This window comes from Enhygromyxa salina (assembly GCF_000737335.2).
Classification (GTDB): Bacteria; Myxococcota_A; Polyangia; order Nannocystales; family Nannocystaceae; genus Plesiocystis; species Plesiocystis salina_C.
Genome location: NZ_JMCC02000110.1, coordinates 1 through 46,339, shown reverse-complemented (window position 1 = coordinate 46,339; position 46,339 = coordinate 1). Strand labels below are relative to the sequence as shown.

The window sequence follows — 46,339 nt, the reverse complement described above, 5'->3', positions numbered from 1 at the left end:
TCCCGTGCCTTCACGACGAGGTCTGCGCTGGCGCGGACATCGGCGAATACACCCGTCCCTCGGCCACCTTGCATATCTTCGAGGGCTCGAGCCTGGTGCTCAATCGGGCGTATACCTTCGCGCCAGCGGTCTACCCCGACACGCCGCTGAACGCCTCAATTGGGACGGGGTCCGTATCCAAGTCGTTGACCGCGACGGCGGTGGTTCGTGAGATGGACGTTCAGGGGGTATCTCTCAATACGTCATTTGCGGACATGATCGGCGTGGCTCCGACTTACTTGCTCAACGCCCCGCTGGCGCCCGCGAGCTCGCTGACGGTCCGGGTTCGGGACGTGCTCGACAATCAAGGTGGCTTCGCCGGAGGTGGTGGCGGTGCGACGCCGCAGTCGTATGTGGAGCACGCGCTGATCGTCGCGGCTGGAGCGACCGTCCCGGTGGATGGTGAGGAGCTGTTCGAGTACGTTTTTGCGCCCCCGCCGGACGGGCACGTGAACCTAGGATCCATGCAAGACGATACCTACTGGCAACCCGAGTGGTTCACGCAGGATCGAACGATGGGCACGATGCGGTACTCGAACGCTGGCTATTCCCTGGCGGGCGAGCTCGTCCGCCTGCAATCTGGGGTCGCATACGAGGAGTACGTGACGAGCAAGTTGCTCGCCCCGGTCGGTCTCGTGGATCGAATCTATTCGTACCCTGGCCCCCGGGTTCGCTCGCGCGGTCCGACTCGCACATTGACCCAAAAATATCTCATCGACGCCCGGCACCCGTACAATGTCGCCTCGCCAAACCCGGTGCAACCTGCCGTGGGTCTCACAGCAAATCCCGTTGAGCGTTGGCGCCCCTACATGGGGCCCGACGATCCTCGCGCGCCGATGCGCGCCACGACCCGGTATGGGGGGGACTTTCACCTCGGCGGCGCGCCTCTCGCTGCTGGTGGCTGGTGGGCTGATGGTGACGCGCTTGGACGCCTCATCCGCAGTATCAGCCGTACAGACACCTTGTTGCCACAGAGCGCCGCCGCCTGGATGTGGCACCCCGCCCTGTGGAATTTCAATCACAAGCAGGCCCCCGGCTGGGCCTACGTTCACGGGTGGTACGTGCGGGGCAATTGGGTCGGCTGGATGGGAAGCGACGACGGAACGGTCGCGCTCGTGGTCCACAACCGGATGTACGACATCACCGTCGTGTTCCTGGCCAACGGCCTCGATAGCTCGACCAACTTCATCAATCCACTCATGGCGTCCCCCAACCTCGTGCAGGGGTTTAGCCAGATCGGGCAAGTCTGGCCGTGCCTGCCCGATCCTTCCTTTGGTCCGAACTTCACGGGGTGCAAGCTCCCCGTGCCAGCAGTCTACTGAGGTCGCATGAAACGTCCCACGCTCGTTCAAGTCTTCGTCTTGTCGCTCGTGGCCTGCGGGCCAAGCAAACCGGGTGATGGTGCTGGCGACGAGCCACCGCCGGACATCGCCGAGGAGACGCCCGACCTACCGTGTGGTGGCGCGGATCTCCAAACCGACAGGTACAACTGCGGCACGTGTGGAACGATTTGCTACGGGAGGGGAAAGGGCGACTATGAATCAGGCACCTGTGTCGATGGTGTTTGTGGCCCAAGTTGGTTCGGAGTGGAGTGGCTCGAGCCGACCCCGCTGACGTGTGATGACGTCTGCGCGAACACGGGTCAGGCGTGTCGAGCCAACGCTTGCTCTGAGCTCACGGGGTTCGTGTGCGAGTCGATCTTCGGCCAACCCTGCGGGACACTGGTGAGCGGTCACCATCCACTGCTCGACTATGCAGGGCCCTGTGGCGACCCCATCCCCTGGCCACCCGAGGTGTACTACGGGGGCATTCGAGTCGCCTTTTGTTGTTGCGGGTGACAACGTCGTCCGAGGTGCATGAAACGCCCCACGCTCGTTGAAGTCGCGCCGTGGTCACCACCCGAGCGCATCGTCATCGCTCGGAGTGAGCTGGCCAGAGGCAAACAACGCGGCGCGGCGTTGGTCCGAGGTGAGCCCAACGGCCCGATGCTGCATCTCGTGTTGCGTGCCCTCGACCTGCCGACACAATCCCTCAATTAGTGTCGGAAACGAGATGTCGAGTTCGGCGCATAGATTGTAGAGCGCGCGCATGTTCGGGCTGAAGTTATCTTGCTCGATTTGCCGGATCGCATGTAGCGGCGACTTAGTTCGTTGCATGAGTTGCTCGCTGGTATATCCTCGGGCGATGCGCAGGCTCCGAATGTAGGGTCCCAGCAGGGAGGCTGGCCGGATAAACTTGCTACCCATATATTGCATTGTCGCAATTAGGGATTGCGACAATGCATTGGTCGGGTTCTTCTGCTTCAGCGCTACTTCGCAGTTCGTGAGTGCGAAGCTGGCCAAGCTGCATCGCCGCGCTGCCCCGCTCGGTCTGCTCGAGTTCCGATCAGCTCGCGTTGATGTGTGGGGGGTGCTGCTGGCGCTGATGCCGGCCGGCCGCGGGTTCTCGCTGGACGCCCGCTGGTTTGGGTGGGGCGGCACGGTTCCGGTGTGGTGTCGGCGGATCCTGCAATTGCAGCTTGGGATCATGTACACGGTCACCGGGTTGGCGAAGACCGGCGACACGTGGCATGTCGACGGGACGGCGATCTACTACACGCTGAACAACCCCTATAATCGTCACTTCGACGCCGGGCCATTCGTCGCGTGGCCGCGGCGGCTGTGGGACCGCGTGCGTGGGCGCCACGTCAGCGCGGCAGCGGGATGAACTCGACCTCGTCGCCGGGCACCGCTGGAAACCGGCCGTTGGACCAGTCTTGCTTGGCCTGCTCGATCCGCGCGCGGTTGCTCGAGACGAAGTTCCACCAGATGTGACGGGGGCCATCGAGCGGCGCGCCGCCAAGCAGCATCACGCGGGCGTCGGTGGTCGCGGTGATCCGCGGTGAGCTACCCGCGGAAAAGACCAGCATGCGCCCGACTTCGGCGGTCTCGGCCCCGCACGAGACGCTGCCGGTCGCGACGTAGGCGGCGCGATCGGCATACCCGGCAGGCAGCTCGATCTCGCTGTCTTTTGGCATGATCGCCTCGACGTAGAACAGCGGCGAGAACACGTGGACGGGCGAGGTGACCCCGAACGCCGCGCCCGCCAACACCCGCAGTCGCGCGCCGCCGCGCTCGATCTCGGGGAGCGTGTCGGCCGGGTGATGATGGAACTCGGGATCGACCTCCTCGAACTGGGTTGGCAAGCCAACCCACAGCTGAATGCCGTGCAGGCTTGGCCCCGCGTCGCGGGCTTCGGCGCTGGTGCGCTCGGAGTGCACGATGCCGCGCCCGGCGGTCATCCAGTTGATCGCGCCGGGGCGGATCGGCTGGTGGGTGCCCAAGCTGTCGCGGTGGACGATCTCGCCGTCAAACAGATAAGTGACGGTGGCGAGGTTGATGTGCGGGTGCGGACGCACGTCGAGCCCGCGGCCTGGCGGCAGCTGGGCGGGGCCCATGTGATCGAAGAACACGAAGGGCCCAAGGGCGCGCTGCGCCGCCGCAGGCAGGATGCGCCGGACGCTGAACCCGTCGATGTCGCGGGGCTGGCCGTCGATGATCGTCTCGACCTCGAGGGTCAACGCGGGGCTGCTGCAGGCGGGGGAGTTTGTCGGTCGCGTACTCATTGCGGTGTGCTCCGTGGTTCGTGCGCCTCATAGGGCTCATGGGGGGCTCATTCGAGCGGGTGGTCCCAGGTCCCAGAGAACACGAGCTGGGCCTGGGGGAGGCGCGTTCGTGGGGCGCGATCGCGGGCGCGCAGGTCGTCCGGGAGCTGGTTGGGATCGCCGGCGTAGCCAAGCGCGATCGCGGCGACCGGCTCGAACCGGTCTGGGATCGCATACAGCTCGCGGGCGCGATCTTGCGAGAAGCCGGCCATTTGATGCGCGCTCAGACCCAGGGCGGTCGCCTGTAAACACAGCTGCGCCGCGGCGAGCCCAACGTCGTGCAGGGCGTGGCGGTTGGGCTTGCCGGTCTTGGCGAAGTCCAGGTGGGCGACAGACAGCATCAGGACCGGGGCGGACTTGGCCCAACTCTGGTTCTTCTCGACCAGGCAGGACAGCAAGCGGGCGTACTCATCTGGCTGTTCACGCCGGGCGACGATGAAGCGCCAGGGCTGATCGTTGAAGCACGACGGGGCCCAGCGCGCGGCCTCGAGCACGGAGCGAAGATCAGCGTCGCTGACCGCCTGATCCGCGAACGCGAGCGGGCTCCAGCGCTTGTGGATCAGGTCGTGAATCGGGTGGTCGGGCTCGGGAGTTCGTTCCACTCGTTCAACGTCGATCAGCGGGGGGTCCAGCGCAACCGCGCGGGGCTCACGCCGAGCTCCGATGCGATACCCTGGCGTCGGATGAGCCGTCGCGTCGAGCACGGGCTGTTCTGGCTCGCGGTGGTGGCACTGCTGGTCGCCCACATGTTTGGGGTGAGCCAGGGCGAGCGACCGCTGCTGTGCGGCTGGGTGCCGCTCGATCTGGCCTACCGCATCGGATGGATCACGGCCGCGGCCGCGCTGGTGTTCTGGATGACGGGACGGCTGTGGCCCGACAACGAGTGAGGCAGAGTCAATGAGCGCGCCTGCGATCCGCTTGATTGTGATCCTCGTGTACTTCGCGATCGTGCTGGTGATCGGCGCGCTCGCGTTTCGCAGCACGCAGGCGACGGCAGAGGACTACTTCTTGGGCGGACGCACGGCCAAGACCGTGGTGCTGTTCATGGCGCTGTTCGGCACCAACATCACGCCCTTCGTGTTGATGGGGATCCCCGGCTTGGCCTACCACCACGGCATCGCGGTGTTTGGGCTCAACGCCGCCATTGTGGTGCTGGGGATCCCGCTGAGCTTTTGGATCATTGGCTACCCCGCGTGGATCGCCTCGAAGCGGCTGGGCGTGGTCACCCCCGCCGAGCTCTACGCCCGCAGGTTTGACGCGCGTTGGTTTGGGTGGCTGATGTTCGCGGTGTTCTTCATCTACACGGTCCCGTACATGGTCACGGCGGTGGCCGGCGTCGGGATCGCCGTCGACGTGCTCAGCGAGGGCGCGATCGGCTTCGAGCTGGCGGCGGCGGGGATCCTGCTGATCACGCTGGCCTACACCAGCCTCGGCGGCATGAAGGCCACGATGTGGACGAACGTGTTTCAGGGCGCGGTGTTTCTGGGCTTCTCGCTGCTGGCCTTCTTCCTGATCTCCGACGATCTTGGCGGGCTGTCCGCGCTGATGCAGCGGGTTCAGGAGGCGTCGCCGCAGCTGTTCGAGCGCCCCGCCCACGCGAGCGGGCAGGGGCCGTTCGCGCCGGGGGCCTGGGCCTCGTGGGCGCTGGCGATCGCGCTGACGGTGATCGCGTTCCCCCACATGTTGGTGCGGATCTTCGCGGCCAAGGACGTGCGTGCGCTGAAGAACGCGTGCCGCTACTACCCGCTGGCGATGATCGTGCTGTGGGTCCCGGCCGTGTTGTTTGGCATGTGGGCGACCGTCGATCACCCGGGGCTGGTTGGGCGGGCCTCTGACGCGGTGTTTCCGATGTTGGTGCTCGATCACCTCGGGCCGACCCTGCAGGGCGTGGCGCTCGCGGGGATCCTCGCCGCCGTGATGTCGACCCTCGACGCGCAGATGCTGACCCTGTCGTCGATGCTGACCCGCGACGTGCTGCCGCAGGCCCTGGGCGAGCGCCACCCCGTGCGCCTGGGCCGGCTGTTCTTGGTTGGGCTGGCGGCGCTGACCTGGTGGATCGTCGTCAACAAGCCAGCGTCGATCTTCAAGCTCGCGGGGGTCAGCTTCTCGGGCTACGTGACCTTGGTGCCCACGCTGCTGCTGGGGCTGCGCTGGCGTCGGTTCACGGTGTGGGGCGCGACGGCCTCGTTGGTGCTCGGCAACTTGGTGCTGGCCGCGAGCTTCGCCGGGTGGATCCCCGGGCTGGGGCTGCTGCCGGTCGCGTGGGGGCTGATGGCGGCGATCGTGGGTGCGGTCGTGGGCTCGCTGTTCAGCCCCCCGACGGCGCCAAGCGTGGTCGAGGCGGTGATCGGTCCGGTCGAGCGTGCGCTGCGAGGTGGCTAGCCGCTGCGCAGATTCGAAGCGCGGACGGGGGGTGACGCTGCTCGAGGCTGAAGCAGACGAGCGGCTGTCGACGAACTCTACCGCGAGCCGGGTCAGGCAGCTGTGATCGATCGGGCTTGACCGATCGGCGGTGAGTCGGGAGCATTGCTCGCAATGCGACGCTCGATCCCCACATTGACGTTGGCCAGTCTCTCGTTGTTGTCAGCGTGTGCGGGCGCGGGCGGCAGCGAGACCGACGCTGGCTCGCAGACCGGCATCACGACCTTCGGGACCAGCGGACCCGACTCGGGTGACGGGGACTCGGGCGACGGGGACTCGGGCGATGGCGACGGGGATCCGGGCGACGGCGACGGCGACGGCGACACTGGCAACGAGGGGGAGGTCAAGTTCGACATGGCCGAGATCCCCGACGGCGGGGACGACGGCGGCAACATGATCCCGCCGACCTGCGCGAACATCGACGACTTCCCGGCGACCAGCGTGGGCTGTGAATTCTTCACGGTCCAGGTGCCGAGCTACGCCAACAGCCTGCCGTATGGGATCGCGGTCGGGAACCCGAGCATGGAGGCGGCGACCGTCACGATCGAGGACATGCGCGGGCCGGGCGGGACCCTGCGCGAGATCACCACGTTCGCGGTCGAGCCGACCCACAGCGTGCTGACCCCGATCAACGGCACCGGCGGGTTGCTCGGGGGCAGCCACATGGCGTCGGCGGTCGGCCTGAACCCGCTCGCGGCGTTCCGGGTCAGCTCGGATGTTCCAATTACGGCGATGCAGCTGTTCCCGGTCGGCGGCGGGCCCTCACACGTGTCCGAGGCCAGCATGCTGTTGCCGGTCAACGCCTTGGATCAGTCGTATATCGCGTCGAGCTGGGAGGCGTTCTCGGGCTCGCAAAACGGCTTCGTGCTGGCGGTCGCAACCGAGGACGCGACCACGGTGTACACCGACAACGGTGACTACATGCTCGATGCATTCGACGTGTGGAATTTTCAAGCGGGGCCCGATGGCACCGGCTTCTTCGTTGGCGCCGACAAGCCAGTCGCGGTGTTCTCGGGGATCGACTGCACGATGATCCCCGAGCTGCCGTGGTACGCCTGCGATCACCTGGAAGAGCAGATGCTGCCGCTCTCGGCCTGGGGCACGCACTACGTGGGCGCCCGCCACCCGCACCGCGTGCCCAACATCAACCCGCAGCCCGAAGAGGTGTTCTGGAAGGTGATCGCGGGGGTCGACGATACGACGATCACCTTGAACCCGCCGGTCGCGGGCAACCAGATCCAGCTGGCGCAGAGCGGCGATTCATTCGAGTTTGGGACCACGCAGAGCTTCGAGGCGACCGCGAACAACCCCTTCTTGCTCGTGCAGTTCATGTCGGGCTGCTACAACGTGGTCAAGTCGTCGAATTCGCCGAGCTCGTGCGATCAGGGGCCAACCGGGGATCCCTATATGTTGCAGTCGGTGCCGGTCGAGCAGTGGCTGACGCAGCTGCCGTTCTTGACCGATACCTCGTACCCGCGCGACTTCGTGACGATCATCCGCGAGCAGGGGACAACGGTGACCCTGGATTGCTTGGGGGTCGTGAGCGCCGACCACTTCACGCTGATCCCCGGGACAAACTACGAAGTCGGGCAGGTGGATCTAGACATCGCTGGCAACGGCGGCGAGGGGAACTGCGTGGATGGTGCCCAGTTCCTGACGGCGGATCATCCGGTTGGCGTGCTAGTGGGCGGCATGGATTGGGCCACGTCCTACGGCTACCCGGGCGGCCTGAGCTTGAACGCGCTCTGGGATCCGCCGATCGATCCTCAGGGTTAGGCCGCAGGGATAGGATCACTCCCAGCCCATCAGCTCTGGTAGCCGGTGGACCGGCGGGGCCCCGTGGCTGAGCGCGGCGGCGTGGAACTCGAGCAGGTTGAACAGCTTGCCGGCCGCCGCGGCGCGCTGCTCGGCTTGCTCGCGCAGCCGAAACCACGCGGTGGCCCCCACAAAGTAAGTGGACAGCTGGGTCGAGCTGACCTGCGCCCGAACCCACTTGCCCTCGGCCTCACCCTGCTCTTGAAACGAGCGCTCGACCATCAACTCCAGCGCTTGCTCGCGGGTCATGGCTCCGGCGTGGATCTCGTGGTCGAGGATCGCGTTGGTGACGGTGCGCAGGTAGAACTTCAGGCCGTGCAGGCGAATCGCCTTGGCGCGTAGATCGTCGCTGCGCTGCACCGTCCACAGCGCCGCGCTGACGCCCTTTGGTTGGGTGGCGCTGGCTGGCCCGGCGCCAGCGTAGCCGGCCTCGACCATGACGCGCTCGGTGTACACGGCCCAGCCCTCCACGAACGCGCCGTTGTCGAACACGCGGCGGACCTTGGACGGCTCGCGCTTGCCCCAATACAGCTGCACGAAGTGACCCGGGATGGCCTCGTGGATCGAGAGGATCTCGAGCATGAAGCTGTTGTATTCGCGCAAGAACGACTCGCGCAGCTCGTTGCTCCACGCCGAGGGCAGCGGCTGGACCAAGTAGAAGCTGGGCAGCCCGGGCTTCTCGGCGTCGAGCGGGGCCGGGGCCGCGAGCCCTGCGATCGCGACGCCGCGGGCGTGGGGGGGCGTCCAGATCACCTGCAGGACCTCGGCCTCGTCGATCGGGACCAACGCCTGCTCGCGGACGAACAGGTCGAGACGCTGCAGGTTGGCCTCGGCCGCGTCGCGCAGGCCCTCGGGGGTTGGGTGGTCATCGGCGAGCGCCGCCAACACCTCGCGGACCAGCGCGTCGGGATCGCCACTGGTTGCGCCCTTGTCGTGCCGGGCCAGCGCCTTTTGGCCGTACATGGCCAGGTACAGCTCGCGGGCGAGGGCCTGCATGTCGGCGCGGACCCGCTGATGCTCGGCGCGGGCGAGGCTGAGCAGCTCGTTGGCCGAGAGCTCGGTCTGCAATGTCAGCGCGAGCTTGGTTGCGAACGCGTCGGGGCCGATCCGCCAGCGACCCTCTGCCTTGGGCACCAGCGCCTCGACGTGGGCGCGCAGGCGCTCGATGGCCGCGAGCGCTGGCGGACCCGCGGCGCTGATCCGCTCGCGCAGCACCGGCGCGGCTTCGACGGTGCGCTCGGGCACCTCGGCCTCGATCAGCGTGCGCAAGCCCGCGAGCTGGCCGACGGCGACCTCGGCCTGCGGACGGCGGATCAGCGCGGGATCCGAGAGGTTGGCGATCGCCTGATCCACGAGGGCCGGCAGCGCCTCGAGCCGGGCGGCCACGCTCGCGGCGCGCTCGTCGAGCGGGGCAAACTCGCGGCTGATCAGATCGTCGAGGCCCGCGGAGATCAAGTAGCTGTAGGCTAAGGGATCGCTGCGCCAGACCTGCTCGACCTCGTCGGCGAAGCGCCACAGCTCGAGCTTGTTGCGGATCGTGTCGAGCTCGATCCGCTGGTCCGGGCCCAGGGCGGTGCGCGGGATCGCGGCCGCGTCGTGGAGCATGTCGGCGACCGCCAGGGTCTGCTCGGTGCGACCGTCGAGCGAGAGATCGGGCCAGCGGTGATCGTGGGCGTGCTCGCCAAGGCTGGTCGCGCTGACCGGCGAGGCGGCGAAGTACGCGGTCATGAACCGGGCCGAGAGGGCCTCGAGCATCTGCTGGGGATCCTGCGCGCGGCCGATTGCGAGGTCGACGGTTGGCGGCGGGCTCTTGGGTTGCGCGGGCGGAACCGAGGCGCAGCCGAGCACGCAGGCGAGCGAGGTCGCAACGAATGGGTACACCTTCATGCCGTGATCATTTCTGGGGGGAGATGCCCGGTCTCGTTGTAGGAGATCAGCGCGGTGCCGTTGCCCGGAAACACCCGCAGCTCGGTGATTGACGCGTGATAGATCGCGATGCGCATCCAGGTCTCGTAGGGCAGGCCCATGGACTCGGTGAGCAGGTAGCGGATCACGTTGCCGTGGGTGAACAGCAAGTAGGTGCAGGGCTTGTTGCCGCCCTTGAAGAACCGGCCAACAATGCGACCGATCTGCGACGTGACCTCGTGGCGATCCGCGGCGGTGGTCACGGGCAGGCCCGGGTGGGTGGAGCCGCCGTTTGGGCCGGCGGGGACCAGCGGGATGGTCTCGTGCAGGTACTTCTTGACCCGCACGCGGTCGACCCCGATCTGGTGCGCGCCGATCTCTGCGGTCTGCATGGCGCGGGGCCACGGGCTGGCGTAGATGCCCTCGAGCTTGCCCGGGAAGTGATCGACGAGCCGCGCGAGCCGCCGACCCGTGCGCGCGGCCTGACGACGCCCGAGCGCCGACAGCCCCCAGACCTCGTCACCAAGGTCGTCGACGCGATCGTAGTGGCCGTGGCGGATCAGCAACAGCCGCCGCGCTGGCAGTTCGTCCTCTGGCTCCCAGCGCCGAAGGTCGGGTCGCAGACTGGGTCCGGCCACGTCGGCGCTCATATCATGGCGCGGGCGGCTTTGTTATCAGATCGGCGAGGTTTCTTGCTGGGTCGCGGGCGGCTCCGCGACCCGGTCCGCGACTCGGCGACGCGCGCAGACAACAGCGCCGGTTGATCTGGGACGCGGGGATCGGCGATCGTCTGGGGGTGGCTCGACTCCAGCCAACCGCCCGCGCGCTGGTGTGGCTGACGTTCTCGCTCGCGCTGGCCTGCGAGTCGGGCGGCGCGCCCGGGGGCTTCGAAGATGATCTTGGGGCCGACTCCGACGCGCTCCCGCCCGATCTACCCCAGGCCGAATGCGACCCACGCCGCTCCGGCGACTGCGAGGCCGGACAAAAGTGCAGCCACGTGACCGACACGCCCTTCGGGCCGACCAACCGCTGCGTGGAGCTGCTCGGCGAGGGGGTCGCGGGCGACAGCTGCGAGCGGGTTGGCGACAGTGACACCTGCGCCAACCACCACCTGTGCTGGGCAACCGACCCCGACGGGCTCGATGGCGTCTGCATCTCGTTTTGCTCGCCCGGGCTGGCCTGCGGCGGTTCTGGGGAGGTCTGCTCGGTCGCAACGGGCGGGCTGTTGTCGCTGTGCCTGACCAAGTGCGATCCGTTCTTTCAAGACTGCGCCGAGGGCTGGGGCTGCTACGCGGACGACTATGGGGTCTGGACCTGCGACAAGGATCAGTCGGGTGACGCTGGCGCCCACGGGGACGCGTGCGCGTGCATCAACTGCTGCAACCCCGGGCTGACCTGCGTGCCTGGAGCCTTGGTTGACGCCGAAGGGTGCGGGGTCGAAGGGGCCGCGGGCTGCTGCACGGAGATCTGTGACCTCGACGATGAGGCGCCGCCCGAGATGGTGTGCCCGACCGAGGCGGAGCGGTGTCGGGCGTTCTACGACGCGGGCGCGGTGCTGATGGGCTACGAGCGCGTGGGTCTGTGCGAGCTGTGAACGAGCGCTGGATTTGGGGCTAGAGCGCCAGACGCACCTGACGACGCGACTCCAAACTGATCGGCGCTCTAGTGAAAATCGCGGCTGCGGGTGCCCTCGGGTTGGGCCGCGAGCTTGGGCTCCCACAGCTCGTCGGCGATCAAGTGCGTCACGCCTTCGGCCCGCTGCACGCGGCCAGTCACGCCCAAGATGATCGCCGTCCTCGCCAGAATCGAGTGTTGTTCGAATATCTGCTTCCAGATCACTAGATTCACGAATCCAGTCTCGTCCTCGAGGGTACAAAAGGTCACGCCGCTGGCGGTCCCGGGCCGCTGCCTGCAGATCACCAAGCCGACATAGCGGACCTTGCGACCATTGGGCAGCGTGTCGAGGGTCTCGGCGTCGGGCAGGCCGTGGTGGCGCAGCTCGTCGCGCAGCAGCTCGAGCGGGTGGCCGCGGGTGCTGTGCAGGCTGCTGCGGTAGTCCCAGTTGACCGCCTCGTTGTGATCGAGGCGGGCAAACGCTGGTTGCCGGGCGCTGGCGTTGGCGTTGATCGGCAGCCGATCGCCGGCGCGGGCCAGCGAACCGCGGACCGCCCAGCTGGCGTCGCGGCGAGTGCTGGTGGTGTCGCCAAGCGGTCGTGGGCTGCGGTCGAAGCCCTCGAGCGCGCCGGCTTCGGCGAGCAGCTTCAGCGGCTTTTGTTGGAGGCCAGCGTCGCGCACGAAGCTGTCGAGGTCCCGCCACGGGCTGGTGTTCGCGCGCAGCTCACCGCGGCTGGTCCACGGGCGCGCGGGCTGGGGATCCGCGGGGGCGCGGGCCAGGTCGGTGGCTTGACGGGCCGCGCGGGCGTCGAGCAGGCGGGTCGCGTCGGCCTGATGAAAGCCCTTGATCCAGCGCAGGCCCATGCGGATCGCAAACCGATCCTGTGGCCGCGGCCCGCCGCCGCCGCCTTCGATCGTGCGAGGCTCGAGCGTGCAGTCCCAGTCGCTCACGCGGACGTCGACCGGCCGGACCTCGACGCCGTGGCGGCGCGCGTCCTCGACCAGGGTCGCAACCGAGTAAAACCCCATGGGCTGGGCGTTGAGCAGGGCGCACGCGCAGGCCGGCAGGTGATGGGTGCGCAGCCAGGCGGTGACATAGGCGATCAGCGCGAACGAGGCCGCGTGGCTCTCGGGGAACCCGTACTCACCAAACCCGCGGATCTGCTGAAACACCCGCTCGGCAAAGTCCGCGTCGATGCCGTTGGCGACCATGCGCGAGACGATGCGCTCGCGGTGTTGCTCGATCCGCCCGCTCGATCGCCACGCGCCCATGTCCCTGCGCAGCTGGTCGGCCTCGCCCGGGGAGTAGTCGGCCACGGCGATCGCCAGCTTCATCACCTGCTCTTGAAAGATCGGCACCCCGCAGGTCTTGGCCAGGACCCGCTCGAGCTTGGGGTGGGGAAACTCGACGCGCTCCTTGCCCTGCCGCCGACGCAGGTAGGGGTGGACCATGTCGCCCTGGATCGGGCCGGGCCGGACCAGCGCAACCTCGATCACCAGGTCATAAAATTTTCGCGGGCGCAGGCGCGGGAGCATGGCCATCTGCGCGCGGCTCTCGACCTGGAACACGCCAACGGTGTCCCCGCGCGAGAGCAGGTCGTAGGTGGGCGGATCGTCGGCCGGGATCGTGGCCATCTCGAGCTCGATGCCCTCGTGCTCGCGCAGCAGCTTCAGGCACCCGCGAATGTGGCTGAGGGCCCCGAGCCCGAGCAGGTCGACCTTGAACAGGCCAAGATCCTCGACATCGTACTTGTCCCACTGAATGACGGTGCGCTGCTCCATGCTGGCCGGCTCGATCGGGACCATCGCGTCGACTGGATCGCTGCCGAGCAAGAACCCGCCGGGGTGGATCGAGAGGTGCCGGGGAAAGTCGAGCAGCTCGGCGCTGAGCCGCAGCAGGTGGGTGTGAACAGGCTGGGCCGGATCCAGCCCCACGTTGGTCAGCAGCTGCGCGTCGATGTTGGCGCCCCAGTGGCCAAGCAGCTTGGCGACCCGATCGAGGGTGGTCTGTGGCAGCCCCAGGACCTTGCCGACCTCGCGCACGGACGAGCGGGCGCGGTAGCGGATCACGTTGGCGACCATCGCCGCGTGACGCCGGCCCCAGCGCTGATAGACCCACTGGATCACCTCTTCGCGGCGCTCGTGCTCGATGTCCAGATCGATGTCGGGCGGCTCGGCGCGCTCGCGGCTCAAGAACCGCTCGAACAACAGATCCATGCGGACGGGATCGATCGCGGTGATCCCCAGGCAGTAGCAGACCGCGCTGTTGGCCGCGCTGCCGCGGCCCTGACACAAGATGCCCTCGCGTCGACAGAACTCGACGATCTCTTTCATGGTCAGGAAGTAGCCGCCGTAGTCGAGCTCGGCGATCAGCTGCAGCTCGCGCTCGAGCTGGGCCGTGACGTCGCTGGGGATCACGCCGCCGTAGCGCCGGGCTGCGCCGGCCAAGGTCAGCTTCCGCAGATGATCGCCCTCGCTGAGGCCCTCGGGCAGGTGCTCGCCGGGGTACACGTAGCGGATCTGATCGAGCGAGAACTGGCAGCGCTCGGCGATCTCGAGGGTGCGATCGAGCAAGCCAGGGCAGTCGGCGAAGCGCTCGCGCATGGCGTGGATCGACTCGAGCGCGTGCTCGGCGTTGGCTTGGATCGTGAGTCCAGCTTCGCCGAGGGTCGTGCCCGCGCGCACGCAGGCGAGCACGTCCTGCAGCGGGCGCCGGGCAGGGGAGTGGTAGAGCACGTCGGTCGCGGCGACCAAGGGCACAGCGCAGCGCAGCGCGGCCCGCCGGATCGCGTCTTCGCGGGCGAGCTCTTCGGCTTGGTGGTGACGGCTGACGAGCGCGTAGACTCGATCCCGACCCCAAGCCTCGGCGAGCACTGGCACATGTTCGGGGTCGCGGATCAGGGCGATCAGGCCGTCGCCGACCGCTTCCGTCGCGGGGGTGTTGGCGGCTTCGTTGTAGATCCCGGTCGCGCGGGTGCCCGCGAGCTCGTCGAGGCTGAGCAAGGCCTGGCCTTTGGGGCCGCGGCTGTGGGCGATCGACAGCAGCCGGCACAGCCGCGCCCAGCCAGCCCGGGACTGCGCCAACACGACGACCGAGCCGCGGGCCTCGAGGTTGGGGGGCTTGGGCTTCGAGCGGGTCCCCCGCGTGGACGGCCCAGCCGGCAGCGACGCGAACAGCTGCTCGGGCAGCTCACCGATGCTCAGCTCGGACCCAAGCAGCAGCTTCATGGGCCCGTGCTTCTTGGCCGCGACGTGGGCCCGCACGACCCCGTAGACACCGTTGCGATCGCACAGGCCCATCGCAGGGAGCCCGAGCGCCACGGCCTGCTCGACGAGCTCGTCGGGGTGGCTCGCGCCTTCGAGGAACGAGAAGTTGCTCTTGACGGTGAGAGGGACGTAGGGGCGCACGATGCGGATCGCTGACTGCGTGGGTGTTCAGTCGGTTGATCCTGCAAATATGCATGATTGTAAAGTGCAGATCTTCTGATTTGGGCGATGCTGGACCTGAGGATGGGCCGATGACTGGCAAATATGCCGGCTTGGATCACGCAGATATGCGATCTGCGATATTGGCGCGCGCAGATGTGCACGGTAGCGACCACAAGACAGCCCGCTGCCCTCGGTGAAGAAGCCTTCGCCCGAGCTGCGAACAGCTAATCGTTGAGCTTGAGCAGCGTGACCATCTCGCTGATGAACGCCTGCTCTTCGGGCGAGATATGCCCATCGGCGCCCGCGATCCGCCATAAGTCAGCGAGGATCCGCCGTCGCGTCGCCCGGTCGGTCGTGACCGACAGCTGCTCGGCGGCCTCGCGGGCGCACAGCAGCTTGTCGGGGAACTCGGGCCGGCGCTTGAACTCGGCGATCGCCCAGCGGATCACGACGGCCCGCTCGGCGATCGAGATGTCGGGCGCCCACTGCTGGGCTTGTTGGCGCAGGACCATCTTCTCTGCTTCGTCGACGCGGCCATCGGCGACGCTGAGGGTCAGGTACAAAAACGCGATCGCGAGCAGGCGCGGGTCCGGGCTCAGGCCCAGCTGCTGGGTGCTGTTGACGATGAAGCGCAGCTCTTGGTCGCGGATCTCACCGTCGTCGCTGGCGATCTCGTAGAGCGCAGACAAGACCTCGGCCAGGCGCTTGCGCGGGAGCAGCTTGGCGAGCTCGGTGTTGTACTCGCGGGTTCGGGCGCCGCGGGTTGCGACGTCTGGCAGCGCCCGATAGTCGGCGATCGTGTGGCGGACCAAGGAGCTGATCTGCTCGAGCGGCAGCGTTGGGACCCACCGGTTGAGGCGCTTGGCGACGGCGTGGAGATCATCGTTGGTCAGGTGACCGTCGGCGCTCTCGACCAGGCCAACGAACACCCACGCGAGCGCGGGGAGCTCGGGCGGGAGCGGGAGCGGGGTGATCCCGCCGGGGATCACCGGCGGCGGCGAGGTCATGGCCATGGTCGCCGAGACCGGGGCCCGCCGCGGCTGGGGTCGGGGAGGGCGCTTGTTGTTGCCCTCGCCCAGCCTGCCCTCGCCCAGCCTGCCCCCGCCCAGCTTGGCCCCGCCCGGCTTGGCCCCGCCCGGCTTGGAATGGATCGGCGGCTGGGCGAGCGGGGCCTGGCGGGGGCTGCCCTTGGGCAGCACGACCTGACGGGGCTCGGTGCGCTCGCTGGTTTGCTCGGACTGGGCGCGCGCGCGGGCCTGCTCGCGGGCCTGCATGGCCTTCATCGACTCGAGATCGATGTTGACCGTGGCCTCGAGCGCGACTGGGGGCGGCCCTGCATGATTCGGGTGAACCGGTGCAGCTTCGCTAGCCGGGATCGCCTCGAGCGCGCTCGCAAACGCGTACATGTCTGGGTAGCGCTCGCTGGGCAGCTTGGACAGCGCGCGCAAGATCACCGCGTCGACGGCCTCGGGGATGTTGGCCTCGGGCACCAGCGAGCGCATGCTGGGCGCCGGCTCGCGGATGTGGCAGTTGAGCATCTTGAGCGGGTGCTTGGCGTCGAAGGGCAGGCGCCCGGTCAGCATCTCGAAGGCCATGCACGACAGCGCGTACATATCGGCGCGGCCGTCGAGCTCGCCGGCGGTGGCCTGCTCGGGGGCCATGTACGCGGCGGTCCCAAACACCATGCCGGCCCGCGTCAGCGCGTCCTCGTCTTCGACCTTGGCGATCCCGAAGTCGAGGATCTTGACGAAGTCCGCCCGGCCGCTGCGCTTGATCAAGAACACGTTGCCCGGCTTCATGTCGCGATGAATGATGCCGTTGTCGTGGGCCGCCCCCAGCCCATAGGCGGTCTGGATCAAGATGGCGCGGGCGCGCGGCCAGGGCACCCGACCGACCTGCTCGATCACGTGGGTGAGTTCTTGGCCGCGCAGGAACTCCATCACGAAGAACGCCGAGCCCGTGGGCGTGTGGCCGAAGTCCAGGATGTCGACGACGTTCTCGTGCTCGATGCTCGAGGTCGCCTTGGCCTCGCGCAAGAACCGTTCGACGATCGTCTTGTCGTAGCAGAGCTCGGACTTGAGGACCTTGAGCGCGACCTTCTTGCCAAGCGTCACGTGCTGGCCGACGTAGACCGAACCCATGCCGCCCTCGCCGATGCGGTCGAGGACCTTGTAGCGCTCGGCGAGCACGGTCCCGAGCAGCTTGTCGGGCTCGGCCGCGGCGGGTGGCGGTTGGTGGGACGGCGGGGGCAGATCAGACACGGAGCACCGAGGTGGTCGTTGGCAGTCGTTCGAGCGTAACAGGGTGGGGCACTCGTCCCAACGGTCGGGGCTTGGCGGCCGCGTGGCTCGGTGGGCGGCGTCACCCGGGCCGGGGGTGGAGTCGGGCTGGGGTCGGCCGGCTGGGGTCAAACCGCCTGCGTGCCGAAGCGCTGGACCATCTCCATGATGAAGCGCTGCTCCTCGGGCGAGATGTGACCGTCGGCGCCGGCGATCCGCCACAGATCCGCGAGCACGTGGCGTAGGGTCTCGGCGTCGGTCGAGTGGCGCAGGGTCTCGGCGGCCGCGCGCGCGCGATCCAGGCGAGCCTCGACGCTGCGCAGCGCCTTGTGTTCGTTGACCGCCTCGCGCAGCGCGGTGGCGGTCTCTGTCATCGACGCCGCGGGTGCCCACTGGCGCAGCTGCTCGCCCAGCACTTTCATCTCGGTCGCGGCCACGGTCCCCTGGGTCGCCGAGCCCAGCGCGAGGTACATGAACGCGAGCGAGCTCAGCCGGTTGTCGCCCTGCAGCCCGAACGCCCGAGCGGTGTCGGTGACGAACTGCTGCTCGGACTCCGAGATGTTTCCGTCGGCCGAGGCGATCTCGCGCAGATCCACGACGAGCTGGGTGAGGCTGGCGGGGGGGAAGCTGGCGGCCAGCTGCGCGCGACACTGGGCGAGCGCGCCGATCTTGTTGGGCTCGCGCCGATACCCGAGCACGGTGTCGCGCAGCACGTGGCCGATGCCGTCGAGCCCGACCTGCGGACCCCAGCGGCGCAGCCGGTCCGCGAGCGCCCGCATCTCTTCGGTGGTCAGCACGCCGTCGGTGCCATGCGCGAACGCGACGAACAAATACGCGATCGGGGTGAGCGCCTGGGCGTGGGACGGGTGGAGGGCCGCCTCGCCCATGCCTGGCATCATCACGGTCGAGTCGGTTGGCGGACCGGCCACGGGTTGCTCGGCGTAGCCGGCTGCCTGGCTGTGGGCCTGGCTGTGGGCCTGGCTGTGGGGCGGTTGTTCCGCGTGGCCCATCAACGTCGCCGGGAGCGGGGCGCCGTGGTCGAGCGCGCGAGGCAGCGCGCCGTCGAGCGCGAGCACGGCCCGCTCGAACTCGACCATGTCGGCGAAGCGCTCGTTCGGAAATTTGCCGAGCGCCTTGAAGATCAGCGCCTCGACCCCATCGATGACGTGGGCGGGCACGTCGAGCTGCGGGGCGACGTCGCGCAGCCGGGGAGGCCGCTCGGTCACGTGCTGACGCAGCACCTTCATGAAGTTGTCGCCGGGGAACGGGACCACGCCGCTGAGCATCTCGAACACCATGCAGCCGACCGCGTAAAGATCGGCGCGGCCATCGATCTCGCCGCCTGTGGCCTGCTCGGGGGCCATGTAGCTGGCGGTGCCGAACACCATGCCGACCTGGGTCAGCTGCGCGCCGTCGTCGACCTTGGCGATGCCAAAGTCGAGCACTTTGACGAAGTCGGCGGTCCCGTGCCGGGTGATCAAGAAGATGTTGCCGGGCTTCATGTCCCGGTGGACGATGCCGGCTCGGTGCGCGGCCGCGAGCGCCCGGGCGATCTGCACGATGATCGGCTTGGCCCGCGCCCAGCCGATGCTGCGGCCGCGGCCAACGATGTGGGCGAGCTCGCAGCCGTCGAGCGCCTCCATCGCGAAGTACGCGTAGTCGGGGGTCTGCCCGAAGTCGAGGATGTCGATGATGTTCTCGTGCTCGACCGCGGCGGTGGCCCGGGCTTCGCGAAAGAAGCGCTCGACCAGGTGTGAGTCGTTGGTCAGCTCGGGCTTGAGCACCTTGATCGCAACGAGCTTGCCCAGGGTGACGTGCTCGGCGAGGTAGACCGCGCCCATGCCACCGTCCCCGAGCACGCCGGTGATGTGGTAGCGATCTGCGAGCAGGCTGCCGACCCCGAGCGCGGCGCTTGGCGGCGCGGCCAGGGTGTCGGTCAACAGCGGGGGACCGTCGAAGGGAGGCTGGCTCGACACGTGGTCCCAGCGTACAGCATGGCTGGGCCGCGGGTAGCTCAGGTCGGCGGAGACCGACTACAATCCCCGCAGGTGCCTCGCTCTGGTTTCTCACGTCGTCACTGGGCGCCGCCGTTGGCGGCGATCATGCTGACGGTTGGTTGCAACAAGCCAGCCCCGGTCGACGATGGGGCGGTCGAGCCAGGCCTGGTCCGGTCTGGTGCATGGGGTGTGTCAGATCCTGAAGCGGACGCGGGCGCGGCCTTGGGCGCGGCCCAGGCCATGCTCGTGGGGGCCGACGCGCTCGACCCCACCCGCGCGCCCGCCCAGCCGGACCCACCCGGGCAGGCGGCGCCCGAGCCCGCGCCCGAGCCTGCATGGACGCTGCCCGAGGACTACCTGCGCTTTGACGGCGCGTGCTCGCCAGGCAAGCGGATCACGCTGGCGTTCGGTGGCGACCTGTTGCTGCACCACGAGCTGCAGGAGCAAGCGTACGCGTCCAAGCAAGGGGCGGCCGTGCTGTGGGCTGGTATCGCCGACCTGCTCGCCGAGCCGGATCTGACCTACCTCAACCTCGAGGGCCCCATGGCGTACGGGCTCGATCGAGACTTCTTGGAGGTCGAGGATCCCGGTCGCACATTCGATCGGGTCGTCTACACCAGCTATCCCCGCTTCAACTATCACGCCTCGATCGCCAAGGATCTGGTCGCGGCAGGGATCGACATCGTGTCGACGGCCAACAACCACTCGCTGGATCGCGGCCCGGTCGGGGTTGATCGCACGGTCGCGGCGCTGCGCAAGGCCAAGCTCGAATTCGTTGGCACCCGCGGATCGGGCGAGCTCGAGCGGCTCTACACCATCACCAAGGTGGGGGGCTTCGAGATCGCGTGGATCGCCTGCACCAGGAACACCAACCGGGTCCCCGACGATCTCGATCAGGTGCTGCAGTGCGGCTCGGGGTCGGCGGTCGAGGCCGTGATCCGCAAGCTGCGGTCGACCGGGCGCAACCACAATCGCGCGGCCAAGGTCGACGCCGTGATCGTGACCCCGCACTGGGGCAAGGAGTACGTTCACACCCCGCGCGAAGCCGAACAAAAGCTCGCGCAGCGGTGGATCGACGCGGGGGCGATCGCGGTGATCGGCAGTCACCCGCACGTGGTCCAGCCGTGGACCAAGCTGGTAAGTGAAGATGGCCGCGAGGGGCTGGTGCTCTACTCGCTCGGCAATTTTGCCAGCCACCAGCCGGAGCTGGGGCGCCGCAGCTCGCTGCTCTTGTATCTGAGCCTGGTCCAGGCCGACGATGGCGAGCTGCACATCGCGGGGGTCCGTCACCTGCCGCTGCACGTGCGCGAGGACAGCGACGAATTCTTCGTTGAAGCGATCGATCGCGTGTCCGGGCCTGCCGACGCGCGCGCGCTGATCGTCGCGCTGCTCGGGGCCGGCAACCTGGTCACGCCCGACGAGCCCAAGCTCGCGGATCCACACTGCGACGAAGACTGGCGGCCGCACCCGATCCCCGAGTGGGCCAAGCTCGCCAAGCCGATCGTGATCGCGGGATCCGAGGAGCCGCCAGACAACGATCCCGAGTACGCGGGCTGAGCCGAGCCAATTGGCCCTGCGCTGGCGAAATCCGGGCCTGCTCGCCCACGGGATGCGAGACCCCGTACCATGGGGGGATGTTCGTTCGCGCGGAATGTATGGCGTTGGCGTTGGCGTTGGCGTTGGCCCATGCCTCGTGCGCGTCGGACGAGGTCGCGCCCGGGTCCGAGCATCCGCTCGCTGTGGTCGCACCCGAGCCCGAGCCCGAGCCCGACCCCGACAAAGACGGCGTCGCGGGTTCGAGCGACAAGTGCCCGGGTGAGCCGGGTCTACCGCCCGATGGCTGCCCGCTGCGTGACGCCGACCAAGACGGCGTGCTCGATCCCGACGACGCCTGCCCCGAACAGCGCGAGTGCGTCAATGGCTTCGATGATCTCGACGGCTGCCCCGACGTGCTGCCTGCGGATCTCGCCGAGGTCATCGGCGTGATCGAAGGGCTCGAGTTTCCGCCGGACAAGTGGGACATCGAGCCGGCGTCGCGCCCCGTGTTGGATCGCTTGGCCGGGGTGCTGGCCCGCTATCCCACCATCGAGCTGGAGATCGCGGGGCACATCGACGAGCGCGCGCCACAGCTGCGCCGCCGCCAGCCAAGTCGCCGCCGGGCCGAGGCCGTGCGCGACTATCTGATCCGCCAGGGCATCGAGCCGCAGCGGCTGCGGGCGGTTGGCTACGGCCCGGACGTACCGATCGCGGACAACCGCACGGCGGAGGGGCGGGCGCTCAACCGACGCGTGGAGATTGTGCCGATCCGGCCGCCGTGGGGGGATGACGCGACCTGTGACGACGCGTTGGATCCTGACCCGTCATGAGCGTCATGCGCTGGCGTGGGGTCGCGGCCTCGGTTGCGCTGATGCTTGGAGCGGCGTGCGGCCGCGCCGAGCTGCGCAGTGGCGAGCCGCGCTCGGGTGCGAACCACACGCGGCTCGCGACGGCGACCAGCGACGACTGCCAGCCCTGCCATCGGGCGATCACGCAGGAGTGGCGGGGCTCTGGTCACGCGCGGGCCTGGCTCGACCCGCTGGTCGCCCGCGAGTACGCCGCTGATCCAGATCCGAGCTGCGTCGCCTGCCACGCCCCGCGGAGCCTGGGAGCGGGCGATGGGCCAGACCCCAGCGCCCGCGCGGCCCAAGACGGGGTCGACTGTGTCAGCTGTCACGTCGAGGGCGAGACGCTGGTGCGCGCAGTGAACCAGTCTACGAAAGCGTCCGCAAGCGGGCGAGAAGCCCTCGCCCGAGCTGAAACCAGTCAGACCTGCGCGGCCTGTCATCAGTTCCGGTTCTTACCGATCGATCCGTCCGAGGGCCTGGCCTACGACCCCACGGCGTGGCTGCAGGACACCTACGGCGAGTGGTCGCGCAGTCGCGCCGCGGCGGCGCAGGTTGGTTGCAGCGACTGTCACATGCCAGTGGTTGACCAAGCGGGCGCGCCGCATCGCAGCCACGCGTTCGTTGGCATGCAGGATCCGACCTTGGTGGGCGCGGCTGTGCGGGTCGCCGTCGTGGCCCGGCGCGAGGGCGGCAGCGTGTTCGTCGAGGTGACCTTGCGCCCGGGGGCGATCGGTCACGCGTTTCCAACCGGTGACCTGTTTCGTCAGGGGGTGCTGCGGGTGTGGACGCAAGAGCGCGAGTCCGCCGCGGGCGAGTTCCTGCTCGAGCGGCGCTTCGCCAGCGGCGCGAGCGGGTACATGGTCGAGGTCGAAGACACCCGGGTGCCGCCGCCGGGCGCCGGGGAGCTGCCCCCGATTGTGTTTCGGCTGCGCAGTCCTGCGGCCCAGCGGGTCGGCTGGAGCCTCGATCTGCGCGCCACCACCAGCGACCCGCCGCGGCCCGACGACCCCCGTACACGGGTCGCCGCGGGCGATGTGGCGATTGAATGACGACCAACCCGGGGCGTAATCGTCCCGCGGCAAGTGTTACCAATGTTGTGGTGACCGCCGGACGACCATTGCCCGCGGGAGGGGCGATAACGCGCCCTGGATCGTGACTCACGCGCGATGGGTTTTGGGTGAATTGCGGCCAGAACGAGCGTTCGCGCGGGAAATCTGCCGGATTAGCATGATGTAGGTGTTGCTCATCCATCGCGCGACTTTGTCTACCCCTGCGACCCTCGAGTGTAGTTAATGTCGTGCACCATCCAAACCAGCCACTCGGCTTGATCAATTTATCGCGTCAATGCACTATCGTGTCGACATCGCATCATGGCGATGCCGATGGGCTTACAACGACAGGAGTCCGGTCCGATGAAGTACGCAATCGCATCCATTGTTTTATTGGTGTCAACTCCCGTATTGGCAGCACAAGTTCAGGTTGTGGAGTCCTACAACGCGGCTGTGGGTGAGCTCCCCGAAGGCGTCGCGGTTGCCCCAAATGGGGACATTTACGTCACGTTGGCGGGGACCGGCGAGATCCGCCGCATTGACCGAAAAACCAAGGTTGGCAGCACCCACGCGTGGCTCAATCCCGGAAGTGGGTTCTTGCTTGGCATGGCGTTTGACGGGGACGATCTGTACGCCGCGCTGGGCTCGTTCGACCCCGCGACCAGCGGGATCTGGCGGGTCGACGACGACGGCAGCACGGTCCGGGTCGTCGCGTTTGGCGGTGACCAGTTTCCCAATGACCTCACCTTCGACGAAGACGGCAACATGTATGTGACGGAGTCGATCAGCGGCTCGGTCTACAAGGTCGAAGCCGGATCGAGTGTCCCGCAGCTCTGGGTCCAAGATCAGCTGCTCGTCGGTGACCCCCAAGTCTCGCCGGTCCCGTTCCCGATCGGCGTGAACGGCATCGCCTACGACGAAGAGACGGGCACGGTCCTCGTCACCAATTCGCAGGTCCCCGCGCTGATCGAGATCGAGGACAATTGCGGGCAGGCGGGGGTGCTCTCCGTGATCGCCGCGGGCGAGCACCTGCGCGGCGCAGACGGCATTGCGATCGACAAGAAGGGCGACGTGATGCTCGTGTCAAACTTCCACTCGTCGGTCCTGCGCATCGATCGTGACAGCGGCGTAGCCACGACGATCGCGGATGGCAGCGATGGCCTCATGTTCCCGTCCACCGCCGCGTTCGGTCAATACGGCCCCGACAAGAAGTCCTTGTTCGTGGTCAACTTCGGGTTTGGCGCGGGTCCGAATGCGCCGGTTGGCTTGCTGAAGATCGAGGTTGGGCAAAAGAGCTCGAAGCACCCGGCCGGCAACTGAGCGCCGAGTCACTCGCGACCCCGGACAACGCAACGCAACGCAACGCATCCGCGTTGGGTTGCGTTGGAAGCGCTTCCGCGTGCTAGCGCTAGCTGCGAGGTCGTGGCGGGCTGGCTGCGCGGTCAGGGCCCATCCAACGTGTGTCGAACTTCGTAAGTGGTTCCCTCGCGCGTGTAGCGAATGATCGAGGTGTTGGCGTCTCGGTCAATGATGAGTTGGGCGCCGACGAGGTCCTCGTAGCCCGGCCTGAGCGGGCCGAAGGGCTCGATGAGCACGTATTCGCCGGACTCGACTGGTTCGAGGGAGTTCGAGTCACCACAAACAACCACCCAACACCCAACGATGACCACGCACATCAATCGCTGAAAGGCAGACATCCCTCATGAACCTTGCCACGCTCGAAACCCGGGCGAAGTGCCATCCGCCCAAGGCGAGCCCGCAACTTTCTCGTCGTTGTATCCGACGCTGGATGATTCGATAGTAGCTGACCCGGCGTTTGGACCGTGAACGACGACGGCGCGATCCGGCAGGTCGGAAGCTCAGAGCAGGCCGTGCAGCGGCCCACCCGCGGCCGCGAGCGCGTCGACCTTTGCGGTGACCATCGGATCTTCGACGAGCGGGGGCGCGTGCCAAGGCTTGACCCGCGCGTCGATGATTAGCGACCCGGAGCAGCCCCAGTGCTTGTGTTGGACGCTGGACCCCACGCCGTGCACGTCGTGGCTGGGGTTGCTGCGCGTGAAGGTGACCCACAAAAAATTGTGCAGGGTGCGGGCCGTGAACGCGGCGTCGTCGACCAGCACGATCAAGGGCAGCCCTTCGAGCTGCGCACGCGCGGGCTCGAGCGCGGCCGCGAGCTGCTCGGCGCTGGCGTAGCCGGTGGCTGGGTCCACGAACGCCGGGCCGGAGATCGCGAGCACGCCGGGGAGCGCGAGCTCGATCTCACCAAACCCAGGCGGGAGCGACAGCTGCGGGCGCGCGCGGGCGAGCTCGCGGATCGGCGCACCGCGAGCGGCGATCACCAGCTTGGACCCGGCGTTGAGCCCCGAGCCCGAGTAGTCCAAAGTGTCGATCGTGGTCTGCGTGTGAAAGTGCAGATCCCGGGTCCAGTCGACCCGCCGCAGCACGTGGTCCAAGAACGAGGCCTCGTCGCCAGGGTCGAGCGCGCTGGGTTCGGCGTCGTCGCGCGCGACGATCATCAGGTACTTGGCCAGCGACGCTTGGTTGAACCCCAGGATCGCGTTGGCGATCGTCAGCAGCTCTTGCGGGCGGTCCGGCCGGTACGGAACGTAGCGCTCGGAGCCGACCGCGAGCAGCAGCGGGTGGACCCCCGCCGCGTCGACGGCGTGCATCGCATGCAGACCCGGGATCGAAGCGGGGACCATGGGCCCGGTCAGCTCGTGGATCAGCTTGCCAAAGCTGGTGTCTTCTTGCGGTGGCCGCCCGACCACGGTGAACGGCCAGATCGCGGCCTCGCGGTGCCAGACCGCGTGCACGCGCATGACCGGAAAATCATGGCGCAGGGAGTAGTAGCCCAGGTGATCGCCGAACGGCCCCTCGGGCTTGGTCGCGCGGGGATCGATCGTGCCGACGATGCAAAAATCGGCGTCGGCGGCGATCCGAAACCCCTCGTGCTCGCGCAGGCGGACGCGACGACGCCCGAGCATGCCCGCGAACACCAGCTCCGAGAGCCCTTCGGGCAGGGGCATGACGGCCGCGAAGGTGTGGGCCGGCGGCCCGCCCACGAAGATGCTGACCTTCAAGGGCTCGCCGCGGCGGGCGGCGGCGCTGTGGTGAACCCCGATGCCGCGGTGGATCTGGTAGTGCAGGCCGACCTCGTCCGCCGCGTAGTCGTTGCCCGACAGCTGGACCCGGTACATGCCCAGGTTCGAGCGCAGCGGCCGGGGGTCGTCTGGGTCTTCGCTGTAGACCTGCGGCAAGGTGATGAACGCCCCGCCGTCGTCGGGCCAGCTGACGATCTGTGGCAGCTGGTCGAGGCTGGTGCGGTGCGCCAACACGGGCGCCCGAACCCAGCGCGTCCGCGGCAGCGAGCGGATCCCCGCGAACGGGAGCCGCCAAAATTTCCACGGCGCCCGCAGGACCGCGGTGGGATCGGCCTTGGCCGCGATCGCGGCTTCGACCAGCGCCAAGCTGTCACGAAACAAGAAGCGCGCGCGCTCGGGCGTCCCGAACAAGTTGCACACGGCAGGGAAGGGGCTGCCCTCGACGCGCTCGAACAACACCGCCGGGCCGCCCGCCGCGTACAGCCGGCGCTGGATCTCGGGGATCACCAGCTTGGGATCGAGCGGCTGGGCGACGCGGACCAGCCGTCCATGACGCTCGAGGTCGACAACGCACTCGCGGAGGCTGCGGTAGCCCAAGGCCGCGCTGTCATAGCATGGCGGGGGATGGTATGGACCGCCCCCATGGGTCCCAAGCCCGCGGTCGCGCTCGCTGTCCTGTGTATTGCCTCGTCGGGCCTCGTGGCGTGCAGTGACGCGCAGACGCGCCCGAGCACGCCCGATCCCGCCGACCAGGTCGCGCCTGCGCCAACCCCCGCGCCATCGCCCGAGCCAAGCGACGCGCACGCAGCCGACGCGGGCGAGACCTCCGGCGAGGAGATCGCCGCCCCCGATGTGTTGCCGGCGGCCCCCGACGGCACGCCGATGCTCGCCTGCGATGCCGGCCCAGACGAGATGTCGTGCATCCCCGGCGGCGCGTTCATCCGCGGCGCCGACGAGGGCCCCGAGCACGCGCGCCCGCGGGCCGAGATCTGGCTGCAGACCTTCTGGATCGATCGCAACGAGGTCACCTACGCCCAGTACAAGGCGTGCGAGAAGGCCGGCGCGTGCCCCAAGTCTGGCCCGCAGTACCTGGACTTCGATCGCCCGCAGCAGCCGGTCAACGGGGTCAGCTGGTTCGACGCGCGGGCCTACTGCGTGGCCCAGGGCAAGCGGCTGCCGACCGAGTCGGAGTGGGAGAAGGCCGCGCGCGGAACCGACGGGCGCACCTACCCCTGGGGCGAAGAAGAAGCGACCTGCGAGCTGGCGATCATCAAGACCAAGGAGCTCGGGCGCGGCTGCGGGGTCAAGAAGGCCGGCGAGAAGCCTGACACCGGCCGGGTCTGGGAGATCGGATCGCGCCCGCCGACCCAGTACGGGCTCTACGACATGGCCGGCAACTCGTTCGAGTGGGTCAACGACTGGTACTCGAGCTCGTACGCGGAGTGCGGCGACGCCTGCTTTGGCGTCAACCCGCGCGGCCCCTGCGACGGCGAAGACGACTGCACGACCCACAAGCACAAGGTCGTGCGCGGCGGCAGCTGGTACTGGGGGCCCGATCGGGCGATGACCTATTTTCGCCGGCCGCACGTGCCACGCAACGAGCCGTTTCACCACTTCGGGTTTCGCTGCGCGGCCGACCTCGAGCAGGCCAGTCGGATCGTGATGGTGCGCGCGGCCGACTCCGATCTCGCCGGACCGAGCGAGTGATCGCGCCGGCGAACCGCTAAACCCCACGCACCAGTGCACGCCTGGGGCCGTCCCTGCCGTCGTGAATTCAAGCTGGTCGTCGCTCTAGACGTCAGAGCGCCACGCGGCGGGTTTCCAGGTTGGTCATCACGCGCCCAGCGAGCTCGCGCAGCGTCTCGACTTCGGACGCCGAGAACGCTCGGGTCTTGTCGCCGAGCACACACAGCGTGCCGATCGCGTGGTCGTTGCTGGTGATCAGCGGGATCCCCAAGTAGCAGCGGATCCCATCGATCCGGACCAGCGGGTTGTCGCGGACCACGGGGTGGGAGCCTGCGTCCTCGACCAGGAAAGGCGCGCGCGCGTCGACTGTGTGGCGACAAAACGCCCACTCCCCGGGCGTGCCCTGGGCCGCGCCGATCCATCCTTCGAGTCCGCGGCTGGCGATGAAGTACTGGGCCGAGTCGAGCAAGATCGACACCGCCGCCACCGGTAGCTGCAGCTGGTCTGCGGCGCGGTCGACCAGGGACTGGACGATCGGGTCGTCGAGCGCGTCGCCGAGCCGCAGCGCCGCGAGCTCCTCGAGCCGGGCGCGCGCGGGGGGCGGCTGGTCTGCCCCGGTCAACGGCCCCCAGCCTCCAACAGCAGGTAGCTGCTCAGTCGAATCGAGAACGAGCGGGCCAACACGCTGATCAGGCCGCGCTCTTTGATCAGGATGTTCGCGAGATCGAGCAGCTCGGCCGAGGACAGCTGCGTGAGCTCGTCGGTCTCCGCGCCGAGCGCATGAAGGGCGCGGTCGATCGCGCTGCGTGTCTGGTCGGGACCCATGATCTGCTCGAGCGAACCAACCAGGTCTGCGCTGGTCGGCTGGTCGAGATCATAGTCTGGGATTGGGTGGGACATCTGTTCGCGCGGCGAGGGTAGCCTCGCTCGCCGCCATAGCCCATCCACAGAGGGTCGTCAGGGGCGCTAGCGTGAAATCTTGGACAACAAGGTACGCGGACGACTCGCGTGTGGCACGCGATGCGTGAGAGGCGATGCGTGACGCGCGGGTTACTGACTGTCGTCGCCGCGCGGGAATTGGCGGGGGTCCACGCGCAAGAACGCGTCGCTGTACTCGTAGTCGGACTGCGAGATCGTCAGCAGGTGGGTACCAGCGCGCAGATGCACGGCGGTCGACTCGCCACCGCGGACGATCGGGTGCTCGTGCGCCCCGCTTGGCTTGGGATGGCGAAAGTCGAGGACGACGCCGTAGCTTCGCTCGCGGCGAACGTCGACGATCTCGACGCTGACCCGCTCGGGTGCGCGCAGCTCGATGTCGACGGTACGCGGCTCATCGAGCTCGAGGCGGAGGCTGCGGTACATGCCCGGCGAAGCGTCGGGGAGCGGGCCAAAGGTGTCGTCCTGATCGCAGCGCAGTGACACGTCGATCCAGCGTTTGGTCTCGATCGGCGTGATGTCCTCGTCGTGCAGCCCCCGATAGTAGTTGCTGGCGTAGCGGTCGTAGTCCTCGCCGAGCTGCGCGAAGCTGACCCCGGTGAAGCGCTTGAAGCTGGCCTCGAGCTCGGGTGGCCCGGCGGCGGTCACGACCACGTCGGCGATCCCACGGGTCGAGCCGTCGCCGAACTGGTGCTCGACGTAGGCCATGAAGTGCGCGGCGACGGCGTAGTCGAGCTCGCCAAACCGGTAGTCCGTTGGCGACAGCCACAGCAGCTCGCTGGGATCGGGCCGGGAGTCGTGCGCGGGCCGACGGTAGGCCCCGACCCCCGAGTAGAGCTCCGCGACGCCCTCCTCGAGGAAGTAATTGGTCTGCGCCTCGGCGTTGAGCACCGCGTGGACGATCTCGTGGCTGACGCTCTCGCCCGTGCCGATGATGACGCGGGTGCCAGGGTAGTAGCAGCCAAGCGCCCGCTCACTGCACCAACTATCGAGGTTCTTTGTAATCCAGTAGAACCTGATGCGTTCGCCAAACGGGACAGTTCGCGACAGTGACGACTCGACGAAACGCAGGTGCGACTCGAAGTAGGCTAACGTGCCCGCGCAGATTGGATAGTCGAAGTCAGGCGCAATCTCGAAGTGCTGGGTCTCGTACGCGATGTCCGGGATCTCCGTGCAGCCGCCAAGCGCCAGGCCAAGCCCGGCGGCGACGAACATCGCGGCGGCAGCTGGCGCGCGTGGCCTCACGCTGCCTCTCCGGGTTGGTCGCGCTCGGGTGCTTGGCGCCCGGGCGGGCCCTGGCCATCGATCCGATCCGCGACCGCTGGGAGTTCTTGGATCCGCGCGACGGCAACCAGGTGTTCCTCGACGCGATGACCCTTGGCGATCACGCTGGCGTCGACATCGGGTACCGACGCGGGCTCGGACGGCACCTGAGCCTGGGTGCGCAGCTCGAGTACGCCTACCCCAACCCCGGCTACGGCCACCTCGTTGGCTTTGGCCACACCTTGGAAGTGGTCGGCTGGTTCAAGCGGCCGTGGACGGGCGTGTACTTTGCGGCGACCTTCACGGTTGGCCACCAATTCGCGGTCTCGCTGCCGATGTTGAGCACGGTCGCGCTGGGTGGCGGGCTCTCGATGGGGTGGTCGTGGGACTTGACCCGGCACGTCAACGTTGGGTTTTCCGGCGGGCTGCGGCGCATGGGGGTGGTCCAGCGCTCCACGCAGATCTGCACGGTCCCCGGCCAATGCATCTTCACGGCCGACGGGTTCAGGCCGCGCTTCACCCTGACCTTTGGCTACCGGTTCTGAGCGCTCGAGCCTGCGGGGCACTGGGCAAGGCTACGCTGATTCGCGGTCGGGCTTACAACCAGACCTAAGGGTGCGCTGAATGCGTGTTTCTGGGTCTGGCCGGAGTGATCATCGCAACACCACTAATTTGGCCTTGAGTGCCGTTCGACACACCCGTAGGATGGCACCGTGCGCATGAAAAAGCTCCCGTTGCTTGCATTGCTGGTCCCTGTCTTGACGATCGGGTGTGGTGATGAACCCGCCGGTGAGGGCATGACCGGGACGGACGAGACGGGAGACGGCGACGGCGACCCGGGTGACGGCGATGGTGACCCGACCGACACCGGCGACGGCGACACCGGCGACGGCGACACCGGCGACGGTGACGGCGATCCGGGTGACGGCGACGGTGACCCGACCGGCGACGGCGACGGCGACGGCGACGGCGATCCTGGCAACCCGCTGCCCACCGCCCCCGTTGGCGAGTGGCTCTACGTCGAGATCGACGGGATGTTCTGCCGCGACGGTTCGCCCGCCGGGATCGGAGTCCGCTACGCCAACAATGACGCATTGCTAGCGATCTACATGGAGGGCGGCGGCGCCTGCTTCAACTCGTTGAGCTGCCTCGCCAACCCAGCCAGCATCCCCGCCGGGAAGTTCAGTCCAGGCCCCTACGGCGGCCTGTTCGACAACGAGAACCCCGACAACCCGATGATGGACTACAACTTCGTGTACTTGCCGTACTGCACGGGGGACGTGTTCTTCGGCAGCACATCCAACGGCAACGTGCCCGGTGGGCCACAAGGCCAGATGTTCGTGGGTCACGACAACGTGTTGCTGGCGCTCGAGCGCATCGTCGACACCTTCCCCGACACCGCCGACGTGGTCGCAACCGGCGAGAGCGGCGGCGGGTTTGGAGCGGCCTCCAACTACGCCACGATCGCCGACGCGTTCCCCAACAACGACGTCGTGTTGATCGACGACTCGGGTCCGATCTTCCGCGACGAGTACCTCGCGCCCTGCCTGCAGCAGCAGTTCCGCGACGTGTGGAACGTCGACGCGTCGCTGCCCCAGGACTGCCCGGCCTGCTTTGGGCAAGACGGCGGCGGCCTCTACAATTACCTGACCTACGTCCAGGAGAAGTACCCCAACGCGCCCAAGGGGCTGATCTCGTCGCACGCCGACAGCACGATCTCGAGCTTCTTTGGGTTCGGGGCCAACAATTGCACGGCCCTGTTCCCCAGCTTCCCCGACTTCCAAGAGGCGCTCTACGATCTGCGCGACAACGTGCTGGTTGGGCCGGACTTCGGGACCTTCTTCAAGACCGGCAACAGCCACACCTACCTGAGCAAGTCGGACTACTACACGCTCACGGTCGACGGCGTGCTGCTGGTCGACTGGGTCGCCGACTTGATGGCCGGCGACGCCGCCCACGTCGCTCCTTAGTCCCGAATCGAGCGCTGCGCGCTCGACTCGGGCCTACTGTTTTCGAGGAGGCTTTCAAAAAGCCCCCTCGCTTCGGCGGCGGAGCCCCCTTCGCTCACCCCAAACGCTCGCCTGTCGGCTCGTACCATTTTCGAGGAGGCTTTCAAAAAGCCCCCTCGCTTCGGCGGCGGAGCCCCCTTCGCTCACCCCAAACGCTCGCCTGTCGGGGCCGTTCGGTAGGCGCTGGAGCCGCTGGTGATCGAAACCAGTGGTTCGTGCGACCATGTGATCTCGGGGGGAACTGGAACGATCATGCGACGACTCGCAATTTCACCGGCTCATCGTCGGCTCGCGCTTCAGCTCGCCCTGCTTGGCGGGATCGGGCTGGCGTTCATGACTTCGCGGGATCCGGTCGCGGTGGCTGGCGGCGGCAACGACTGCTTCGAAGAGAACGACTGCACGTTCAAGAAGCCCAACTTCATGATCGTGCTCGACTACTCGTCGTCGATGAGCGAGCCGTTTGGAATGGGCCAGACCCGCTGGCAGGTGGCCGTTGACGCGATCTCGGCGTTGATGACCACCAACCAGGGCTACTTCCAGGAGAACATGCACGTCGCGCTGATGCGCTACGGGCACGACCCGGATCCCGGCGGGTTCGGCACGGTGATCCCGGGGGACATGTCGGGGATCGTCGACGGCCAGAGCCTGGACGTTGGCTGGTACGACCCCGAGGCCCCGGACAAGGACTACTTCGAGTGTAACGGCCAGGACATCATCGACTCGCTGGCCGCCACGCCGCCGCCGCTGTGTCCCAACGGGCCTGGCAATTGCTCGGGCATCGGCACCTGGACCAAGGGCGCGCTCGACCACGCCAAGGTCGTGATCGGGGCGTCCAAGCTGCATCACCCCGAAGACGTGATCCCCGGGCAAGAGCGCTTCTACGGGCTGATGGTCGTGACCGATGGTGCCTGGACCGCCCAGGCCGGGTTCCCGCAGCTGTCGCCGCCCGAGGACAACCCGTCGATCACGGCCGCGGAGCTGTTCGACCTGCAGGGGATCCCGACCTACGTGGTCGCGGTCGCCGACGCGGGCGACCTGCCGTTCGCCAACGAGCTCGCGGCCGCTGGCGGCACGACCGAGTCGATCGCGGCCGACAACCCGGCGGAGCTGTTTCAGGCGATCGGGCAGGTCGTGCAAGAGATCGCCGATCAAGTCATCGTGCCAGAGTGCACGGCCGGGCTGCCGCGCCTGATGGTGCTGCTCGACGCCTCGTCGTCCATGCTCAACGTTGGCATGGCGCCGGGCGGCCCCGGTGAGACTGGCTGGGATCGCGCACGATCGGCGCTGGCCTCGGGCAACAACTCGCTGTTCGACGTCGAAGTCGACGGGATCGGGCGCCCGGTCGAGGATCTGATCCACCTCGGGCTCACGGTGTTCGGCGGCGAAGCCCCGCCCGAAGAGAAGGTCCTGGTCCAGTACGGGCCGTGCATGCAAGACAACTTTGGCTGGGCGCTGGACCCAACCACCTCGTGCGAAGAGCCGGGCTGCGATGATCCATGGGGCGGCCCCAGCATCACGTGGACCTTCAAGGACGGCAGCGTGATCCCGCCGTTTTTTGATCAGCAGACGCTCAGCCACATGCCGGCGTGCCTGCCAAGCGGCTCGGGGATCTGTCAGGGCTCGGGCACCTTCACCCACCGCGGGTTCGAGCTGGTGTTCGACAACCTGCTGGACTACCAAGCCAACCCGCCGGATCTGTACCCAACCGACGACACCACCCAGTACCTGAACGTGCTGATCACCGACGGGCAGTACAACGGCTACTCGACCGACGCGCAGGTCCAAGGCGCGATGCAGGTGATGTTCGACGCGGGGGTCAAGACCTACGTGATCGGGTTTGGCGACGGGCTCGCAACCCCCGAGGCCCAGCAGCAGCTGGCCAACATGGCGGGCTGGGGCTCGGGCGGGCAAGAGGCCTTCTTCGACGCCGACAACCAGATGGAGCTCGAGGCCGCGCTCGCGGCGATCATCTCGGACATCTCGTTTGATCCTTGCTGTGCGTTCAACGACTGCTCGGAGAACCCCGAGCCGACCACGAATGAACCCGATCCCGGCATGAGCACCTTCACCAGCTCGAGCTCGAGCTCGGGCGATGGCGACGGCGACACCGGCTGGGACACGGACGGCGACGGGACCTCCGACAGCTGGGGGACCGCCGACGGCGACTCGACGACGTGGGACACCGACGGCGACGGGACCTCCGACAGCGGCTGGGACACCGACGGCGACGGCACCTCGGACGGCTGGGACTCGGACGATCAGGACGGCGACTCGGGCTGGGACAGCGCCGACGACGGACCCGACGGTGACGGCGGGCCCGACGGGGGCACGGCCGGCGACGAGTCGGGCACCGCGGGGTTTGGGTTTGGCAACGACGCCGGTTTGAACGGGCGTGGCTGCAACTGTGCCGTCAGCGGTGACGGCAGCTCGAACCAGGGCCCGTGGGCGCCGCTGGCGTTGCTTGGCTTCGGCCTGCTGGGGCTGTCGTCGACCTTGCGTCGCCGCGAGTAGGCCGGGTGGGTCACGGTTAACCCGCGGGTCATCCCCTGGGGGGACCCAACTGACCGGCACTAATTCTTGCTGCCCCACAGCTGACCGGAGAACACGAAGGCGATCACGATCGTGGGCATCGCCGTGCTGACGTCGCGGCCGGTCCGCCAGCGGTGCTTGATGTTCCACTGCGGCATCATGAGCAGGGTTGGCTTGTTGAATTTGCGGTCGGGCCGATCGTAGAAGATGTAGCCCAGCGCAGGTCCCAGCTTGAACTGCGGACCGTTGGGGTTGTCGATGACGTCGCCCTCTTCGTAGACCTCGTCGCTGTAGATCGGCATCACCGTTGACGCGCGGGCGCCGAACATCGCGGTCGCGTGGCGTGGGCCCTTGAAGTCCTGCAGCCACAGCAGATCGGTGTCGTTGGTGATCATCCAACCCTTCGCCGGCGCCAGGATGTCGTAGCGGACCGCGTAGAACAGATCGTCGTCGCCGCGCAGGTTGTCGTAATGGTTGTAGATCCCGAACGTCGCGCTGCGGAACACGAGGCCCTTGTAGCGGGCTTGGACCAGGGCCTCGAGCTCGACCTGGTGGCCGCCGGTCACGTAGTTCTCGCCAGCGTCGGCTTGGGCGTCGAGCCGGGTCTCGGAGTAGTCTTCGTGCGGCGACTCGTAGGTCTGCATGAACTGGAAGGTGCCGAACCACTGCACGTAGCTGTAGGTCGCACGCAGCCGCAGCACCGCCGCCGGCTGAACCTGCACGGTCGCCCCGATCAAGGTGATCGCCGGGTTGACGATCGGACGAAAGTAAATGGCGAGGTTGCTGCCGTTGAGGATCGTCTTGTCTTTGTCGTAGAGCCGATACTCGTAGCCGATCCACAGGCGCTCCTCGAGCCCGAGTGGGTTGATGCGCGGGGCCAACAAGCTGGTGTACGTGATCCGGTGCTTGCTGCCGATGTTGTCGACCGTGGCGGGTGGCTTGGGAGCCGGCGCGGCGTCGCCCTCGGCCGGCACCGGTTCCATGTACTTCTCGTCTTCGACGTTCTCGACGTTCTCGACGTCTTCGGCGTCTTCGACTGGAGATGGCTCGGGCTCGGGCTGCGGCGCGATCTCGGAGTCGGCGGCGGTGACCTCGGCGTCCGGGCTGGCCGAAGCGTCATCGGGCGCATCAACTTCACTGGGTGGCGCCGCGTGGGCGCGCGAAGGGGCCAGCGACAGCAGGGCCATCAGCCCAAGCGACAAGGCGGAGATCGATAGGCGGCAGGTTGGAGTCGTCATGGCCAGCAAACGCGCGAACAACGAGGGATGCGCCCATTTCATCGGGTGCAGGTGGACAAGCATCCGGGTCCGGGCGACCGCTTGTCAATGCTGAGTTCGCGCTCGGTGATCGCCGTGACGACTGGGGTGACGATCGGTCAGCCGACAAAAACCCATGAATCGGTCGCCCATCGCCAGAGTTTTCGGCATACTCGGGGGCGGTGTCGTCAATCGGATTCGCTTCGTCCACCAAGACTCTGCTCAAGGGCGCAAAGACCATCGCGGTGATCGGCGCGACCTCGGTCTTTCACAAGCGTCGGTTCCCCAAGCTGCTGGGCAAGAAGCTCGATGCCCTGGCCGTGGAGCTCGCAACAACGATCGACGCGGGGGATCTCGGGGCCTCGGCCACGACCCTGACCGGGGGTGACCCTGGGATCTTGGGGGTTGGGGTGCTGCCAGACACGGTCTCGCGCCACAACGCCGCGAGCCGGGCCGAGTGCGTGCGTCGGGTGATCGGGGGCCTCAAGTCGGGCAAGGGCAAGCTGGCGGTGGTCCTGGTCGTCGACGACCCGGCCCACATCCTCCCGCAGGCGATCGCGGTGGGTCGCTGCTTTCCGCAGTACAGCGGCAAGAGCAGCGGCAAGCAGCGGCGCGTGCAACTGTTTGCCGTCGATCGCAAAGGCCAGCCGATCAAGCCCGATGCGGGGGTGGTCGGCACGGTCGCTGCGGTGCGCGATAGCGCGGAGCTGGTCGACACGCCGCCCAGCGAGCTCGACCCCGAGACCTTCGCGGCCCGTGCTCGCGCGCTGCTCGATGGGCTCGATGTACAGATCGAAGAGATCGTCGGGGACGAGCTGGCCACGCGCGGGCTCGGGGGCATCCATGCGGTCGGACGCGCGGCGGTCTCGGCCCCCCGCATGTTGATCGCCAGTCATGCGCCGGCGGAGTTCGAGGGCCAGCGGCACATCGCGTTGGTCGGTAAAGGCGTGACCTACGACACTGGCGGTCTGCACCTCAAACCGCGCGGCGGCATGGAGGGCATGAAGTGCGACATGGGCGGGGCCGCGGCCGTGCTCGGGGCGTTTCGGGTGCTCGTGCAGGGGCGCTGCCCCCACCGGGTCTCGCTGGTCTTGTGCGTGGCCGAGAACGCGATCGGCCCCACGGCCTTCAAGCCCGACGACATCCTGACCATGCACTCGGGCAAGACGGTCGAGATCAACAACACCGACGCCGAGGGCCGGCTGCTGCTCGCCGACGGTGTCAGCTGGGCGGCCCGCGAACTCCAAGCTGACACGGTGATCAACGCCGCGACCCTCACCGGGGCCCAGATGATCTCGACCGGGGTCGTGCACGCCGGGATCGTGTGCAACGACGCGGAGCTCGAGCAGGCCATGGTCGCGGCCGGTCACCTCAGCGGCGACCTTGTGCACCCGATGCTGTTCGCGCCCGAGCTGTTCAAGCAAGAGTTCTCCAGCCAGATCGCCGACATGTGCAATTCAGTGCGAAACCGGGCGAACGCCCAGTCGGCGTGCGCTGCCCAGTTTGTCTACAACCACCTCGATGGCGTCGAGCTGCGCTGGGGTCACGTGGACCTGGCGGGCCCGGCGTTCCGCAAAGATCGCGGGACAGGCTTTGGCGTGGCGCTGTTGGCCGCGTTGGTCTCGAGCCTGTGAAGGGCACCGGGGCGGGTCGGTCACGCGCCGCACAATTCGTCGATCACAGCCGCGCACACCTGGGCTGCTTGCGGTAGGCTGAGCCAAGCTCCCCGTGACCGCTGCTGACGATTCGACTCATCGCTTTGCCTGCTGTGCGCATCATCGACGGGCGTCCGTGTTCACGCTGCCCGGCGCCGAGGCTCACTATCCGCCAGACCTCGGGATCGAGCCGGTTCACCTCGACATCGATCTGCACGTCGACATCGAGGGCCGCAGCGCCGCCGGGGTCGTCACGCACACCTTGGCGTGGCGTCGGGCTGGGGCCACGCAGCTGGTCTTGAACGCCCTCGACTTCGAGGATCTGGCGGTCGAGAGCGAAGATCAGGGCGGCAGCGAGATCAGCTGGCGCTACGACGGCCAGCAGATCCGCGTGACCTGGGCAGCGGGGGCGCAGCGAGGCGCGACCCGCAAGCTGGCGATCCGCTACCGGGTTCGGCAGCCGGTCTCGGGCCTGTTCTTCTCGTCGCCCAGCGCCGAGGCCCCGACGGCGGCCCGGTTCGCGGCGACCGATCACGAGACCGAGCGCGCCCGCCATTGGCTGCCCACGATCGATCTGCCCAGCGTGCGGCCAACCCTGACGTTCCACCTGCGCGCCGCCGACGACCTCACGATCCTCGCCAACGGCGTGCTGCACTCGGAGCAGCGCCACGACGACGGGACCAAGACGGCCCACTGGGGCCTGGACCAGCCGTGCCCGAGCTACCTGACCTGCTTTGCGATCGGCGACTTCACCAAGTGTGACGACGGCGATCACCTTGGCGACGGCGAAGGCGTGGCGTTGGCCTACTTCGCGAGCAAGCAGCACGACGTCGACCACCTGTGTCGCAGCTTTGGTGGCACCGCCGCGATCATGGAGTGGATGACGGACAAGCTGGGCATGCCGTTTCCGTTTCCCAAGTACTACCAGTTCGCGCTGCCCCACTTTGGTGGCGCAATGGAGAACATCTCGCTGGTCAGCTGGGACGATCAGTTCTTGCTCGACGAGACCCTGGCGGGCGAGTGGGGCCGACTCGTCGATCAGATCAACGTTCACGAGATGGCCCACAGCTGGTTTGGCGATCTCGTTGTCTGTCGCGACTACGCCCACGCGTGGCTCAAAGAGAGCTGGGCCACCTACATGGAGTGCTGCTGGTTCGAGGACGCGCTCGGCCGCGACGAGCAACTCTACGAGCTGTGGCTCAACGCGCGGTCCTACTTTCGCGAGGCCGACAGCCGCTACCGTCGCCCGATCGTCACCCGCGAGTTCCACAACTCGTTCGAGATGTACGACATGCACTTGTACCCGGGCGGTGCGGCGCGCCTGCACACGCTGCGCTGCACCCTGGGCGACGAGCTGTTCTGGGAAGGGACCCGGACCTACCTGCAAGAGTACGCCGGCCAGGTCGTCGAGACTGACGACTTTCGGCGGGTCATGGAGCGCGTCAGCGGGCGCTCGCTCGGCAAGTTCTTCGATCAGTGGTTCCACGGGGTCGGCTATCCGATGATCGACGCCGAATTCGAGTGGGACGACGCCAACGGGCGCGGCACCTTCACGATCAAGCAGACCCAGGTCGAGCAAAAGGACGCAGAGTCGGGCTCGGGTGGTGGTTCTGGCGGTGTGTTCTCGTTCCCGCTCACCCTCGCGTGGACCATAGACGGCGAGACCCAGCGTCGGCAGGTCCAGATCGAGCGAGAGCGGCACAGCTTCGCGTTCGAGCTCGACGCTGAGCCGGACATGGTCCGCGTCGATCCCGACTTCGAGGTGCTGCTCAAGCTGGACTTCGATCCCGGCGCCGACAAGCTCGAGACCCAGCTCGTCGAGGCCCCAGACGTGCTGGGTCGGATCCTGGCCGGGCGCGAGCTGATCAAGGCGGGCAAGCGCAAGGCGCTCGTCAAAGTCAGCGAGCGGTGGGTCGACGAGCCGTTCTGGGGCGTGCGTCTCGAGTGGGCCAAGGCGCTCGGTGATGCGGCATCGGCCCAGGCGATCGAGGCGCTGGCCGACGTGATCGGCATTGAACAGGATCATCGCGTGCTCGAGGGGCTGCTGCGTGGCTGCATGGATGTGCGCGATCCCAAGCTCGCGGCCGCCGTGCTCGAGCGCGTTCGCGGCGGGTTGCCGCATCGCGCGGCCATGGTCGCGTGGGAGCTGCTCGGGGCCCAGCGAGAGGACGCGCCCTTCGAGCAGATCGCCGCGGCGGCCGAGCGCGACAGCTACAACGGCTTCGAGCAGTCGGGCGCCTTGCGGGGTCTGGCGGGGACCCGCGACCCGCGGGCGCTCGAGCTGTTGCTGGCCCGCTGCGTGATCGGCAAGACCAGTGATCGCGCCCGGCCAGCAGCTGCCCACGCGCTGGGGCAGCTGGCGCGACGGCTCGACAAGCGGCCCCGCGAGCGGGCGATCGAGCGGCTCGTCGATCTGCTGCGGGACCCCGTCGGTCGGGTCCAGCTCGCGGCCGCGCACGGGCTCGAGCTCGCCCACGCGAGCTCGGCGATCCCGGATCTCGAGGCGTTTCGCGCGACCCAGACCCAGCAAGAGCAGGTCCGCATCGATCACGTCATCGCCAACCTGCGCAAGACCGAGGACCCCCGGCTTGGCGCGGCAGAGAAGGACCTCGAGGAGCTGCGCGAGAAGCTGCGCAAGCTCGAGGGGCGGTTCGAGCGGCTCTACGCGCGAGTCCACGTCGATGACTGAGCACGCCCTCGCAGGTCTGCGCGTGCTCGAGCTCGGGCAGCTGATCGCCGGCCCGTTCGCGGGGGCCATGCTCGCGGGGTTTGGCGCCGAGGTGATCAAGGTCGAGCCGCCGGGCGTCGGGGATCCGCTGCGACGCTGGCGGCACATGCACGACGGGACCTCGCTGTGGTGGCGGTCGATGGCCCGCAACAAGCGATCGGTGGCGATCGATCTGCGCACCGAGCAGGGCCGCTGGCTGATCCGCAACCTGGTGGCGACCGGGCAGATCGACGTGCTGATCGAGAACTTTCGGCCGGGCCGCATGGAGCAGTGGGGCCTGGGCTGGGAAGATCTGCACGCGCTCGATCGCCGGCTGATCATGGTGCGGATCTCGGGCTACGGGCAGACGGGTCCGCGCGCGCAGCAGCCTGGGTTTGCCAACGTCGCCGAGGCCGTGGGCGGGCTGCGGTTCTTGAGCGGTGAGCCTGGCCGCGCGCCGGTTCGGGCGGGGGTCAGCCTGGGCGACACGATCTCGGGCCTGCACGCCGCATTTGGGGCGCTGACGGCCGTCCGCGCCCGCGATGGTGGGCCGAGCCAGCGCGGCACGGGGGTGGGGCAGCTGGTCGACGTCGCGCTGAGCGAGAGCGTGTTCAACATGCTCGAGTCGCTGCTCCCAGAGTTCTCGCTGTCCGGGCACGTGCGCCAGCGATCGGGCAGCAAGCTCGAGGGCATCGTGCCGACGGGGACCTACCCGTGTCGCGCGGGGCCAGACGACGAGGATCGCTGGGTCGCGATCGGGGCCAACTCGGACTCGATGTTTCAGCGCTTGATGCGAGCGATCGGCCGCCCAGACTTGGCCGATGATCCGGGGCTGCTGCACAACGACGGCCGCGTCGCCCACGAGGCGGCGCTGGATCAGGCGATCAGCGAGTGGACAGCCGCGCGCTCGCCCGAGCAAGCGCTGCGCGAGCTCGAGGCGGCCGAGGTCGCGGCCGGGCCGATCCAGAGCATCGCGGACATCGCCGCGGATCCGCAGTTTCTGGCCCGCCAGATGTTCGACTCGGTGACGCTGCCGGACGGGGTCACGCTCGACATTCCGGCGGTCGTGCCGAAGCTGTCGGACACGCCCGGGGGCACCGCGTGGATCGGGCCAGAGATCGGGGCCCACACGGAGCAGGTGCTGCGCGACCTGCTTGGGTTCGCCGTGGATGACCTCTACGAGCTCGCCGAGGCCGGGGTGGTGCAGGGCCCGGTGCGGCCCGCGACGACCGATCCTGACCAGCGTGGGAGCTGAGCGCGAGCGCTTCGGTCAGTCGGCGCGGTCAGTTGGCGCGGTCAGTTGGCGCGGTCAGTCGGCGCGGCTGGGATCCTGCCAAGACCTCGCCGATCAGCTCCAACAACGCCCCAGCGACGATCGGCTTGGGCAAGAAGTGGACCCCGGGATCCAAGACTCCGCGCGTGGCGATGATCTCGTCGGAGTGCCCCGACATATAGACGACGCGGACCCCCGGATCCGTAGCGACGATCCGCTCGGCCAGCTGCCGACCGCTCATCTGGGCCATGATCACGTCGGTCAACAACAGGTCGATCACGCCAGGCTGCTCGTTCACGAACGCGAGCGCTTCGACGGGGCCGGGCGCTGCGTCGACGCGGTAGCCCGCGCGGCGCAGCAGCTCGACGACCACCCGCTGGACCCGGGGTTCATCCTCGACGACGAGGATCCGGTAGTCCTGGGTCCCGGGCGCGGGCGCGGGCGCGGGCGTGGGCGCGGGCGTGTCCGGCTCCGCGTCGTCGCTGGCCGGCAGGTAGATCGTGAACGTGGTGCCGCTGTCGGGCTCGCTCTGGACCCAGATCGTCCCGCCGCTTTGGTTGACGATGCCAAACACCGTGGCGAGCCCAAGCCCGGTGCCGTGGCCGGGCCCTTTGGTCGTGAAGAAGGGCTCGAAGATGCGGGCCAGGGTCTCGGAGTCCATGCCGACGCCCGTGTCCGAGATCGCAACCTTGACGTAGTCCCCAGGCGTGACGCCGACGTGGGCGCGAGCGAAGCTGTCATCGAGCTCGACCGGCTCGACCTCGAGGCTCAGCCGACCGCCGCGCGGCATGGCATCGCGGGCGTTGACGACCAGGTTGAGCACGACTTGCTCGAGCTGGGCAGGATCGGCGCGCAGTCGGGCAGGGCGCTGGGGCAAGGTCAGGTCGAGCTCGATGTCCTCGGTCACCAGGCGCCGAAGCATCGAGCGCATGGTCTCGAGGACCTGGCCCGCGTCGATGATCCGGGGCCGCAGCACAGTCTTGCGGCCAAACGCGAGCAGCTGGCGGGTCAGCTCTGCGGCCCGCTCTGCCGCCCAGATCACGTCGACGAGCTCGCCGCGGCTGGGGTGGTCTTCGGCGAGGCCGAGGGTCGCGAGCTCGGTCGCGTTGAGCACGACCGAGAGCAGGTTGTTGAAGTCATGGGCGATCCCGCCAGCGAGCCGACCGATCGCGTCCAGCTTTTGAGCCTGGCGCAGCTGATCTTCGAGCTGACGACGCATGGTCAAGTCGCGCATGGCGACGACCCGAACCGCGCCGCCGTCGATCTCGACGGGGATCGTGCGTGACTGGACCTCGACCGGGTAGGTCGTGCCGTCACTGCGCATGGCAAACGCGTCGTAGGGCTGATCATCGCCCGCCGCGACCCGGGCCAGAGCCATCTGCTTGGACTCTGGCGCGATGAAGTCGGCGAGCCGGCGCCCAACGAGCTCGCCGGGCGCCACGCCCGAGTAGATCTCGGCCGCGCGGTTGGCCATGCGGATCACCCCGTCGCGGTGCATGATCACCGCCTCGAACGCGGCGTCGGACAGCGCGCGCAGCAGCTGGTTGGAGTCGCGCAGGTCCTTGTCGGCCTGGTCCGCGCGGGTCCGATCCGAGAGGTCGCGGACGACCACCCAGACCTGTGACTTGCCGGACGTCGAGCGACCCACGACGCTGGCGACCTCGCCGTTGAACTCGGCGCCTTGCTTGTTGCGCAGCCGCAGCGGCGTGCGGACCGTGCCGTTTCGATCGCGCACTGTGAGCGCCTGGGCCAGGCGCTCGTCGGCGCGAACGACCAGATCCCCGCGGTGCATGCCGATCAGCTCGGCTCGACGGTAGCCAAACAGCGCCAGCGTGGCGTGGTTGCAGTCGAGGATCTGGCCCTCGGGGGTCGTGACCAGCATCGCGTCGCTGCTCACGTCGAGCAGCGCGCGTACACGATCGTCGAATGCCGGCAGGTTGGTGGTCAATGGCGATGGCCCCCACGCCGAGGGTGACCCAAGTGTCCCATGTTTGTGGTTGTGCACCTCATGTCAGTTGGTGCGCCCCGTTGCGTGCGATCGGTGCGGGGATGCGCTCGCGCGCATCGGGCGAGCGCTCGCCTGGATCGCAGATGGCGGCGAGTGCGGTGGCGCGGATCCGGTTGGTGCGATGGGATCGGGGCCTATCGAAGCTCGAGCGGCAAGCGCTCGAGCCCGCGAACCGTGAGGTTGTCGAGCCAAATTGGGGTGAAGTCCGCGCGCACGCCAAGGGTGGGAAATCGCGTGAACAATTTGCTGAGCGCGAGCTGGGCTTCGAGCCGACCCAACGCGGCGCCCAAGCAAAAGTGGCGGCCGTGGCCAAACGTCAGGTGCCGGTTGTCTGCGCGGTTCAGCACCAAGCGATCTGGATCATCGAACACCTCGGGGTCGCGGTTGGCCGCTGCGAGCATCATGTAGACCCGATCGCCAGCGGCGATTGTTGCGTCACGCAGCTCGATGGGCGCGCGCGCGATCCGGCCCATGCGGAGGATCGGTGACTCGAAGCGCAGCAGCTCCTCGACGGCTGCCGCGATCTGGCCGTTGAAGTCTTGGCCCAGCTCGGCGAGCTGCTTGGGGTGCTGTAGCAACACCTGAACGCCGTTGCCGATCAAGTTGGTCGTGGTCTCGTGCCCGCCAAACAACACCATCGTGCAGGTTGCCAGCAGCTCTTGTTCGTCGAGGCGGTCGTCTTGCTCGTGGGCGGTGAGCAGCGAGCTCAGCAGATCGTCAGCGGGCGCGCGCCGACGCTGCTCGATCTGGTCTCGAAAATAGGCCTCGAGCTCGACGACGGCTTGCAGCGCCGCGCCGACGACCTCTTGCGTCATCGCGGCTGCGCCAAGGAACCCGGCCAGCGCCGCGGACCAGCGCTCGAGCTTGGGTCCGTCCTTGGCCGGGAGCCCAAGCATGTCGCCGATCACCAAGACCGGGATGGTCATCGCGTAGCTGTGGATCAGGTCAAAGCCGCCGTGCTCGGCGAGCTGCCGCTCGAGTTGGTCGAGCGCGCGCTCGCAGATCCGCTCTATCGAAGGCTCCAGCGTCGTGATCAGGCGCGGGGTGAAGGCCTTGCTGACCAGCCCGCGCAGGCGCGTGTGATCGGGAGGGTCTTTCATGAGCGCCCACCGCCCAAAGTTGCCGATCAGCGGCGCGAGCTTGGTCTGCAGGGGCGGCGGCAGCTTGGCGGCGTAGCTGCTGGCGCGATCGGCCGAGAGTCGGTCATCGCGGAAGCAGGCGGTCACGTCGTCGTGGCGCGCGACCACCCAGCAGCCCCAGGCATCGCAGTAGTAGACCGGGGCTTCGCTGCGCAGGCGCGCCAGCGCAGGGTAGGGGTTGGTGCGAAAGCCAGGGTCGAGCAGGCCAAAGGGATCGCTCGCGGTGTCGGGCATGGCCGCTAGCTTAGCAGCGTGGCGCGGACTCTTGGGCTGACGCGCTGGCCAAGATCCCGGCGTGGCGAGTTTTGTGTACTCTGATCCCATGAACCTGAAGCTCGAGCTGCTGGTGGGGTTTGGCCTCGGTCTGCTGGTTGCCTGCGGGACGCCTGCGAGCTCGGACGATGGCGACGCGTGCCCGATCGGCAAGCACATGTGCGAGTGCCTGAGCGACGGCTCGTGCGACACCAACTTGCAGTGTGTGGACGGCACGTGCGTGTTTCCGGGCGGGACCGACGAGACCGGGACGACCGGCACAACCGGCACGGAGACGGAGCCGGAGACCGACACCGCGAGCGAGGCGGAGTTCGGCGACGGAGACGGAGACGGGGATCCGTGCCCCGAGGGCATGCTGGGTTGCGCCTGCTACGGCAACGCCACGTGTGACGAAGACCTGATGTGCGAGGATGGGACCTGCGCCGAGATCGTGTGCGCCGAGGGGACGCTTGGATGTCCCTGCTACGGCAACATGACCTGCGAGGGCAGCCTGGTGTGCGAGGCCGAGACTTGCGTGGAGCCAGTTTGCCCAGACGGGCAAGAGGGCTGCGCCTGCTACGGCAACGACACCTGCGACGACGGCCTCGTGTGTGAGGGCGACGTGTGCGTGATGAGCTGCCCGGAGGGGCAAGAGGGCTGCGCCTGCTTTGGCAACATGACCTGCAACGTCGGGCTGCTGTGCGAGATGGGCACCTGCGAGGCCCCGCTGTGTCCGGCCGGTGACGTCAGCTGCGACTGCTATCCAAACATGACCTGCAACGTCGGGCTCGCCTGCCTGATGGGGTCGTGCTGCGTGGAGGGGGAGCTCGACTGCGCCTGCGACCCGGACATGGCCTGCGCCGATCCGCTGGTGTGCAACATGGGGATCTGCGAACAACCGGATCCGTGAGGGCGAGCGGGCGAGCCGTTCACCGCGGCCCGTGGTCACGGCGCTGACTCGGGCGCCGGGCCAAACACCGCCATTCGCGAGATTCGCTCGATGAAGGCGGTGCGCTCGGTACCCCGACCGAGCTCGAGCGTGGTCACGGCGACCTGGTCGAGGCGATGGACGGTGTCGGGCCCGCCGGGACAGGGGACCAGGTATTCGCTCAAGGCCGAGATGCCATAGTCGATCCCGCCGTCTTCACCGAGGTACAGCATGATGTGCCCCGGCATGTAGAGCAGCACGACGCCCTCGCGCGCGGCCGCGTGGATCTTGGCGCGCTTGCTGGCTTCATCGAGCGACGAGAGATCGACGCTGCGGGTGCCGAGCTGCGCTTGCACGCCAGAGTTGCGAGCCAAGCGAAGGTCGAACTGCGCGAACAGATCGTAGAGGTAGCGCGAGCAGTCGCGCTGGCCCTCGCGTCCGCCCCAGCCGTAGGGTTGCTCGAGCAGCGCGAACGCCTGCTCGAACACCGCCCGCTGGGTGAACGGCAACGCCGTGGTGCTCAGCGGCGCTTCGATCGGGAGCTCGCGCTCGATCGCTCCGTCGAGGCCAGGGACCGACAGCGTGGAGCGATCGTCGTCGCGGGTGAGCAGCGCGAAGCTCGAGCCCGCGCGCAGGTTCTCGAAGTCGTTGGTCATCCACGCCCGCGGAGCTGGGGGCTCGAGGCCCAGCTGGGCGCGGGCGGCAGCAGGCTCGAGCGCGGGCCCGAGCGCGGCGGCGCCGTGCTCGACCCAACCGACCGAGTGCCCGGCGTCGACGTAGAGCCACGCGTCATCGGGGGTCCGTCGCAGGGCGCGGACCAGCTCGCCCGGGTGCAGCGAGGCGCAGCGGTTGCGATCGAAGTCGAGGTCGACTGGCTGGGTGTAGAGCCCCTCGGTTGACGGCACGCACCACAGCTGGGTCTCGTTCACGACCGGGCGCAGCGGCGGGCCCTCGATCGCCACGGCGGCCTGGATGCGGATCGCGGCGCGCTCGAGCGCACCCGCGCGGGTCTCGACGTACGC

The 46,339-nt window shown here is 68.0% G+C and carries 35 protein-coding genes; 18 read left to right on the top strand and 17 right to left on the bottom strand.

Annotated features, from left to right (window positions below):
• Positions 1-1,361, top strand: a 1,361-nt coding sequence (locus DB30_RS32955; protein ID WP_146661685.1) for a serine hydrolase domain-containing protein, incomplete at its 5' end; no start/stop codon positions are given.
• A 570-nt stretch (positions 1,362-1,931) separates the two neighbouring features.
• Here the strand turns inward: DB30_RS32955 and DB30_RS32950 are convergent.
• Positions 1,932-2,381, bottom strand: a complete 450-nt coding sequence (locus tag DB30_RS32950) for a helix-turn-helix domain-containing protein (RefSeq protein WP_165704062.1) — start codon at positions 2,379-2,381, stop codon at positions 1,932-1,934.
• Between DB30_RS32950 and DB30_RS32945 the strand changes: the two genes are divergently transcribed.
• Positions 2,362-2,745, top strand: a complete 384-nt coding sequence (locus tag DB30_RS32945) for an HTTM domain-containing protein (protein WP_146661683.1) — start codon at positions 2,362-2,364, stop codon at positions 2,743-2,745. The genes DB30_RS32950 and DB30_RS32945 overlap by 20 nt on opposite strands.
• Here the strand turns inward: DB30_RS32945 and DB30_RS32940 are convergent.
• Together DB30_RS32940 and DB30_RS32935 are read right to left on the bottom strand one after the other, a co-directional pair.
• Complete coding sequence (locus DB30_RS32940) at positions 2,726-3,643, bottom strand: pirin family protein (protein ID WP_052556572.1); 918 nt, start codon at positions 3,641-3,643, stop codon at positions 2,726-2,728. The genes DB30_RS32945 and DB30_RS32940 overlap by 20 nt on opposite strands.
• Before the next feature lie 47 nt (positions 3,644-3,690).
• Positions 3,691-4,284, bottom strand: a complete 594-nt coding sequence (locus DB30_RS32935; protein WP_052556570.1) for a nitroreductase family protein — start codon at positions 4,282-4,284, stop codon at positions 3,691-3,693.
• An 81-nt stretch (positions 4,285-4,365) separates the two neighbouring features.
• On the opposite strand from DB30_RS32935, the gene DB30_RS32930 reads away from it, so the two are divergent.
• The 3 genes from DB30_RS32930 to DB30_RS32920 all read left to right on the top strand — a co-directional run bounded on the left by DB30_RS32930 (position 4,366) and on the right by DB30_RS32920 (position 7,879).
• Positions 4,366-4,569 carry a hypothetical protein gene (locus DB30_RS32930; RefSeq protein WP_146661681.1) on the top strand — a complete coding sequence of 68 codons (204 nt, stop codon included), beginning with the start codon at positions 4,366-4,368 and terminating at the stop codon, positions 4,567-4,569.
• 10 nt (positions 4,570-4,579) lie between these two features.
• On the top strand, positions 4,580-6,064 hold the full coding sequence (locus DB30_RS32925; protein ID WP_052556566.1) for a sodium:solute symporter family protein: 1,485 nt from the start codon (positions 4,580-4,582) through the stop codon (positions 6,062-6,064).
• Between the two features lie 153 nt (positions 6,065-6,217).
• On the top strand, positions 6,218-7,879 hold the full coding sequence (locus tag DB30_RS32920; RefSeq protein WP_146661680.1) for an IgGFc-binding protein: 1,662 nt from the start codon (positions 6,218-6,220) through the stop codon (positions 7,877-7,879).
• 15 nt (positions 7,880-7,894) lie between these two features.
• Here the strand turns inward: DB30_RS32920 and DB30_RS32915 are convergent, their stop codons facing one another.
• Positions 7,895-9,805 carry a DUF885 domain-containing protein gene (locus tag DB30_RS32915; RefSeq protein WP_052556561.1) on the bottom strand — a complete coding sequence of 637 codons (1,911 nt, stop codon included), beginning with the start codon at positions 9,803-9,805 and terminating at the stop codon, positions 7,895-7,897.
• Complete coding sequence (locus DB30_RS32910) at positions 9,802-10,461, bottom strand: histidine phosphatase family protein (protein WP_165704061.1); 660 nt, start codon at positions 10,459-10,461, stop codon at positions 9,802-9,804. Before DB30_RS32910 ends, DB30_RS32915 begins: the two co-directional genes overlap by 4 nt.
• Before the next feature lie 158 nt (positions 10,462-10,619).
• Here DB30_RS32910 and DB30_RS32905 point away from each other — a divergent pair, with 158 nt between their 5' ends.
• Positions 10,620-11,417, top strand: a complete 798-nt coding sequence (locus tag DB30_RS32905; RefSeq protein WP_146661679.1) for a hypothetical protein — start codon at positions 10,620-10,622, stop codon at positions 11,415-11,417.
• 68 nt (positions 11,418-11,485) lie between these two features.
• Here DB30_RS32905 and DB30_RS32900 read toward each other — a convergent pair whose 3' ends face one another.
• The 3 genes from DB30_RS32900 to DB30_RS32890 all read right to left on the bottom strand — a co-directional run bounded on the left by DB30_RS32900 (position 11,486) and on the right by DB30_RS32890 (position 19,121).
• Entirely contained in the window at positions 11,486-14,845 is a 3,360-nt protein-coding gene (locus DB30_RS32900; protein WP_052556556.1) for an error-prone DNA polymerase, read from the bottom strand.
• Between the two features lie 245 nt (positions 14,846-15,090).
• Positions 15,091-17,127, bottom strand: coding sequence for a protein kinase domain-containing protein (locus tag DB30_RS32895; RefSeq protein ID WP_052556554.1), 2,037 nt, complete (start codon positions 17,125-17,127; stop codon positions 15,091-15,093).
• Between the two features lie 146 nt (positions 17,128-17,273).
• On the bottom strand, positions 17,274-19,121 hold the full coding sequence (locus DB30_RS32890; protein WP_146661678.1) for a protein kinase domain-containing protein: 1,848 nt from the start codon (positions 19,119-19,121) through the stop codon (positions 17,274-17,276).
• A gap of 72 nt (positions 19,122-19,193) precedes the next feature.
• On the opposite strand from DB30_RS32890, the gene DB30_RS32885 reads away from it, so the two are divergent.
• From DB30_RS32885 to DB30_RS32870, 4 genes are all read left to right on the top strand, one after another.
• The gene (locus tag DB30_RS32885; protein WP_146661677.1) at positions 19,194-20,699 is read left to right on the top strand and encodes a CapA family protein; all 1,506 of its coding nucleotides are present in this window, start codon (positions 19,194-19,196) and stop codon (positions 20,697-20,699) included.
• Positions 20,700-20,776: 77 nt separating this feature from the next.
• On the top strand, positions 20,777-21,508 hold the full coding sequence (locus DB30_RS32880; protein ID WP_146661676.1) for an OmpA family protein: 732 nt from the start codon (positions 20,777-20,779) through the stop codon (positions 21,506-21,508).
• A complete protein-coding gene (locus tag DB30_RS32875) occupies positions 21,505-22,575 on the top strand; it encodes a multiheme c-type cytochrome (protein WP_052556546.1) in 1,071 nt (356 codons plus the stop codon). Before DB30_RS32880 ends, DB30_RS32875 begins: the two co-directional genes overlap by 4 nt.
• 363 nt (positions 22,576-22,938) lie before the next feature.
• A complete protein-coding gene (locus DB30_RS32870; protein ID WP_146661674.1) occupies positions 22,939-23,895 on the top strand; it encodes an SMP-30/gluconolactonase/LRE family protein in 957 nt (318 codons plus the stop codon).
• Between the two features lie 122 nt (positions 23,896-24,017).
• Here the strand turns inward: DB30_RS32870 and DB30_RS32865 are convergent, their stop codons facing one another.
• Together DB30_RS32865 and DB30_RS32860 are read right to left on the bottom strand one after the other, a co-directional pair.
• Positions 24,018-24,272, bottom strand: a complete 255-nt coding sequence (locus tag DB30_RS32865) for a hypothetical protein (RefSeq protein ID WP_052556542.1) — start codon at positions 24,270-24,272, stop codon at positions 24,018-24,020.
• Between the two features lie 162 nt (positions 24,273-24,434).
• Entirely contained in the window at positions 24,435-26,273 is a 1,839-nt protein-coding gene (locus DB30_RS32860; RefSeq protein ID WP_052556540.1) for a UbiD family decarboxylase, read from the bottom strand.
• Between the two features lie 45 nt (positions 26,274-26,318).
• On the opposite strand from DB30_RS32860, the gene DB30_RS32855 reads away from it, so the two are divergent.
• Entirely contained in the window at positions 26,319-27,383 is a 1,065-nt protein-coding gene (locus tag DB30_RS32855) for a formylglycine-generating enzyme family protein (RefSeq protein ID WP_205633123.1), read from the top strand.
• A gap of 91 nt (positions 27,384-27,474) precedes the next feature.
• On the opposite strand, the gene DB30_RS32850 is transcribed toward DB30_RS32855, so the two are convergent.
• The 3 genes from DB30_RS32850 to DB30_RS32840 all read right to left on the bottom strand — a co-directional run bounded on the left by DB30_RS32850 (position 27,475) and on the right by DB30_RS32840 (position 29,513).
• Complete coding sequence (locus tag DB30_RS32850) at positions 27,475-27,984, bottom strand: GAF domain-containing protein (protein WP_052556536.1); 510 nt, start codon at positions 27,982-27,984, stop codon at positions 27,475-27,477.
• Positions 27,981-28,262: a hypothetical protein gene (locus DB30_RS32845; protein WP_052556534.1), complete on the bottom strand. Its 282-nt coding sequence runs from the start codon at positions 28,260-28,262 to the stop codon at positions 27,981-27,983. The genes DB30_RS32850 and DB30_RS32845 overlap by 4 nt, the downstream gene beginning before the upstream one ends.
• Positions 28,263-28,412: 150 nt before the next feature.
• Positions 28,413-29,513 carry a hypothetical protein gene (locus tag DB30_RS32840; RefSeq protein ID WP_052556533.1) on the bottom strand — a complete coding sequence of 367 codons (1,101 nt, stop codon included), beginning with the start codon at positions 29,511-29,513 and terminating at the stop codon, positions 28,413-28,415.
• Positions 29,514-29,533: 20 nt separating this feature from the next.
• Here DB30_RS32840 and DB30_RS32835 point away from each other — a divergent pair, with 20 nt between their 5' ends.
• The 3 genes from DB30_RS32835 to DB30_RS32825 all read left to right on the top strand — a co-directional run bounded on the left by DB30_RS32835 (position 29,534) and on the right by DB30_RS32825 (position 34,081).
• Positions 29,534-30,106 carry a DUF3575 domain-containing protein gene (locus DB30_RS32835; RefSeq protein ID WP_146661673.1) on the top strand — a complete coding sequence of 191 codons (573 nt, stop codon included), beginning with the start codon at positions 29,534-29,536 and terminating at the stop codon, positions 30,104-30,106.
• 174 nt (positions 30,107-30,280) lie between these two features.
• Positions 30,281-31,531 (top strand): pectin acetylesterase-family hydrolase, encoded by a 1,251-nt coding sequence (locus DB30_RS32830; RefSeq protein WP_052556529.1) that lies wholly within the window; start codon positions 30,281-30,283, stop codon positions 31,529-31,531.
• A 291-nt stretch (positions 31,532-31,822) separates the two neighbouring features.
• Positions 31,823-34,081: a vWA domain-containing protein gene (locus DB30_RS32825; RefSeq protein WP_052556527.1), complete on the top strand. Its 2,259-nt coding sequence runs from the start codon at positions 31,823-31,825 to the stop codon at positions 34,079-34,081.
• Between the two features lie 59 nt (positions 34,082-34,140).
• Here DB30_RS32825 and DB30_RS32820 read toward each other — a convergent pair whose 3' ends face one another.
• The gene (locus tag DB30_RS32820) at positions 34,141-35,337 is read right to left on the bottom strand and encodes a hypothetical protein (protein ID WP_146661672.1); all 1,197 of its coding nucleotides are present in this window, start codon (positions 35,335-35,337) and stop codon (positions 34,141-34,143) included.
• A gap of 200 nt (positions 35,338-35,537) precedes the next feature.
• On the opposite strand from DB30_RS32820, the gene DB30_RS32815 reads away from it, so the two are divergent.
• The 3 genes from DB30_RS32815 (at position 35,538) to DB30_RS32805 (ending at position 40,972) form a co-directional block, all read left to right on the top strand.
• Positions 35,538-36,989, top strand: coding sequence for a M17 family metallopeptidase (locus tag DB30_RS32815; protein ID WP_240480387.1), 1,452 nt, complete (start codon positions 35,538-35,540; stop codon positions 36,987-36,989).
• A 157-nt stretch (positions 36,990-37,146) separates the two neighbouring features.
• On the top strand, positions 37,147-39,699 hold the full coding sequence (locus DB30_RS32810; protein ID WP_052556523.1) for a M1 family aminopeptidase: 2,553 nt from the start codon (positions 37,147-37,149) through the stop codon (positions 39,697-39,699).
• Positions 39,692-40,972, top strand: coding sequence for a CaiB/BaiF CoA transferase family protein (locus DB30_RS32805; protein ID WP_052556521.1), 1,281 nt, complete (start codon positions 39,692-39,694; stop codon positions 40,970-40,972). The genes DB30_RS32810 and DB30_RS32805 overlap by 8 nt, the downstream gene beginning before the upstream one ends.
• 28 nt (positions 40,973-41,000) lie before the next feature.
• Here DB30_RS32805 and DB30_RS32800 read toward each other — a convergent pair whose 3' ends face one another.
• Complete coding sequence (locus DB30_RS32800; protein ID WP_052556519.1) at positions 41,001-42,938, bottom strand: hybrid sensor histidine kinase/response regulator; 1,938 nt, start codon at positions 42,936-42,938, stop codon at positions 41,001-41,003.
• A gap of 194 nt (positions 42,939-43,132) precedes the next feature.
• Positions 43,133-44,371: a cytochrome P450 gene (locus DB30_RS32795; RefSeq protein WP_052556517.1), complete on the bottom strand. Its 1,239-nt coding sequence runs from the start codon at positions 44,369-44,371 to the stop codon at positions 43,133-43,135.
• Between the two features lie 88 nt (positions 44,372-44,459).
• On the opposite strand from DB30_RS32795, the gene DB30_RS32790 reads away from it, so the two are divergent.
• Complete coding sequence (locus DB30_RS32790) at positions 44,460-45,299, top strand: hypothetical protein (RefSeq protein ID WP_052556514.1); 840 nt, start codon at positions 44,460-44,462, stop codon at positions 45,297-45,299.
• A 35-nt stretch (positions 45,300-45,334) separates the two neighbouring features.
• On the opposite strand, the gene DB30_RS32785 is transcribed toward DB30_RS32790, so the two are convergent.
• On the bottom strand, positions 45,335-46,339 hold a 1,005-nt coding region (locus DB30_RS32785; protein ID WP_052556512.1), incomplete at its 5' end, for an NlpC/P60 family protein.

Coding starts and splice junctions, on each gene's coding strand:
- DB30_RS32940 (WP_052556572.1), bottom strand. CDS start 3,643: ATGAGTACGCGACCGACAAACTCCCCCGCCTGCAGCAGCCCCGCGTTG.
- DB30_RS32930 (WP_146661681.1), top strand. CDS start 4,366: ATGAGCCGTCGCGTCGAGCACGGGCTGTTCTGGCTCGCGGTGGTGGCA.
- DB30_RS32925 (WP_052556566.1), top strand. CDS start 4,580: ATGAGCGCGCCTGCGATCCGCTTGATTGTGATCCTCGTGTACTTCGCG.
- DB30_RS32920 (WP_146661680.1), top strand. CDS start 6,218: ATGCGACGCTCGATCCCCACATTGACGTTGGCCAGTCTCTCGTTGTTG.
- DB30_RS32915 (WP_052556561.1), bottom strand. CDS start 9,805: ATGAAGGTGTACCCATTCGTTGCGACCTCGCTCGCCTGCGTGCTCGGC.
- DB30_RS32880 (WP_146661676.1), top strand. CDS start 20,777: ATGTTCGTTCGCGCGGAATGTATGGCGTTGGCGTTGGCGTTGGCGTTG.
- DB30_RS32875 (WP_052556546.1), top strand. CDS start 21,505: ATGAGCGTCATGCGCTGGCGTGGGGTCGCGGCCTCGGTTGCGCTGATG.
- DB30_RS32870 (WP_146661674.1), top strand. CDS start 22,939: ATGAAGTACGCAATCGCATCCATTGTTTTATTGGTGTCAACTCCCGTA.
- DB30_RS32865 (WP_052556542.1), bottom strand. CDS start 24,272: ATGTCTGCCTTTCAGCGATTGATGTGCGTGGTCATCGTTGGGTGTTGG.
- DB30_RS32855 (WP_205633123.1), top strand. CDS start 26,319: ATGGGTCCCAAGCCCGCGGTCGCGCTCGCTGTCCTGTGTATTGCCTCG.
- DB30_RS32845 (WP_052556534.1), bottom strand. CDS start 28,262: ATGTCCCACCCAATCCCAGACTATGATCTCGACCAGCCGACCAGCGCA.
- DB30_RS32840 (WP_052556533.1), bottom strand. CDS start 29,513: ATGTTCGTCGCCGCCGGGCTTGGCCTGGCGCTTGGCGGCTGCACGGAG.
- DB30_RS32830 (WP_052556529.1), top strand. CDS start 30,281: ATGAAAAAGCTCCCGTTGCTTGCATTGCTGGTCCCTGTCTTGACGATC.
- DB30_RS32825 (WP_052556527.1), top strand. CDS start 31,823: ATGCGACGACTCGCAATTTCACCGGCTCATCGTCGGCTCGCGCTTCAG.
- DB30_RS32820 (WP_146661672.1), bottom strand. CDS start 35,337: ATGACGACTCCAACCTGCCGCCTATCGATCTCCGCCTTGTCGCTTGGG.
- DB30_RS32805 (WP_052556521.1), top strand. CDS start 39,692: ATGACTGAGCACGCCCTCGCAGGTCTGCGCGTGCTCGAGCTCGGGCAG.
- DB30_RS32795 (WP_052556517.1), bottom strand. CDS start 44,371: ATGCCCGACACCGCGAGCGATCCCTTTGGCCTGCTCGACCCTGGCTTT.
- DB30_RS32790 (WP_052556514.1), top strand. CDS start 44,460: ATGAACCTGAAGCTCGAGCTGCTGGTGGGGTTTGGCCTCGGTCTGCTG.